The organism is Pseudoxanthomonas sp. UC19_8 (assembly GCF_042700505.1).
Lineage (GTDB): Bacteria > Pseudomonadota > Gammaproteobacteria > Xanthomonadales > Xanthomonadaceae > Pseudoxanthomonas_A > Pseudoxanthomonas_A winnipegensis.
In genome coordinates this window covers 3,842,501-3,900,171 of the sequence record NZ_CP170559.1, presented here as the reverse complement: position 1 = coordinate 3,900,171, position 57,671 = coordinate 3,842,501, and the positions used below count along the sequence as shown (strand labels likewise).

Here is a 57,671-nt window from a genome sequence, read left to right as displayed (position 1 = left end):
CCGTTCTCGCTGGCGCAGGTGGAAGGCTTCTACGCCGGGCGCACGCCCGGGTCCTTCGCCCGGGGCGAGTCCTTCCAGAGCGATGGCGAGGGCGTGCACGGCAGCAACGGCATGGCCTCGGCACTGTGCGGGCTGCAGGCGGCCGAAGAGGCCGGCGACCCGGCGCAGGCCCAGCGCGCGATCGACCGCATGCTGCTGCTGTACTCGCTGGCCATGGCCATGCCCGGCATCCCGATGCTGTACATGGGCGATGAGCTGGCGCTGGGCAACGATGCGACCTGGCGCGCGGACCCGCTGCGCCGTGGCGAAGGCCGCTGGCTGCACCGCCCGCCGATGGACTGGGACCTGCTGGCCCAGGCGCAGGCCGACGCCGGCACGCCGCATGGCCGGGCGCTGGCCGGCCTGCGCGCGCTGATCGCGACCCGCAAGCAACTGCCCGCGCTGGCCAGCACCCAGCCGCTGGACACCGTCGACACCGGCGATGCGCGCGTGCTGGCGGTGCGCCGCGGCGCGGACTTCCTGGCCGTCGGCAACTTCTCCGACGCGGACTGCACGCTGAGACTGGACGTGCTGTCCGACGGCGCCTGGACGCTGGTCGCCGGCGGACAGGCCCGCCACGCCGACACGGCCGTGCACCTGGGGCCGTGGGGATTCGCCTGGCTGTCCCGCCCCGTCTGACGCCGCGCGCGAACGCGCCCATCCTTGAGGAGAGAGTCATGCGCAAGATCGTCTGCTTCGGTGAAGCGCTCATCGACATGCTCGGCCTGCCCACCGGCCATCCCGACGCGCCCACCGCCTTCCACCAGAACGCCGGCGGCGCGCCGGCCAATGTCGCCGTCGGCATCGCCCGGCTGGGCGGCGCGGCGTGTTTCGTCGGCATGCTGGGGCGCGACCTGTTCGGCGACTTCCTGCTCGAACGCATGGCCGCGGCCGGCGTGGACCTGGGCCACGTCCAGCGCACCGACGCGGCGCGCACCGCGCTGGCCTTCGTCTCGCTGGACGCGCAGGGCGAGCGCAGCTTCAGCTTCTACCGGCCGCCGTCGGCCGACCTGCTGTTCGAAAGCGCGCACTTCCAGCCGGCGTGCTTCGAATCGCTCGGCACCTTCCACGCGTGTTCCAACAGCCTGACCGGCGAGGGCGTCGCGCAGGCCACCCTGGACGGCATGCGCCGGGCGCGCGCGGCCGGGGCGCTGGTCAGCTTCGACATGAACCTGCGCCCGGCGCTGTGGCCGGCCGATGTGACGCCGGGCGAGCGCATCGCGCAGGCGCTGGCGCTGGCCGACCTGGTCAAGCTCTCGCGCGAGGAGCTGACCTATCTGGCCGCGTTCCTGCAGACCACCGACGAGGCGGCGATCGCCCAGCTGCTGGCCGGCCACACCCGGCTGCTGGTGGTCACCGACGGCGGCGCGCCGGTGCGCTGGTACACGCGCACCGGGCGCGGCGAGCGTGCGGGCTTCGAGGTGACCGTGCGCGACACGACCGCCGCCGGCGATGCCTTCGTCGCCGGGCTGCTGTTCGCGCTGGCCCGACGCGGCGTGGATGCGGCCGGACTTGCGGCGCTGGCCGAGGATGCCGAAGCGCTCGACGAACCGCTGCGCTTCGCCGCGGCCACCGGCGCGCTGGCGGTCACCCGCGCCGGCGCCTTCGCCGCCATGCCCAGCCTGGCGCAGGTGCAGGCCCTGCTGGAGACCGAGCGCCGCGACGACGCCATCGTGGTGTGAATGCTCTAGGCTGTCGCTCCCCTGCCCCGGGCCGCCCGCATGGACGACGCCGCCGCCTACGCCAGCCTGATCGACGAGGCCTTCGCCGATTACCACGCCCGCTTCGCGGACATCACCCGGCGCGCCAAGACGCGCTTCGAGCAGCGCGACTGGAACGGCGCGCGCGACGATGCGGTCGAGCGCATCGCGCTCTACGACGCCTGCGTGGACGAGTGCCGGCTGCGCCTGCAGGCGGTGATGGGCCAGCGCGCGTTCGACCGCACGCTGTGGCACGCCATCCGCACGCGCTACGCGGCGCTGATCGATAACCAGATCGACCGTGAGCTGTACAAGACCTTCTACAACACCCTGACCCGGCGCTTCTTCCGCACCCAGGGCGTGGATGCGCAGGTCGAGTTCGTGGCGCTGGACATCGCGCCCACCGAGGCCATCACCCATCCGGTGGCGCGGCACAACTATCTGGTCTCGCAGACCCGGCCGATGGACACCTTCGCCCGGCTGCTGGGCGACTACGTCTTCGCCGTGCCCTATGCGCACCAGGCGCGCTGCGCGGCGGCCATCGCCGTGCGCCTGCACGACGACCTGACCGGCTGGGGCGAGCCGGTGCGCGCGGTGGAGCTGCTGGACACGGTGTTCTACCGCGAACGCCGCGCCTACCTGGTCGGCCGCGTGCTGGGCGAGACGCGCTTCGCCCCGTGCATGATCGCGCTGATCCACGACGAGGCCGGCCTGCGCGTGGACGCGGTGCTGACCCGGCGCGCGGACGTGGCCCAGTTGTTCGGCATCTCGCGCAGCTACTTCCACGCCGACCTGCCCACGGTGGGCGACGCGGTGGTGTTCCTGCGCACGCTGCTGCCGCACAAGCCCATCGACGAGCTGTACACCGTGCTGGGCCGCGCCAAGCAGGGCAAGACCGAGCGCTTCCGCACCTTCTACCACCACTTCAACGACCACCCCGGCGAGCAGCTGATCCAGGCCGAGGGCACGCGCGGCCTGGTGATGGCGGTGTTCACCCTGCCCAGCTATCCGCTGGTGTTCAAGCTGATCCGCGACCGCTTCGCCGAGACCAAGCAGGTCACGCGCCAGGACGTGGAGGACCGCTACGCGCTGGTGTTCAACCGCGACCGGGTCGGCCGCCTGCTCGATGCGCAGCCGTACCGCTCGCTGCGCTTCCCGCTGGCGCGCTTCGCCCCGGCGCTGCTGGAGGAGCTGCAGCAGACCTGCGCCAGCAGCCTGAGCTTCGAGGGCGAGGACGTGATCATCGCCCTGTGCTACGTGCAGCGCCGCCTGCGCCCGCTCAATCTGTATCTGCGCGAGCAGCCGGCCGAGGCCGCGCGCGCGGCGGCGCTGGACTACGGCCAGGCCATCGTCGACATGGCCCGCAACAACATCTTCCCCGGCGACATGCTGCTGAAGAACTTCGGCGTCTCGCGCCATGGGCGGGTGGTGTTCTACGACTACGACGAGGTGCGGCTGATCACCGACTGCCGTTTCCGCGACTGGCCCAAGGCGCAGAGCTACGAGGAACAGATGGCCGACGAGCCCTGGTTCCATGTCGCGCCGGGCGATGTGTTCCCCGAGCGCTTCGCGCAGTTCATGGGCCTGCCCGCCGCGCTGACGCAGGCCGTGCGCGCGGTGCATGGCCAGCTGTTCGACCCGGCCTGGTGGCGAGAGCTGCAGGCCGCGCTGGCGCAGGACCGCTATCCCGACACGCCGCCTTATCCGCCCTCGCTGCGCGTGGCCTGAACGCCGCGACCATCGGCCATGCCGCATCGCGAGAAAGTGGTTGACGCTTCGAGGATGCAGGCACAGACTTCCGCCCGCCCGGCGCAGGCCACAGCGCGCCGGTCCCTTTCGTGAAGCTTTCCTCCTCATGCCCAGCGACCCTTCCAGTCGATCTTGTCTGCCGTCAACGGTGGCTGCGCGCTGAGTCCTGATCGGGTTCGGCCAGGCGGCCGTTGCGGCTGCCCAACCAGGCCGTCCCGATGAACCTGAAGCACTTCTCCTTCAAGACCACCGACCCGGTGGCCGCCCAGCTGGACGCGCTGCGTCCGCTCAACACCGCCGACGTGGTCGAGCGGCTCAACAAGCTCAAGCCCGCCCTGGCCGATGCGACCTTCGCCGGCCTGTCCGACGAGCGCGCGATCAACGTGCTCGAAGCGCCCGAACTGCTGCGCGCCCCGCAGCTGCTGCAGGCCCTGCCGCGGCCGCGCCGGGCGCGCGTGCTCGAAGGCATGGCCGACGACCGCGCCGCCGACGTGGTCCAGGCGCTGGAGCTGACCGACCAGGCCGCGGTCCTGGCCGACCTGGCCGCCTGCGCCCCGGCCAGCGCGCACGCGATACAGAAGCTGATGCGCTACCGCCCGCGCACCGCCGGCGCGCTGATGACCACCGAATACGTCGGCGTGCCCGCCGACTGGACCGTGGGCCAGACCCTGGACCACGTGCGCGAGGTCGAGCGCAAGCGCGAGACCGTCTACGCCATCTACGTGCTCGCCCCGGGCAGCGACGTGCTGCAGCAGGTGGTCACCCTGCGCCGGCTGATCACCGGCGCGCCGGGCGACAACATCCTGACCGTGGCCCAGGTCAATCCGCCGGTCACCGTCTCGCCGCTGACCGACCAGCAGGAGGTCGCGCGCCTGATCCGCCGCCACGACCTGCTCTCGCTGGCCGTTGTCGACGAGCAGCGCCGCATGCTGGGCATCGTCACCGTGGACGACATCATCGACACGATGATGGAGGAGAGCACCGAGGACGCGCACAAGTTCGGCGGTATGGAGGCGCTGGACGCGCCGTACATGCAGATCGGCTTCTGGCGGATGATCCGCAAGCGCGCCGGCTGGCTGTGCGCGCTGTTCCTGGGCGAGATGCTCACCGCCAGCGCGATGCAGCACTTCGAGGGCGAGCTGGACAAGGCGCTGGTGCTGACCTTGTTCATCCCGCTGATCATGAGCTCGGGCGGCAACTCCGGCTCGCAGGCGACCTCGCTGCTGATCCGCGCCCTGGCCCTGGGCGAGCTGCGCCTGCGCGACTGGTGGAAGGTGGCCCTGCGCGAGCTGCCCACCGGCATGCTGCTCGGCGCGATCCTGGGCGTGATCGCCATCGTGCGCGTGGTCGCCTGGCAGCAGCTGGGCATCTACGACTACGGCCCGCACTGGCCGCTGGTGGCCCTGACCGTGGGCGCGGCGCTGGTGGGCATCGTGACCTTCGGCTCGCTGGCCGGCTCGATGCTGCCGTTCGTGCTGCAGCGGCTGCGCTTCGACCCGGCCAGCGCCTCGGCGCCGTTCGTGGCCACGCTGGTGGACGTCACCGGCCTGGTCATCTACTTCAGCATCGCCCTGCTGATTTTGAGCGGGACGCTGCTGTAGGCGCGCGGCGAGCGCGGTTCGTTGGAGCCACCATTGGCGAAGACGCCACAAGGGCGGCCTCCACCGGTAGAGCGGAGCTTGCTCCGCTGCGTTTCGGCCGGATTATCGGGAAGGCCCAGCGGAGCAAGCTCCGCTCTACAAGGAGGCCGCGATGCGCTCGGAAGAGACAACGGCTGCCACGCACGCTGGGCCCCTCCCCTTTCGCGCAGCGAAGGGGGAGGGTGGGAGGGGGGTGCTTTTCAGCTTTCCCGCGGAGAGCACCCCCCTCCCCTCAGTCGCTAGGTCGCGACTTCGAGCTCCCCTTGGCCTGCGGCCAAAGGGAGGGGGCTAAGCGCGCATCGCCGACGCGTAAGGGGACATTTGCTCCTCCTCACGCGTTCGCGCAGCGCGTCATGCGGGGGCATCGCCTCGCCGTGTAACGTGTGGGGCGATGCCCCGCCTCCAGGCCACCGCAGCCACCGCATGAGCACCTACCGCCTCAAGTCCGTGTTCGCGCCGGCCTCGATCGCCATCATCGGCGGCAGCCCGCGCGATCGCTCGGCCGGGCGGGCGGTGGTGCGCAACCTGCGCGCGGCCGGCTTCCCCGGGCGGATCGCCTGGATCAATGCGCGCTACAAGCGCATCGACGAGGTCGACACCGTGCCGCGGCTGTCCGACCTGGACTATGTGCCGGACCTGGTGATCGTCACCACCCCGGCGCACACCGTGCCCAAGGTCGTGGCCAATGCAGCCCAGCGCGGCGTGGCGGCGGCCATCATCCTCACCGCCGGGCTCGGCCACGGCTCCGGCTCGCTGGCCGAGGCCACCGAGCGCGCCGCGCGCGCCCACGGCCTGCGCCTGCTCGGACCGCACTGTCTGGGCGTGATCGCCCCGCACGCGCGGCTCAACGCCAGCATCGCCGCGCACACGCCGATGGCCGGCGACCTGGCGCTGATCTCCGAGTCCTCGGCCATCGCCGCGGCGCTGGTCGAATGGGGCGTACAGCACCAGGTCGGGTTCTCGGCTGTGGTCTCGCTGGGCGATGCGATCGACGTGGACTTCAGCGATCTGCTGGACCACTTCGCCATCGACCAGTGCACCCGCGCGATCCTGCTCTACGTCGAATCGATCCGCGACGCGCGCAAGTTCATGTCCGCCGCACGCGCGGCCGCCCGCGCCAAGCCGGTGGTGGTGGTCAAATCCGGCGTGGCCCGCGCCGGCGGCGGCGAGGACACCCACAGCCAGTCGCTGGCACGGCCCGATGCGATCTACGACGCGGCCTTCCGCCGCGCCGGGCTGTTGCGCGTGGGCGCGCTGGACGAGCTGTTCGCCGCGGCGCAGACGCTGGGCCGGCTGGGCACCTTCCCCGGCCGGCGCCTGGCGATCCTGTCCAACGGCGGCGGCGTGGGCGCGCTGGCGCGCGATCAGCTGACCCTGCTCGGCGGCAGCCTGGCCACGCTGTCGCCGGCCACGGTGCAGCGCCTGGACGGCGTGCTGCCGCACGGCTGGACGCGCGAGAACCCGGTGGACATCGTGGTCGACGCCGATGGCGAGCGCTACGCCACCGCGGTCGAGGCGCTGCTGGCCGACCCCGACAACGACGCCCTGCTGGTGGTCAACGTGCCGACCGCCTTCACCTCCTCGGCCGATGCCGCCAGCGCGCTGGTGCGCAGCGCCGGCGCGCGCCCGCGCCACAGCCATGCCAAGCCGGTGTTCGCGGTGTGGCTGGGCGGCGGCGAGGCGGCGCTGTCCACGCTCAACGCGGCGCAGATCCCCAGCTACGCCACCGAGGCCGATGCGGTGGCCGGCTTCATGCATCTGGTGCGCTACCGGCAGGCGCAGACCGCGCTGATGGAGACCCCGCCCAGCCTGCCCGAGGACTTCGTGGTCGATGCCGCCGCCGCGCGCGCGCTGGTCGAACAGACCTTGAGCGAGGGACGGCGCTATCTGGACCCGGTCGCCGCCAACGCGGTGCTGCGCGCCTACGGCATCCCGACCGCGCAGCTGTGGGTGGCGGCCGATGCGCAGGCCGCGGTGCGCTTCGCCCAGCCGCTGCTGGACCAGGGCCAGCCGGTGGCGCTGAAGGTGCTCTCGCCGGACATCCCCAACAAGTCCGATGTGGATGGCGTGCGCCTGAACCTGGTCTCGGCCGAGGCCGTGCACATGGCCGCGCAGACGCTGATCGAGCGCGCCCGGCGGCTGCGCCCGGACGCGCGCATCGATGGCGTGGTGGTGCAGGCGACGGTGCTGCGGCCCAAGGCGCGCGAGCTGATCGCCGGCATCGCCGACGATGCGGTGTTCGGCCCGGTGATCGTGTTCGGCCGCGGCGGCACCGCCGCCGAGGTGATCGACGATGTGGCCCTGGCGCTGCCACCGCTGGACCTGCGCCTGGCCCATGAGCTGATCGGCCGCACCCGCGTCTCGCGCATCCTCAAGGCCTATCGCGACGTCCCCGCCGCCGACGAGCGCGCCGTGGCCCTGGTGCTGGTCAAGCTGGCGCAGCTGGCCGCCGATCTGCCCGAGATCCGCAGCCTGGACATCAACCCGCTGCTGGCCGACGCCACCGGCGTGGTGGCCGTGGACGCGCGCATCGCGGTGGCCCCCTCGCGTGCGCTGCACAAGGGCCGCGGACACCCGCGCTTCGCCGTGTTCCCCTATCCCAAGGAATGGGAGCGCACCCTGGCCCTGAGCGATGGCGGCACGGTCTTCGTGCGGCCGGTGCGCCCTGAGGACGACGCGCTGTTCCGCGCCTTCTTCGCCCGCGTCACCGACGAGGACCTGCGCCTGCGCTTCTTCCAGTCGGTCAAGCATTTCAGCCACGAGTTCATCGCCCGCCTGACCCAGCTGGACTACGCGCGTTCGATCGCGCTGGTGGCCATCGACCCGTCCAGCGGCGAGATGCTCGGCGCGGTGCGGCTGCTGGCCGATGCCGATTACGATCGCGGCGAGTACGGCATCCTGGTGCGCTCGGACCAGAAGGGCGCCGGCCTGGGCTGGCAGCTGATGCGGATCATGATCGAGTACGCGCACTGGCAGGGCCTGCGCCAGGTCGAGGGCCAGGTGCTGCGCGAGAACCGCACCATGCTGGCCATGTGCCAGCAGCTGGGCTTCACCCTCAGGCCCGATCCGGACGACCCGTCCATCGTCAACGTCACCCTGCCGATCCAGAGCGCCCGCGCGCAGACCTGAGCGGCAAAACGGGCCCGGTGTCACCTTCCGGGACTTGCCCCCTGTTGCGATGCGGCGGCGGCGCGTTAGGCTCGTCCCATGCGCCGCAGGGCACGGATGCGGCAACAAGGGGCGTGACGTGGTGCGGGTGGCGATCGTGGGTTCGGATGTGCAGACCGAAGTGGCGCTGATGCGCCGCCTGCAGCGCATTGCCGCCCTGCCCGCCGACAGCCTGACGCTGATCCACAACCCCGACGGCTGCGACCTGCTGGTGCTGCAAGAGGCATCGACCACGCGCTTGGCCGGCGCGCGCCTGGCACAGGAGCGCCCGGCCCGGCCGCTGTGGCTGATCGATGCCGGCGGGCGCCTGTCCGACCCGCGCCAGGGAGCCGCGCCGCTGCACGAGCAGGCGATCCGGGAGGTGCTGCAGGCCCTGCACGCCCCGCATGCGCAGGCCGACGTCGCCCCGTCCACCCCGGCACGCCCCTTCGCCGAGCAGCTGCGCGAGCACCTGCAGGCCCGGCGCACGCAGGCGGTGCTGTCGCTGGATGGGGTGGACGTGCTGCATCTGGATTTCGTCGCCGGCCAGGCCGTGCCACTGCACAGCGCGCGCCAGGCGGTGGACAACGTGCCCGGGCTGCTGGGGCCGGGCTTCGACCGGCTGGTGCTGCGCGAGGTGGCGTTCGCGCCGGCCGGCCAGGCCCCGCGCCTGGCCCTGACCCCGCTGCTGTGGCAGACCGCGCTGCGCATGCGCATGGTGCCGAAGCTGATCGCGCCGCTGACCGAGACCACCGCCCTGCGCATGCGCCAGTGGCCGGACTTCCGCGTGCTGGCCCACCGCCATGACGACTTCCGGCTGTGCTCGCTGCTGCTCAAGCAGGCCATGACCGCCACCGAGGCCGCCGCGCAGCTGGACATGGACCCCGGCGCGGCGCGCGCCTTCTTCAACGCCGCCTATCTCAGCGGCCACGCCGTGCTGGAAGGCGAAGCGGACGCACTGGGCGCCGCCACCGCCGACGCGCCGCCACCGCCGCCCGGCACCTCGCGCCTGGCGCGGCTGTGGCAGCGCCTGCGCGGCAGCGCGCGCCGCCGCGCAGGCGACTGAGCCCGCCCGCACCGAGCCCGCCCGCGCGACCGCGACGATCGTGACGCCTCCAGGCGTCGCGTCACTCGGAAACCGCCAGCAACCTTCTGCCGTCGTTCCAGTCGGCACGCGGAGCGTGCGTGACGAGGTCGCATCGCGTCGGGCCTGGCACGGAAAACATGGCATCGGTCGCTTCACGCGCAAACCCCGAGCCCCGCGGCCACCCGGCCACCCGGGCAATCAAGCAATCAAGCGGCTCAGTGCACCAGCTCCTCGGACGGCCGCGTGCCGCGCTCGACCCACGCGCGCAATGCGTTCCAGGCCGCCACCGTCTGCGCCGGATCGAAGCCGCAATGCGTGTAGCCCACTACGCCGCCGATCGGCAGTGGTGCCTTCACCCCCGGCACGGTGAACTGCACCAGGCGCGCGTCGTTGCCGGCCTGATGGACGACGCGGCCCAGGCCCTGCGACTGCGCATAGGGCACCAGCGAATCGATCCGGTTGTGCAGCGTCACCAGCGGCACCTGGAAGCGGCCGGTGGCCTGGTGCCAGCGCCGCGCGTAGGCAATGGCCGCCGGGTCGGCGCCGAAGCGCTGCACCTGTCGGTTGAACACGGCCAGCTCCTTGGCGCTCATGTCCGGCACGCGATAGACCTTGCCCCGGTTGCCGTACAGCTGGCCGCCCATGGTCTGGCGCAGATCGTCGGCACCCAAGGCGAGGGTGAGCAGCGGATAGGCGACCGAGGCCGGCTCGTTCTCGAAGCCGCCGATCGCCGCCACCTGCCGCGCGATGCGCGCCTCGGGCCCATCGGGGCGGTCCTGCGCCGCCTTGAACAGCGCCAGCACCGGCGTGGCGAGGCGGGCCATCTGCGTCCCGCGGAACTGCTCCGGATCGGTCGCATCGCCCGGCGGCGGCACGGTGGGCAGCGCGGTGCGCAGCGCGTCCTGCTCGCCCGGCAGGGCGTAGGGCGTGCCGCGGGTCAGCTGGTTCCAGGCCACGCGCATGTCGAACAGCTGCGCGAACAGCGGCTCCCAGCCCTCGGTCACCCCGCACATCGCCAGCCCGCCGGCGAAGGCCTGCGGGTACTGCTCCAACAGCGAGAGCACGATGTTGCCGCCCATCGAGCTGCCGCTGACATAGACCTTGTCCGCGCCCAGGCGCACCAGGAAATCGCGCAGCCGCAGCGTGTTGACCGTCGCGGTCTCCACGCCCATGCCGGCCTTGGCATAGGCGCTGTGCCCGGCCGCCAGGCCCGCGTCGTAGGCGGCCTTCAGGACCCCGGTCGCGCCGGTGCCCGGGGCGGTGGGGTCATCGAGCACGTTCACGGGGCTGCCCGGCGTGGAGTATCCGTGCGCGTAGAGCAGGGCATCGTGGTTCCATCGCGCTGGAATGGCGACGGCGAACTGATCGCCGCCGAGCTTGCCGCCCAGCAGCAGGCCGCCCTCCGGGCCAGGCACGGCGCTGACCTCGGTCGCGCCAAGCGCGGCGGCACGCGCGGCCAGGGCTCGCTGCGCGCTGGTCGGCTCGGTTGGCGCCTTGGCCGGGGCGGTCGCAGAGGTGTCCACCGCGGGGCGCGCAGGCGTGACGGCCTGGTGCGTGGCACTGCAGGCGGATATCAGCGTCATGGTCAGCAGCGTCATGGCCATGCCGCGCGCACGTCGTGCGATCGGATTCATGCGGAAACTCCCTCGAATGACCGGGCCGAGTGTATGGCCTTGCGGAGGGCTCCTTCCGTGGACGTGCCGCGGCCCTGCCCTGGCAGAGGTCATAGGCAAGGCAAGGCCAGTCTACGGGGGCAAGCGCCCTGTGCGGCGCAGCATGACCCGGCGCAGGCGATCAGGCAGCTTGGCGGGACAGGAGTGAGCCCCTTCCATCCGCTGGAGCACCGCGTTGAGAACCGCCATCCTTTCTTGTGGGGCCCTGCTCGCGCTGTTCGCCTCGATGTGGACGGTGCGCGCCGCCGAGACGCCCGATCCGCGCGTGCCGCTCAACGGCGTGCAGGTGCCGCTGTCGGCCTATGCCTCGCCCGAGGCGCGCGTGCGCCTGCAGGCCATGCTCGATGCGCACGCCCGCGGCGAGGGCCCGGGCAAGGACATCGCCGCGGCGCGTGCGTTCTACGACGCGCAGAACAGCGACCGCGTGGCGCGCATGCGCAAGCTGTGGCCGGTGCGCACCAGCGAGCAGCGCTTCGACGGCGTGCTGGCCGACGTGGCCGAGCCGGCCGACGGCATCGCGCCGGCCAACAAGACGCGCGTGCTGATCAACCTGCACGGCGGCGCCTTCCTGTGGGGCGCGCGCAGCGGCGCGCTGGCCGAGGCCATCCCGATCGCAGGCGTGGGCAAAATCAAGGTGGTCTCGGTGGATTACCGCCAGGGGCCGGAATACAGCTTCCCCGCCGCCAGCGAGGATGTGGAAACCGTCTACCGCGCGCTGCTGCGCGCCCACCGCCCGCAGGACATCGGCATCTACGGCTGCTCGGCCGGCGGCTATCTCACCGCGCAGGCGGTGGCGCGCCTGATCTCCAAGCAGCTGCCGCTGCCCGGCGCGATCGGCACCTTTTGCGGATCGCTGGCCGCGCCCGATGGCGATTCCATCTACACCTCGGCCGCGCTGGAGGGGCAGAAGGTGCCCGCCGGCCCGCCCAGGCTCTCGGACTACCCGTACTTCCGCGGCGCCGACCTGTCCGATCCGCTGGTGTTCCCGGCCAACTCGCAGGCCATCCTCGCCCGCTTCCCGCCCACGCTGCTGATCAGCGGCAGCCGCGACTTCGCCCTGAGCTCGGTGCTGCACAGCCACGCGCTGCTCGACGCGGCCGGCGTGGACGCCGAACTGCATGTGTGGGACGGCATGTGGCACGCGTTCTTCGTCGATCCCGAGCTGCCCGAGTCGCGCCAGGCCTATGCGGTGATCTGGCGCTTCTTCGACCGCCACCTCGGCCAGGCGCCGGCCGCGGGCAAGGGGCGCTAGGGCAATGGGCCTGCGATATGCCACGCCGGCCGAAGGCCATTACGACTATCCGCTGCACGTGGGCCAGCTGCTGCGCAGCGCGCTGGAGACCCGCAGCGGCCAGTCCATCCTCGGCAGTGACGGACGCCGCCACGACTATCCCGAGTTCGGCCGGCGCGTGCACCGCCTGGCCAACGTCCTGACCGCGCTTGGCGTTTCGCCGGGCGATGTGGTCGCGGTGATGGACTGGGACAGCCATCGCTACCAGGAGTGCTACTTCGCCATCCCGATGCTGGGCGCGGTGCTGCAGACGGTCAATGTGCGCCTGTCGCCCGAGCAGATCGCCTACACGCTGCGCGACACCGGCGCGCGCGTGGTGCTCTTCCACGCCGACTTCGCCGCGCTGGTGGCGCAGCTGGCCACGCAGCTGCCGCAGCTGGAGCGCTTCGTGCTGACCCATGACGGCCAGCCGCCGGCCTCGCTGCCGCTGGCCGTCGCAGGCGAGTACGAGGCGCTGCTGGCCGCGGCCGAGGACCGGCACGCCTTCGTCGACATCGACGAGCGCGCGCTGGCCACCACCTTCCACACCACCGGCACCACCGGCGACCCGAAGGCGGTGGCCTTCTCGCACCGCCAGCTGGTGCTGCACACGCTGGCCGTCGGCACCACGCTGGGCACGCAGCCCGAGGGCCAGGGGCTGCGCCACGGCGATGTCTACATGCCGGTGACGCCGATGTTCCACGTGCATGCCTGGGGCCTGCCGTACCTGGCCACGCTGCTGGGCCTCAAGCAGGTCTATCCCGGCCGCTACGTGCCGGCGCAGCTGCTGCGGCTGCGCCGCGAGGAGGGCGTGACCTTCTCCCACTGCGTGCCGACCATCCTGCAGATGCTGCTGGACGCCTTCGGCCCCGAGGACCCGGTCGACCGGCGCTGGACCGTCATCGTCGGCGGCTCGGTGCAGCCGCGCGCGCTGCATCGCGCCGCGGCCGCCAAGGGCATTACCACGCTGTCCGGCTACGGCATGTCCGAGACCGCGCCGGTGCTGAGCATCGCGCGCTCGTTCGCGGCGCCGGGCGCGCAGCGCGAGACCGAGCTGTGCAGCGCCGGGCACCCGGTCCCGCTGGCGCAGCTGCGCGTGGTCGACCCGGACATGCAGCCGCTGCCGGCCGATGGCCAGCACCAGGGCGAACTGGTCGCGCGCACGCCGTGGCTGACGGCCAGCTACGGAGGCAATGTCCAAGCCGGCGAGGCCCTGTGGCGGGGCGGCTGGCTGCACACCCAGGACGTGGCCAGCATCGCCGCCGATGGCCGCGTGGTGATCCGCGACCGGCTCAAGGACGTGATCAAGACCGGCGGCGAATGGGTGTCCTCGGCGCAAATGGAGGACCTGACCGTGGCCGGCCCCGGCATCTGCGCCGCCTCGTACGTGGGCGTGGCCGATCCGCGCTGGGGCGAGCGGCCGGTGGCCTTCGTGGTGCCCGCCGAGGGCGCGCAGGTCTCGCTGGAGGGCGTGCGCGCGCACCTGCAGCAGCACGTGGACAGCGGCGCGATCAGCCGCTATGCCCTGCCCGACGAGCTGATCGTGGTCGAGGAGCTGCCGCGCACCAGCGTCGGCAAGATCGACAAGAAGGCGCTGCGCGCGCGCCTGGCGCAGCGCGACACCTTCCAGCGCGACTGATGCCCGGGCATTCGATGCGACGACGCCGTCGGCCCCGGCCCGCGGCACGCTGGCGGCGTGCCGGCGCCAGCGGACGGCACGCACCGTCACGGACAGGCATCGCGCCGGCCAGCCTGGGTTTAAGGCGCGGCTGCTAGCGTGCATGGGTGATCCCTGCCGGCCTGCTGGCCAGACGGCCCGCACCGCGCAACGGACACGCACCGCAAGGTCTGCCGCCATGAAGTCCATCGCCGTCGTCTCCCTGTTGCTGCTCTGCGCGCCGCTCGCCGCCCTGGCCCAGACCCAGCCGCTGAACCTCAAGCTCAAGGACGACACCAGCTTCTCCGGCGCGGGCGATCCGCCCGGCACCTATTACGGCGACCACAGCGGCCCGGTCGTGGAGACCGACCCGGCCCGGCCGGTGTCCGAGCTGGACGACGGCAAGGCCCACGTGCATGGCGCGTTCACCACCGGGATCGGCTATTCCAAGGGCTACGGCAGCAGCACCTACAACGCGGCCGATCTGAGCGTGGCCAAGGCGTTCACCAGCGACGAGGGGCGCACCAGCGTGATGCGCCTGGACATCCACGTCAGCAAGAGCGATGGCCCGTTCGGCGGCGGCCCCTATGGCGGCTACTGGCGGGGGTATCCGTAGGCCTTAGGCGCGGCGATGCGCTGCTCGGCCGCCGACGAGGCACCGTGACAATGCGGACAGATCGGGCCTGATCTGAACGACCCGCTCAGCCTGGGCGTTGACCCGGCGCGTGCCGCGCCGCGACAATCGCCCACAGAAGGGGAGTAGCTCCCACGCGCTGCGATCGTCATGACGGGCTTCACGCCCCGGTCCAGCGGCAACCGGCCCACTGCTAGGGCCGGCTGTGAGCGAGACCTTCGCCGCAACGGCGAAGGTGTGTGTGTCCCGGATCTCCTTCTTTCCCGGATTCCGTGCGCTTCACTGGACTCGTCGCAGCCTTCGTCCCTTGGCTTACGCGTGGAGCATTCGCATGCAAACAATTGCAAACCCCTGGCTGTGGGGTGGATTCGTGGTGGTGGTGATCGCCGCCCTGTTGGCCGACCTGGTGCTGATGCGCCACGGCGGCCCGCACAAGGTCACCTTCAAGGAAGCGCTGTGGTGGTCGATCGGCTGGGTCGCCCTGGCCCTGGCCTTCAACGCCGGCCTGTGGTGGTACCTGCACCAGACCATCGACGCGGCCAACGCCAACCGCATCAGCCTGGAATTCCTGACCGGCTACCTGGTCGAGAAGTCGCTGGCGGTGGACAACATCTTCGTGTTCCTGATGGTGATGTCCTACTTCGCCGTGCCCGAGGAGCAGCGCCAGCGCGTGCTGGTGATCGGCGTGCTGGGCGCGATCTTCCTGCGCGCGATCATGATCTTCGCCGGCGCCGCGCTGCTGACCAAGTTCCACTGGCTGCTGTACGTCTTCGGCGCGTTCCTGCTGTTCACCGGTATCAAGATGTGGTTCTCGGCCGGCAGCGAGCCGGACCTGGAAGCCAATCCGGCGCTGAAGTTCATGCGCAAGCATCTGCGCCTGACCGACGGCTACGTCGGCCACGACCTGTCGGTGAAGCGCGATGGCAAGCGCTGGTTCACGCCGCTGTTCGTGGTGCTGATCCTGATCGCGGTGACCGACGTGATCTTCGCGGTCGACTCGATCCCGGCGATCTTCGCCATCACCACCGACCCGTTCATCGTGCTGACCTCCAACGTGTTCGCGGTGCTGGGCCTGCGCGCGATGTTCTTCCTGCTGGCCGGCATGGCCGACCGCTTCCATCTGCTGCCCTACGGCCTGGCGGTGGTGCTGGTCTACATCGGCGCCAAGATGCTGCTGATCGATGTGGTCAAGATCCCGGTGCTGGTGTCGCTGGGCGTGGTGTTCGGCATCCTGGCTGTCACGGTGTGGCTGAGCCCTGGTGCGGCCGCAGAAGCCGCAGGCCGGTCCGCAGGCGTAAGCCTGCCGGATCGGTGATCGACCCGCGCCGCGGCGTTCCATCCATGGGACATCGCGGCGCGCTTGTTTTCGCAGCCTCGCGGCGCCATCGAAGCGGGATGGACGCCTACCACCCCGACGATCCGCGCTACGACGCGCAGGCCCAGGCCCGCGCCGACCGGCGCCGTCTGCTGCGCGCCTTCAACGCGTCGCTGGCCTTCGTGCTGCTGCTGGTGTTGTGCTACTGGATGCAGTCCAGCTTCGACTGGCGGGCCCTGGCGATCGCGCCGCACACCGTGCAGGGCCTGGTCGGCATCCTGACCGCGCCGCTGCTGCATGGCTCGGTCGAACACATCGCCTCCAACGCCATCGCCCTGCTGATGCTGGGCACGCTGGCCGGCAGCGTGTACCCGAAGGCCACGCTGCGCGCGTGGCCGCTGCTGTGGCTGGGCTCGGGCCTGGGGGCGTGGTGGCTGGGCGATGCCGGCACGCGCCACCTGGGCGCCAGCGGGCTGGGCCACGGACTGATGTTCCTGGTGATCGGGCTGGGTCTGCTGCGCCGCGATCGTGCGTCGATCGCCGCCGGCCTGATCGCCTTCCTGTTCTACGGCGGCATGCTGCTGACCGTGCTGCCGCGCGAGCCCGGCGTGTCCTGGCAGGCGCATCTGGGCGGCGCGGTGGCCGGGCTGCTGGCGGCCTGGTGGCTGCGCCGCGCCGACCCGCCGCTGCCGCGCAAGCGCTACAGCTGGGAAGTGGAAGAGGAACTCGCCGCGCAGGCGCACGATGAGGACGCCAGCACGCTCGAGCCGCCCTCGCCGCGCGAGGTGCCGGTGCTGTGGCAGCCGGCGCCGCCGGGCCGCGGCACGGTGCTGGTGTTTCCGCCCCGGCCTCCGCAGGACGCCTCAGGTCAGCGGCTAGACTAGCCGGCCGTTCGCTGTCGGCCCTGCCATGCGCCTGATCGCCTCTTCCGGCCTGTCGGCCGTGCTGGCCTGCCTGCTGACCCTTACCGGCTGCGCCAGCGCGCCTTCGCCCGCGCAGCCAACCGCCCCGCGCAAGCCGCTGACTCTGGTCGGCTACGTCACCGCCGGCGAGCCTGTCCGCACCAGCGCCGCCGCCAAGCTGGACGTGGCCAACTTCGCCTTCGCCGCGCCCGATGCCGCGCACCGGGTCAACCTGGGCACGACGCAGAACGCCGCCGCGCTGTCCGCGCTGGTGCGTCTGCGCCAGCAGGCGGCGCCGGGCCTGCGCGTGGTGCTCTCCATCGGCGGCTGGGGCGCCGGGCATTTCTCCGAGGCGGCGGCCACGCCGCAGGCGCGCGCGATCTTCGTCGACAGCGCCATGGCCCTGCTGCGCCAGTACGACCTGGATGGCCTGGACATCGACTGGGAGTACCCGACCCTGGCCGATGCCGGCATCAGCGCCAGCGCCGACGACAAGGCGCACTTCACCGCGCTGCTGGGCGACTTGCGCGCGGCGCTGGACGCGCAGGGCGCGCGCGACGGGCGCCGCTATCTGCTGACCATCGCCGCGGCCGAGGGTCGGCTGGCCTCGGGCCTGGACCTGCCGGCGATCGCGCCGCTGCTGGACTGGATCAACCTGATGACCTACGACTTCTACGGCAGCCTGACCCCGACCACCGGGCATGCCGCCGCGCTGGGGCGGTCGCGGCTGGCACCGGCCGATGCGCGCACGACCGAGGCGGCGGTGGAGGGCTTCCTGCGCGCTGGCGTGCCGGCGGCCAAGCTGCACGTGGGCATGGCGTTCTACGGGCGCCGCTTCGGCGAGGTCGCGCCGCAGCAGGCGGGGCTGCTGCAGCCCTACCACAGCGATGGCGGCTTCATTTCGTATCGCCAGATCGTGGAAGGCGACCTGGTCGGCAGCGGCGGCTTCGAGTCCCACTGGGATCCGCAGGCGCGCGCGGCCTGGCTGTGGAATCCGCGCAGCGCGCAGATGATCAGCTACGAAGACCCGCGCGCCCTGCGCGAGAAGGTCGCCTACGCCCGCGCCCAGGGCCTGGGCGGGGTGATGTTCTGGGAGCTGCACGGACCACGGCCAGGACTTGCTGGACGTGGTGCGCCAGGCGATCGACGACCCGGCGGCCGCCCGCCCGGATCTCATCCCTGCGCGCTAGCCACCGGCAGCGGCGGGGCGGCGGTCGGGCGTCCCAGCGGATCCAGCGCGATCATCACGAAGCGCCCGCGCGTGCACAGCTTGCGCTCGCCGCTGAGCAGGTCCTCGGTGACCACTTCCACGTCCACGTTCATCGAGCTGCGCCCGACCTTGACGATGGTGGCGATGACCTCGACCAGGTCGCCCTTGCGGATCGGCTGGTTGAAGTCCACCTGCTCCGAACGCGCGGTGACGACCGTGGTGCGCGCGTAGCGCGAGGCGACGATGAAGGCGGCCATGTCCATCCAGGCCAGCGCCTGACCACCGAACAGCGTGCCCAGATGGTTGGTGTGGTCGGGAAAGACCATGTGCAACAGGCGCGCCTCGGTGGGGCGGGCTTCGGCGGCGGGGGCCTCGGACATGCGGACAAGCTCCTGATGGGGGGGCCGGACGCACGAAGGCAGTCCGGGCGACCATTGTCGCGCGCCGGAACCGCGCGCGGCGATCAGACCAGAGCCGGGGCCGCGCCAGGGCCTGGTCGCTGGCGATCCCTTCGTGCGTGGCCACCACCACGCGATTTCGCCCTTCGCGCTTGGCCTGGTAGAGCGCGTGGTCGGCGCGCCGCAGCAGCGCGTTGGGCGTCTCGCCCGGCTGTAGCCAGGCCACGCCGATCGAGCAGGTCACGCGCAGCGAGAGGCCATCGATGACCAGCGGCTTGGCGCCTACCGCGTCGTGCAGCGCCTGCAGCCGCTCGCCGGCCGGCGGCTGCAGGCCAGGCATCACGCCGAGCAGCTCCTCGCCGCCGTAGCGGCCGATGATGTCCGAGCCGCGCATGTTGTGGGCCAGGCGGTCGGCGACGCCGGCCAGCACCACGTCGCCGACCAGGTGGCCGTGGGTGTCGTTGACCTGCTTGAAGTGGTCCAGGTCCAGCAGCGCGATCGCCAGCTGCGTCCCGGCGGCATGGGCGCGCACGGCCTCGCGCTCGAGCTGCTCCATGATGCTGGTGCGGTTGTGCAGGCCGGTCAGGCCGTCGTGGGTGGCCTGCACCTGCAGCGCGGTGCGCGCCAGTTCCAGCGCGCGCTTGTCGGCCTCCAGCTCGGCGGTGCGCGCGGCGACCAGGCGTTCGAGCTGCTGCTTGTGCTTGACGATGGCGTGCACGCGCCAGCGCCACAGGCTGCCGACCAGCGCGACCGCCAGGATGCCCCACAGCGCCAGCAGCAGCGGCGAGCGCCACCATGGCGGGCGCACCTCGAAGCCGAAGGTCACCACCTCCGACTGCGCGCGCCGGCCGACGTCCAGCGCCTGCACCTCGATCACCTGCTTGCCCGAGCCCAGCAGCGGGAAATCCAGCGTGCGCGAATTGGTCTCGATCCACGCGTCCTGGCGATCGCGCAGGCGGTAGCGGAACTTCAGCATGTCGGTCCCGGCGATGCTGCCGGGCGTGGACAGGGTCATGCGCACCGGCAGCTGTTCCCACGGCAGCACCGCGCCCGAGTCGATGCGCTGCCCGCCGCGTTCGACCCGGGCGATGTTGAGCGCCACCGGCGTGCGCGCCAGCAGCTGCTCCGGATGCAGCAGGTGGCTGACGCCGCGCGAGGTGCCGATCCACACCGAGCCGTCGCGGTCCTCGAAAAACCCGCCCTCGGAGATGTCCTCGCTGATCAGGCCGTTGGCCTCGTGCAGCCGCGTCCACTTGCCGTCCTGCAGCACGTCCAGGCCCATGCTGCCGCCGACCCAGAGCCGGCCGGCGCGGTCGTGGCGGATGAAGTACGGGATCGCATCGCGCAGCAGCGGATCCTCGACTTCCTTCAGGGTCAGCGTGTCGCCCTGGCCGATCGGGCCGCGAAACAGGCCCGCATCGTCCACGCTGAGCCACAGCGTGCCGTCGCGCCCGATCGAGAGCTTGTCGAACAGCGTATTGGGCATGTCACCCTGCGCGTGGATCCTGGTGACACGGCCGTCGCGCTCCAGGCGCATCACCCCGCCCTTGCCGGCGAACCACAGCCGCCCCTGCGCGTCCTGCTCGACATCGCCAAAGCTCACTGCCGGCAGCGCCTGGAAGCGCCGGGGGACCGGATGGGCCAGATCGTCGATCAGGTACACGCCTTCGGTCGTGCAGATCCACAGGCGCTGGCGATCGTCGAAGAAGATCCGGCGCAGCTTGGCCGGCAGGGTCGCGGCGACCTTCAGCTCGTCGCCCTGCAGGCGCAGCAGCTGGCCGCGATACAGCGCCACCCACACCGCCTGGTCCGGGCCCAGGGTCAGCGCGAACACATCACGCACCGGCTCACCCAGCGGATTGTGCAGGGTCTGGATGCGGTTATCGCCGGCGGTCAGGCGATGCAGGTCGCGCTCGTTGCCGAACAGCATCGCGCCCTGCGCATCGCGCGCCAGCGACCAGTTGGGCAGGCCCTGCAGGCCGTTGCCCGGGCCCCAGTTCTCCACGCCGGCATAGCCGCGCCAGCGCAGCACGCCCAGGCCGGGGTAGGACATCCACAGCTCGCCGCTGCGGCTGGCCAGCAGCGCGTTGGGCGGAAGATCGGGCAGCCCGTTGCGGGTGTCGAACCGCTCCCAGCGACCGTCCCAGCGCAGCATGCCGCCATCGCTGCGGGTCAGCACGCGGCCCTGGCGGTCCTCGGTCAGGTCCAGGTGGCGCGTGGTGGTGGCCAGCATCGAAGGCGGCGGCACCGGCCGCTCCTCGAAGCGCGTCGCGCCCGGTGCCAGCACCAGGATGTGGCGCGGGCTGCGCGCCCACAGCGTGCCGCGACGGTCGCGCAGGAAGGCGGTCCAGGCATCGCGCGGCACGCCGTCGCCGGGCCCGTAGACGCGTACCTGGCCATCGTCGGTGCGGCGGCAAACGGTCTGGCCGCAGCCGAACCACAGCGCGCGGCCATCGCGGTAGACCGCGCCCAGCTCGGCCAGCTCGGGGTGGGCCCGTTCGGCGGCCCGGTCGAACAGCGCGCGCGTCTTCCAGTGCCCGTCCGCGTCGCGGGTCGCGCGCAGCGCGCGGCTATGGCTCAGCGCCACCGCACCATCGGCCAGCGCCGCGACGTTGTGGCCGACCTCGAAGGGAAGCGGCGACCCGGCCGGGTCGAGCACGCGCACGGCCCGGTCGCCGTCCCAGAAGTACAGGTTGGCCGCGGTGGCGACCCACAGCCCGCGCCCGTCCGGCGCCGGCGAGGCGTTCATCACATAGGCATCGTCCAGACCCGCACCGGCGCCGACGCGTTCGAAGCGCTCGCCCTCATAGCGGTACAGGCCGCCGTAGGTGCAGGCGTAGACGTTGGCCTGCGGATCCTCGACCAGGCAGTCGGCGCCCAGGCTGCGCAGGCCATCGGCCGTGCCGTAGACCCGCAGCGAGGCGACCTGTGCGGCCACGGGCCCGACCACGCACAGCAGCGCCAGCGCCGCGCCGAAGGCGCGACCGAGCCGGAGCATGGCGATGGTGCGCGCCGAGGCGCGACGGGCGTGCATGGCGGGGAAGCGCGGTCTGCGGGGACGGATATCCCCCAGACTAACGGCACGCCTGGCCTCGACTTAAGCCCGTCAGGCAGTCAGATGCGGTGTTTTGGCGACCTTTTCCGCCCGGAAACGTTTCCAGTGCGGCGTCGGCGTCGTGCGGCGCCCTCAGAAGGCGTGATCGAAGCCGACCTCGCCCTGCACGCCGACCTGGTAGGACGACACCCGCCGCTCGAAGAAGTTGGTCAGCTCCTGCACGTCCTGCAGCTCCATGAAGGGCAGCGGATTGCGCACGTTGTACTTGCGCGCCATGCCCAGCTTGGCGAAGTGGTTGTCCGCGCAGTGCTGCAGGTACTGGCGCATGTCGCGGGTGGAGATGCCGGCCACGCCGCCGGACAGCACGTCCTCGGCGAACTGCAGCTCGCACTCGATCGCCTCTTCCAGCATGTCGTAGACCTGCTGCTGCATGTCGGCGTCGAACAGGTCCGGCTCCTCCTCGCGCACCACGCGCACGCCCTCGAAGGCGAAGGCCATGTGGCAGCTCTCGTCGCGGAACACCCAGTTGGTGCCCGAGGCCAGGCCCGGCAGCAGACCGCGCGAGCGGAAGTAGTAGACGTAGGCGAAGGCGGCGAAGAAGAACAGGCCCTCGATGCAGGCGGCGAAGCAGATCTGGTTGAGCAGGAACTGGCGGCGGTGCGCGCGCGTCTCCAGGCGCTTGAGGTCCTGGATGGTGTCCATCCACTTGAAGCAGAAGTCGGCCTTCTTCTTGATCGAGGGGATGTTGTCGACCGCGGCGAAGGCCTTGGCGCGCTCGCCCGGATCCGGCAGGTAGTTGTCCAGCAGGGTCAGGTAGAACTGCACGTGCAGCGCTTCCTCGTACAGCTGGCGCGAGAGGTACATGCGCGCTTCGGGCGCATTGAGGTGCTGGTACAGGTTCAGCACCAGGTTGTTGGACACGATCGAATCGCCAGTGGCGAAGAAGGCGACCAGCCGATGGATCAGATGGCGATCGGCCGGGGTCATCTTGTCGTGCAGATCGGTGATGTCGATCTGGAAGTTGATCTCGTCCACCGTCCAGCTGTTCTTGATGGCGTCGCGATACATGTCGTAGAACTGCGGATAGCGCATCGGGCGCAGGGTCAGTTCGAAACCGGGATCGAGCAGCATCTGACGGGGTTGAGCGGACATGGTGTGTTGCCTTTTTTGAGGTTCCCTTCTTCCGTCGGGGTCGAAGGTGGCGCACGGCGCCGGATGAAATTGGCGAGTGCACGGAACAGGAGCCTTCAATGACTCCGCCGTACCCTCACCCCAACCCCTCTCCCGTCGGGAGAGGGGCTTGCAGCGTTACTGGCAGGCCTCGCAGGCTTCCGGGTTTTCCAGCGAGCAGCTGACCGCCTCGACCGGGGTGTAGGCCGGCTTGGGGGCCTCGCTGGCGCCGTGGCTGATGGTGGCCTTGGCGATGCGGGTGGCCGGACGCGAACGCAGGTAGTAGGTGGTCTTGATGCCCTGCTTCCAGGCGTACATGTACATGGAGGACAGCGCGCCGATGTTCGGGCTCTCCATGAACAGGTTGAGCGAGGCCGACTGGTCGATGAAGGCGCCGCGGTCGGCGGCCATGTCGATCAGCGAGCGCATCGGCAGCTCCCACGCGGTGCGGTAGACCAGGCGCAGGGCCTCGGGGATCTCCGCCACGCCCTGGATCGAGCCTTCGGCCAGCTTGATCGCATCGCGCATCTCCGGCGTCCACAGGCCGAGCTTCTTCAGCTCGTCCACCAGGTAGCGGTTGACCTGCAGGAAGTCGCCGGACAGCGTCTCGCGCTTGAACAGGTTGGACACCTGCGGCTCCACGCACTCGTAGCAGCCGGCGATCGAGGCGATGGTCGCGGTCGGGGCGATGGCGATCAACAGCGAGTTGCGCAGGCCGTGCTGCTGGATGCGCTCGCGCAGCGCGTCCCAGCGCGCGGTGTCCTCGGGCACCACGCCCCAGGCGTCGAACTGCAGCTCGCCCTGGGCGGCGCGGGTGTCGGCGAAGGACGGATGCTTGCCGCGCTCCTGCGCCAGTTCGCACGAGGTCTCCAGCGCGTGGAAGTAGATCGTCTCGGCGATCTTCCTGCTGATCGCGCGCGCCTCGGCGCTGTCGAAGGCCAGGCGCTTGCGGAAGAACACGTCCTGCAGGCCCATGCAGCCCAGGCCGACCGGGCGCCAGCGCAGGTTGCCGCGGCGCGCGGTCTCGATCGGGTAGAAGTTCAGATCGATCACGCGGTCCAGCTGGCGCACGGCCAGGCGCACGGTCTCGGCCAGCTTGTCGTAGTCGAAATCGCCGTACTCGTCGAAGTGGCGGCCCAGGTTGATCGAGCCCAGGTTGCACACCGCGGTCTCCTCGTTGGAGGTGACCTCCAGGATCTCGGTGCACAGGTTGGACAGATGGATCACGTTGCCCGGGCGCAGGGTCTGGTTGGACGCCTTGTTGCACTTGTCCTTGAAGGTCATCCAGCCGTTGCCGGTCTCGGCCAGGGTGCGCATCATCCGCGCGTACAGCTTGCGCGCCGGCACGGTCTTGCTGGCCTTGCCCTGCGCCTCGGCCTGCTCGTAGGCGCGCTCGAAGGCCTCGCCGTACAGGTCGGTCAGCTCCGGCACGGCCTTGGGGTCGAACAGCGACCAGGGCTTGTCCGCTTCCACGCGCGCCATGAACAGGTCCGGCACCCAGTTGGCCAGGTTGAGGTTGTGCGTGCGGCGCGCGTCGTCGCCGGCGTTGTCGCGCAGCTCGAGGAAGTCGTCGATGTCCGCGTGCCAGGTCTCCAGGTAGACGCAGGCCGCGCCCTTGCGCTTGCCGCCCTGGTTGACCGCCGCCACCGAGGAATCCAGCGTCTTCAGCCACGGCACGATGCCGTTGGAATGGCCGTTGGTGGACTTGATCAGCGAGCCGCGCGCACGCACGCGCGAGTAGCTCACGCCGATGCCGCCGGAGAACTTGGACAACTGCGCGATGTCGCCGTACTTGGCGTAGATCGACTCCAGCGAATCCTGCGGCGAGTCCAGCAGGAAGCAGCTGGAGAGCTGCTCGTGCGTGGTGCCGGAATTGAACAGCGTCGGGCTGGACGGCAGGTAGTCCAGGTGCGCCATGCGCTGGTACAGCGCCAGGGCCTCGGGCACGTCCTCGCTCAGCGCGCTGGCGATGCGCAGGAAGAACTGCTGCGGGGTCTCGATCACCTTGCGGCTGTGCGGGTGGCGCAGCAGGTAGCGGTCGTACAGGGTGCGCAGGCCGAAGTATTCGAACTCGCGGTCCAGGCCGGCGTCGACGGCGTCGTTGAGCTTGCGCGCGTTGACCTGCACGAAGTTCAGCAGGCGCTCGTTGATCAGGCCGACCTCATGGCCGCGGGCCACCGACTGGGAGAAGGCGTGGATCTCCTGACCGGAGACCTCCTTGGCGATGAAGTTGGCCAGCAGGCGCGCGGCCAGGCGGCCGTACTCGGGCTCCTCGCCGATCAGCAGCGCGGCGGTGCGGATGGACAGCTCGTCCAGCTCCTGCGTGGTGGCGCCGTCGTACAGGCCGGAGATGGTGCGCGTGGCCACGCGCATCGGATCGACCGCGTGCAGGCCTTCGGCGCAGCGCTGCACGGCGCGCACGATCTTGTTCAGGTCCACCGCCTCGCTGCCACCGTTGCGCTTGGTCACGCGCATGGCCGTGGCAGTGGGCGGCGGGGTCAGCGAGAAGGCGGCGTCGGCCGGGCGCTGGGCCACGGCGGAATCGGTCTGGGTCACGGTCGGAACTCTCCATGCGTAGATGCACGCATTGCGCCTTCCCACGAGGGCGCAACAGGGGCCGGGCGACCGAGGGTGAAACGGCGGCGTCGCAGAAGCCGCGACCGCACGAACGGCGTTCGTGGTCGGGCCTTGCGTCACCAGCCGTCTCTCCCTCGAAAGACACCGCGGCCGGCGCCGCGCGAGGTGCTTGCGCGCGACTGTCGGCAGGTCTTCGGACTGACGGGCGTGAAGCCAGGACACAGTCCTGCTTCTCCTAACCCACCGCTTCCCAAGGCCACCGGGGGCCTCAGTGCAGATGGCGGGGTCGTTCCCAATCACCGCTGCGGGGCAGTGCCGGAGTGGGCCGCAAGGCCGCACCGGCTTCCCTTTTCATCCCCGCGGCTTGTGGCCGCGAGGAACCGACGACCCCAAGATAGTGGGGTCACCCACGCCCGTCAACGCCAAATGTAGTGACAAAAGGGAAGGTCTTGATGCCATGCGGGTTTCACGGATTTCTGGCCCGTGGAGCATTCCTGGCCGGTGTGCGCTGCAGCACGGTTGACGCGCCCTTGCCCGTCGGTGTCCGATGTTGGGCAGGCACCTTCGGTCCCGTTGCGGACAACGGCACCCCGAGCGCACGCGCGCCCCTTCCGCCCACGAAGCCCCTGCCATGCACGATCACACCCTGTCTTCCCCGTCCGCGCTGCGGCGCCTGCTGCCGTGGCTGCTGGCGCTGGCCGCCCTGCTGCTGGGCGCCTGGCTGCTGCAGGAAGTCCTGGCCCAATGGCCGCATCGCCCCGGCCTGCGCCAGGCGCTGCGCGACGGCCTGATCTGCGCCGCGGCCACCGCCGCCGGCGCGCTGCCGGTGCTGGCGGTGCGGCGCCTGCCGCAGACGCTGGCCGACGGCCTGATGGGCTTCGGCGCCGGCGTGATGCTGGCCGCCACGGCCTTCTCGCTGATCGTGCCCAGCCTGCAGGCGGCCAAGGACCAGGGCTACGGCGGACTGGGCGCGGGCGGGCTGGTCAGCGTCGGCATCTGCCTGGGCGTGGCGATGATGCTGACGATGGACCGGGTGATCCCGCATGCGCATCTGGACCAGCAGGGCCAGACCACGCGCGTGGGCGGCCTGCACCAGTGGCTGCCGCCGCAGGTGACGCTGTTCGTGCTGGCCATCACCCTGCACAACATCCCCGAAGGCATGGCGGTGGGCGTGGCCTCCGGCTCGGGCATGGCCAACGCCGAGCCCTTCAGCCTGGCCATCGCGCTGCAGGACATCCCCGAAGGCCTGGTGATCGCGCTCTCGCTGGCCACGGCCGGCGTGCGCCGCGGGCGCGCGGTGCTGATCGGCGCGGCCTCCGGGCTGGTGGAGCCGCTGGGCGCGATGGTGGCGGCGGTGGCGGTGGGCGCGTTCTCCACCCTGCTGCCCTGGGCCTGGCGTTCGCGGCCGGGGCGATGTTGTTCGCGGTCAGCCACGAGGTCATCCCCGAGTCCCACCGCAACGGCCACGAGACCCTGGCCACCATCGGCCTGACCCTGGGCTTCTGCCTGATGATGGTGATGGACACCGGGCTGGGCTGATCAGCCGCCCGGCTTGAACCCCGGCGGCCCGAACAGCGTCCGCAGCGCCTGCCCGGGCGAGCGCACCCGGCACAGGTCGGCCCACAGCCCCAGCCAGCCGTGCAGCGCGATCCGCACCGGATGGTGGCTGCGCAGCGGTTCGACCAGGCCGTAGCGCGGCGGCACGCCCGGCAACTGCGCGCGGAAGCTGCCGAACATCCGGTCGAACACGATCAGCACCCCGCCGTAGTTGCAGTCCAGATACTCCGGGTTGCTGGCGTGGTGCACGCGGTGGTGCGCCGGGGTGTTGAAGACGTATTCGATCCAGCGCGGCAGCACGCCGATCAGTTCGGTATGCAGCCAGAACTGGTAGAGCAGGTTCAGGGCCAGCGCGCCCAGCACCGCCGGCACCGGGAAGCCCAGCCACACCAGCGGAGCGAAGAACAGCGCCTGCCCGGTGAGCTGGGCGGTCCAGCCCAGCCGGTACGCCGAGGCCAGCGTGTACTGCTCGGGCGAGTGGTGCACGCAGTGGTTGACCCAGAACCAGCGGATCCGGTGGTCGGCGCGGTGCATGGCGTAGTAGCAGGCCTCCTGGCCGACGAACAGCAGCGCCCATTGCCAGGGCGCATCCATCGCCAGAGTCGTCAGGCGCACCTGATGCACCGCCAGCAACACGACGCCGGCCACGCCGCTGCCGAGCACCAGGCCGACCAGGCCGCGGCCGAGCGCATCCCCCAGCGAGGCCCAGTAGCTCTTCCAGTCGTACGCCAGACCGCGACGCAGACGCAGCCAGGCTTCGAGCGCCGCCAGCAGCGGCAGCACCAGCGGGACCCACCGCAGCCAGGACAGGTGCGGGCCAAGCAGGGACAGGACCATGGCCGCGGCCGTCTACTGGCCCGACCCGCGTCGGGCGGCGGACAGCGCCTGGCCCGCCGCGCGCAGTTCGTCGCGCGACAGGGCGCCGTCGTGGTTGGCGTCCAGCGCGTCGAAATGTTCGGACAGGCGCGGCAGGCTGGCCTGGGCTTCGCTGCGCTGGATCAGGCCGTCGCCGTTGGCATCGGCGGCCTTGAGCTTGCGCGCCATCTGCTGGCGTCCGGCCGAGGCGGCGCTGTCGTTGGCCTGCTGCGCCAGCAGGCAGGACGGGGCCAGCGCGAGCAGCGCCAGCGTCAGCGCGGGGAGGAGCTTCTTCATGGGCAGGTCTCGATCGAAAGGGCGCGCCGCCGGCCTGGCGGCGCGCGAAAGGCTCACTTGCGGCAGGCCACGACCTGGCCGCTGCTGTCGGTGCAGGTGCCGGTGTGGCTGACGCTGCCGTTCTGCACCGTGGTCGACCCGGTGTAGGACGCCCCGCCGGCCGTGGTGGCGCTGGTACTGCGCGCGCCGTTGACGTTGCCTGCGGCATCGCGGCTGATCTCGCCGCTGGTGGACAGGCTGCCGCCGGCGGCGGTGGTCGCGCTGGCCGTGCCCTGGCGGCCGGCGCTGCCGTCGGTGTTGCGGTACCAGCTGCCGCTGCGGTGCGCGCTGCCGCCGTCGGCGCCCTGCACCGCCGCGCCGCTGCGGCCGGTGGTATTGCCGGCCGCATCGGTACGGCTGCCGTGGCCGCGCACATAGGCGCCGTTGGCGTTGCGTCCGGCGGCGGCCGTGCCGCGCACCTGCGCGCCATCGGCGGCGGTACCGCCGCCATGGACGCGGACGCGGCCGGCCCAGGCGTCGGTGGAGAAGGACAGCGCGCCGCCAACGGCCAGCGCGGACAGCAGCATCAGGTGGGTCGTACGCATGATCGGTTCCTCGCGATGGGATGGAACGGCGTCGATCGCCGCGCCGCCATGCTGGGCCGGCAGAGGCCGCGAGGTGTTGCGCCTCTGCCAGCGGATGTGTCCGCCGGCCGGCGCTGAAACATCTGCTTACAACCGGCGTTGTCGGCGCCGGCCGCCGGGCGCGATAGTGCGCCGCATGAGCGAGATCACCGCCAAGCTGCTGCTGGTCGACGACGACGTGCGCCTGCGCGAACTGCTGCAGCGCTACCTGGAAGGCGAGGGCTTCGCCGTCAAGGCGGCGGGCGACGGCACGCAGATGCGCCAGGCGCTGGACCGCGGCCATTTCGACCTGATCGTGCTGGACCTGATGCTGCCCGGCGAGAGCGGCCTGGAGCTGTGCCGGCGCCTGCGCGGCCAGGGCGACACCACGCCGGTGGTGATGCTCACCGCCAAGGGCGACGAGATCGACCGCATCGTCGGGCTGGAGATCGGCGCCGACGACTATCTGCCCAAACCGGTCAATCCGCGCGAGCTGCTGGCCCGCATACGCTCAGTGCTGCGACGCACGCAGGCCGTGCCGGGCGCGCCGCAGGCCGAGGGCGGGATCGTCGCCTTCGGCCCGTGGCGGCTGGACCTGGGCAACCGCCAGCTCAGCCGCCAGGGCCGCGTGGTGAAGCTGACCAGCGGCGAGTTCGCGGTGCTGGCGGTGCTGGTGCGGCACCCGCGGCAGACACTCTCACGCGACCGGCTGATGAGCCTGGCGCGCGGGCGCGAGCACGAGGCCTTCGAGCGCAGCATGGACGTGACCATCGCCCGGCTGCGCAAGCTGCTGGAGGACGACGCGCGCAACCCCACCATCGTGCAGACGGTCTGGGGCGCGGGCTATGTGTTCGTGCCGCCGGAGGAGGTCGCGTGAGGCGCGCGCCGGGGATGTTCGCCCAGCTGGCGCTGGTCATCGCGCTGGTGCTGGCCGGCGCCGGCGTGCTGGCCGCGGTGCTCGGCCGCGAGCTGGCCATCGCCCCGGCCGCCGATCAGCTGGCGCGCGCCATGCGCGGCTTCGCCGGCCTGGCCGAGGAGGTGGATCGCAACAGCGGCCACGCCGCCACGCTGCGCTATCTGCAGCAGGCCGGGCTGGACGTGCGCGAGAGCGCGCCGGCGGCTGACGCGCGCGCGTTCGCGCCCTTCCTGCGGGTGCTGCGCCAGCGCACGGCGCGCGCGCTGGGCCCCGAGCGTGCGGTGGTGCTGTCGCGCGACCTTGAGGGCGACCGGCTGTGGATGCAGCTGCGCACCAGCCCGACGCTGTGGATTTCCTTCGGCGCCAAGCCCGCGCGCGGCAGCCGGCGCTTCACCCTGGGCTTGCTGCTGGGCTGCGTCGGCCTGACCTGGCTGGCGGCGGCGTACTGCGCCCAGCGCCTGGTCGGCCCGCTGCGCCAGCTGGCCCAGGCCGCGCCCGGGCTGGTCCGCGGCGAGGCGCCGCGTCTGGACGTGCGCGGCCCACGCGAGGTGCGCGAGCTGGCCGACGCCCTGGAGCAGGCCAGTGAGGACGTGCGCAGCGCCGCCGACGAGCGCGCGCTGATGCTGGCCGGCATCTCGCACGACCTGCGCACGCCGCTGACCCGGGTGCAGTTCGCCACCGCGCTGCTGCCCGACACCGATCCCACCCTGCGCGCCGGCATCGACCGCGATATCGCCGAGATCGACGCCATCCTCTCGCAGTTCATCGCCTACGCCCGCGACGGCCGCGACGAGGCGGCCGAGCCGCTGGACCTGGCGCGGATCTGCCGCGAGGCGCTCGATGCCGCCGGCGGACCGTGGGACGTGCAGAGCCCGGACACCGCGCCGCTGCGCGGGCGGCCCATCGCCCTGCGCCGCGCGCTGGAGAACCTGGTGGCCAACGCGCAGCGCCATGGCGCCGCGCCGTTCGCGCTGCGCCTGGTCGGCACCGGCGATGGCGCCTGGCAGGTGACCGTGTGCGACCACGGCCCGGGCATGGACGCGGCGCAGGCGCAGCGCGCGCTGCAGCCGTTCGTGCACGACCCGGCCGGCGGCGGCAGCGGCCTGGGGCTGGCCATCGTCGACCGCGTGGCGCGCCAGCACGGCGGCGCGCTGCAGCTGCTGCCCAACCCACCGCGCGGCCTGCGCGCGGTCCTGCGCCTGCGCGGCGCCTGACGTCCAACCGGAATCTGCGCCATGCGTGTCCGCTCCGCCTGCTGTGTCCTGCTGCTCTGCCTGCCGCTGCTGGCCTGCGCGCAGTCGCGCGGCGAGCGCCTGCGCCACCTGCTGGGCCAGCGCCAGGCCGAGACCGGCGACACGCAGTCGCTGCCCGCCGACGCGCGCGTGCTACGCGAGGTCGCCTATGGCCCCGATCCGGCGCAGCGCTACGACGTGTATGCGCCCGCCGGCGCGCGCGGCCTGCCGATCATCGCGATGGTCCACGGCGGCGGCTGGAGCAAGGGCGACAAGGACAATCCCGGCCTGGCCACGCCGAAGGCGGCGTACTGGCTGCCGCGCGGCTATGTGCTGGTGTCGATCAACTACCGCATGCTGCCCGACGCCGATCCGGCCGTGCAGGCGCGCGACGTGGCCGCGGCCATCGCCCACCTGCAGCGGCACGCGCAGGACTGGGGCGGCGATCCGGCGCGCACGGTGCTGATGGGGCATTCGGCCGGCGCGCATCTGGTCGCCCTGCTCGGCGCCGATGTCGCGGCGCTGACCGAGGCCGGCGCGCAGCGCCCGCGCGCGGTGATCGCGCTGGACAGCGCGGCGATGAATGTCGTGCAGATCATGCAGGCGCGCCACTTCCCGCTCTACGACCGCGCCTTCGGCGACGACCCTCGCACCTGGAGCGCGGTCTCGCCCTGGCACCATCTCTCGCGGGCTTCGCTGCCGATGCTCGCGGTGTGTTCCTCGCGGCGCGAGGACAGCTGCGCGCAGGCGCGCGGGCTGGCGCAGCGCGCGCAGGCCTTCGGCGTGACCGTCCAGGTCCTGCCCGAGGACCTGTCGCATATGCAGATCAACCGCACGCTGGGCGAGCCTTCCGCCTACACCCGTGCGGTCGATGCCTATCTGGCCACCGCGGTGAACTAAGCCGCGCACCGCACGCAGTCCTTCTCTGACGGCTTTGTCATCGCGCGTAGCGGCGCGCGAGGCCTTTGGCGGCCACCGCATGCCCGTGTGTGGCTTGTCCGCCATTTGAGAATCACTTACATTTGCGCGCCGCAGGCCTCCGCGCCAACGCCCGCCTGCGTGGTCATCGGACGACCATCGCCAGCCCGCTATCTGGGCAAGCCTCCCAACGTCTTCCCCGCCGTGCGCACGCCTTCGCGGCGCGCGGCGTGCCTGCCTGCGCCCTCAAGGAATCCCATGTCCGCTGCCGTTTTCCGCGCGTCCGCCGCGCCGACCCGCTCCCCGCTCGCCGCGGCCCTGTTGCTGGGGCTGGGCCTGTGCGCCCCGCTCGCCCACGCCGCCGATCGCGAGACCGACGCCGAGGAGCAGGCGCGCCGCCGCACGCCCAAGACGCTGGACAACGTGCAGGTCACCGGCGCGCGGGCCGAGCCGTCCACCACCACGCGGCTGCCGATCAGCCTCCAGGACACGCCGCAGTCGGTGAGCGTGATCGGCCTGCAGCGGCTGGAGGACGAATCGATGTTCAGCATCAACGATGTGATGCGCAACATCACCGGCGTCAACGTGTCCTTCTGGGATACCCAGCGTCCGCTGTACTTCGCGCGCGGCTTCCAGATCACCGACTTCCAGGTCGACAGCCTGCCGACCTACAGCGGCTCGACCAACCAGGAGTACGACACCGCCTTCTACGACCGCATAGAAGTCATCCGCGGCGCCAACGGCCTGCTCAGCGGCGCCGGCATTCCCTCGGCCACGGTCAACCTGCTGCGCAAGCGTCCGGGCCGCGACTTCGATGCGGCGGTCACCGCCAGCGTCGGCAGCTGGGACTTCCGCCGCGTGCAGGCGGACATCAACCTGCCGCTGACCAGGGACGGCCGCTTCCGTAGCCGCTGGGTCGGCGCCTGGACCGACCGCGACTACTACTACGACCGCTACGAAGAGAACAAGAAGGCCGGCATGGCCGTGCTGGAAGGCGACCTGACCGACAGCACGACGGTCACGGTCGGCTACCAGATCCAGGACAACAACCCGACCGGCTCGACCTGGGGCACGGTGCCGTTCTTCAGCGCCGATGGCGCCGACGCCCACCTCTCGCGCTCGACCAACTTCTCGCCGGCCTGGACGCGCTGGCAGCGCCAGACCCGTACCGCCTTCGCCAATCTGGAGCAGCGCTTCGGCGAGGACTGGCTGCTGAGGGTGAACTCGGCGCATACCAAGGGCGAGGTGCAGAGCCTGCGCGTCTACGGCAGCGGCTACCCGGACCCGGTCACCGGCGCCGGCACCTATCTGCAGGCCAGCGCCGGCGAGACGAACGACACCCGCGATGCGCTGGACGTATACCTGTCGGGCAAGTTCGCGCTGTTCGGCCGGACCCACGACGTGGTGGTCGGCGGCAGCTGGCAGGACCTGCAGTCCACCACGCCCGGCGTCTCCTTGGTCTATCCGAGCGACTGGCAGATGATCGCCACGCCGTATGGCAATGCGATGGGCTTCAACGTGCCCAACCTGTACGACTGGGACGGCAGCGCCGGGGCACTGACCTATCGGCGCACCGGCGCCTGGCGTCAGGCCCGCACCACCCAGCGTGGCGTCTATGCCTCGGCACGCCTGCGCCTGGCCGAGCCGCTGTCGCTGATCGCCGGCGCGCGCCTGAGCTCGTGGGAAACGCGCACCCGCGCCTACAACGCCACCGGCACTTACACCGGCACCAGCGGCCGCTACAAGGTCAGCGACGAAGTCACGCCTTACGTGGGCCTGGTCTACGACCTGGTGCCGGATGTCTCGCTCTACGCCAGCTACACCGAGATCTTCAATCCGCAGAACTACAAGGACAGGAACGACAACCTGCTGGCGCCGGTGCAGGGCTCCAACCTGGAGGCCGGCCTCAAGGCGCAGCTGTTCGATGGCCGCGCCATGGCCACCGCCGCGGTGTTCGAGGCCAAGCAGGACAACTACGCGGTGCTGGACACCACCCAGCCGCCGAACTCGCTGCCGGACGGCAGCTCGGCCTATGTGGGCGTCAACGGGACCAAGAGCCGCGGCTGGGAAGTGGACTTCAACGGCGAGCTGCTGCCGGGCTGGACGCTCAACGCCGGCTACACCCACGTCAAGGTGACCCGCGCGCCGACCGATGCCATCTACGCCAACCTGCCCGAGGACTACCTGCAGCTGTCCACCCAGTGGCGCCTGCCGGGCCGCTGGGAGCGCCTGAGCCTGGGCGGTGGCGTGAGCTGGCAGAGCAAGGTGCAGGGCTTCAACATCGACCGCCCCAATGGCGATGGCACCACCACGCCAGTCACGGTCACCCAGGGCGCCTACACGCTGGTCCACCTCAACGCCAACCTGCGCATCAACGCGCAATGGACCGCGACGCTGTCGGTGCGCAACGCGCTGGACAAGACCTACTGGGCCAACCTGGACTACAACAACTACGGCGAACCGCGCTTCGTCTCGGCGAGTCTGCGGTGGCGGTTCTGAGGCCTGGCGATGGAGGTTGAGCAAGGTCGCTAGGCGACGCTCGTCGTTCCTGCGGACTCGGGGCTTCCGTTGCTTTGGCCTTCTCGAGCGAAAGTCCCTGGGTTCCCGCGTTCGCGGGAACGACGGTAGAGGTAGCGCCTCCACACGCAGCCAAACCTTGCTTCTGCCCCTCCCTTTCGCGTAGCGAAGGGAAGCTCGAAGTCGCGAACTAGCGACTGAGGGGGAAGGGTCGCTTTTGCTTTTGCCTTTCGCTGGTGCGCAGTTCCGCTCAGGCAACTGCTCGCAGTGCCGAGTTCGACCAGATGAAAGCGCTATTCCGCCTCAACAACGACACGACCCAACCGCTCACTTCGCCGGACAAGGCGTCCCGCGAAACGTCAGCCGCTGCAGCCGCGTCGGCTCCACACACGGCTGCGGCTTCGGCGCGGCAGCCGCCGCTGCGGCCGCGGCGCGCTCGTGCTGCAGCTGCGCCAGGCGCGCCTTGATCTGCGGCATCACCGCCAGCGCGGCCTTCTCGCCTTCGAGGATGGCCGCGTTGCGTTGGCTGAAATCGGCCGCGCCGATCTCGTTGACCTTGGGCCGCACCACCACGTCGGCGCGCGCGAGCTCCTGCTGCCCGGCGCGCTGGCCCATGATGGTGATCGACTGGTTGAGCGTGCCCAGCAGATCGCCCGGATTCTTGCCGCTGGCCTTGCTGGAGATGTCCACGGCGATGACGAAATCCGCGCCCAGCTGCTTGGCCGCATCCACCGGCACCGGGCTGACCACGCCGCCATCGACGTAGTGCCACTTGCCGATCTCCACCGGCTCGAACACGCCCGGCACGCTGCTCGAGGCACGCACCGCCTGGCCGGTGTCGCCGCGGTTGAACATCGTGCGTTCGCCGTCCTCCAGCCGCGTGGCCACCGCGACGAAGGGCTTCTTCAGCCGCTGGATCGGCGTATTGCCCACCTGCGCGTTGACGTAGTCCTGCAGCGCGCGGCCCTGCACCAGCCCGCCGGAGAACAGGCGCACATCGCGGATGGTCGATTCGTCCAGCGCCACGGCCTTGCTCTGCATCTGGAACACGTCCATGCCGCTGGCGTAGAGCGCGCCGACCACGCTGCCGGCGCTGGTGCCGGCGACCACGTCGGGGCGGATGCCGTTGGCCTCCAGCATCTTGATCACGCCGATGTGCGCGAAGCCCTTGGCCGCCCCGCCGCCCAGCGCGATGCCGATCACCACCGGCCTGGCGGTGACCGCCGGCGGCGGCACCACGGTCGTGGTCGGCGGCGGCGTCTTGACCGCCTCGCCGCCGCAGGCCGAAAGCAGGGTGACGCAGGCGGTCAGCAGCAGGCAGGTCAGGCGCGAAGCAGGCATGGCACGCAGGGCGTTGGGGAAAGCACGCAGCTTAGTCAGCCGATGCCAAACGGTGGGCAACTTGGTCCGACCGGTCATGGACGAACCTGGGCACGAACCGGTCGCTCAGAAGTTGTTGTCCCCATCCAGGATGCGGCCCAGCCCGCCCAGCACCGAGCCTTCGCCACGGGCCTGGCCGCCGCCCTGCGGGGCGGCCTGCAGCATGCGGCCGGCCATGCGCGAGAACGGCAGCGACTGCAGCCAGACCTTGCCCGGGCCGGTCAGCGTGGCCAGGAACACGCCTTCGCCGCCGAAGAACATGCTCTTGATGCCCGCCACGCGGCGGATGTCCATGTCCACGCCGCCGTGGTAGGCGACCACGCAGCCGGTATCCACGTCGATGCGCTCGCCGGCGGCCAGCTCGCGCTCGACCACCGTGCCGCCGGCGTGGACGAAAACCCAGCCGTCGCCCTCGAGCTTCTGCATGATGAAGCCCTCGCCGCCGAACAGGCCGGTGAGGATCTTGCGCTGGAAGGCGATGCCCAGCGACACCCCGCGCGCGCCGGCCAGGAAGCTGTCCTTCTGGCAGATCAGGCGGCCGCCGTGTTCGGACAGCTTCAGCGGCACCACGGTGCCCGGGTACGGCGCGGCGAAGGCGACCTTGGCCTTGCCGCTGCCGGTGTGCGTGTAGACGGTGGTGAACAGGCTCTCGCCGGTGACCACGCGCTTGCCCGCGGCCAGCAGCTTGTCCATGAAGCCGCCGCCGGCACCGCTGCTGCGGCCATCGCCGAACACCGTGTCCATCTGCACCGAGGCGTCCTTGAACATCAGCGCGCCGGCCTCGGCCACCGCGCTCTCGCCCGGGTCCAGCTCCACCTCGACGAACTGCATGTCGTGGCCGACGATGCGGAAATCGATGTCGTCCGCGCGCCCCGCCCCGGTCGGCGGCGGCGGCATGTTCGGCGGCGAGGCGCCGCCGCCCAGCTCGGCCAGGGTCCCGACCGGCTGCCAGCCGGACAGACCCTCGCGCCAGGCCAGCGCGAACGGGTTTGCACGCGCGAAGGCCTGCGCGGCCGCGTCGTCGAACGGGCCCGAGCGGGTCTGCTCGGTGCCGGTGAGGAAGTACCAGCTGCTCATGGGCGCACACCTGACTGCGAAGGGATGCGCCGAGTCTAGCGTCAGCCCCCGACAGCCGCGCCCGTGCCCAAGGTCATGCGAAGCGCCCCCGTAGAGCGGAGCTTGCTCCGCTGGGGCCTTTCCCATGAACCGAACCAGAAGCAGCGGAGGTAGAGCGGAGCTTGCTCCGCTGAGGCGTTTCTCAAGAACCGGACCAGAAGCAGCGGAGCAAGCTCCGCTCTACAGGGGGTGCGGCACGCGTCAGAAGCCCGCGCGGAACTGCGCGCCGATGATGCGCGGGTCGTTGATGAAGCCGGTCAGGTTGTCGAAGTCGATCGCGCCGGTGGCCCGGATCTGGTTGGTGCAGTTGCGGCAGAACACCGAGGCCTCGTACTTGCCGTCGGCCCAGGTGTAGCCGATCTTCAGGCCGCCTTCGGTCAGCGGCTGGCCGATGAACTCGCGCGACTGGTACAGGAAGAAGTTCACTTCGCTGCGATACGACCAGTCGGTGTAGAAGAACAGCTCGCCGTCGGCGCCCATCGGCACGCCGTAGCGCAGGTTGACGTTGCCGATCCACTTGGCCGCCTGCGGCAGTGGGTTGCCGTCGATGCGGGCGAAGCCGTTGGCATCGACCGGATCGGTCACCGTGCACACCCACGCCGAGCAGGTCGAGGTGGCCAGGTCCTTGTCCTTGATCTCGGTGTAGTTGTAGCTGCCGTTGAGGCCGAAGCGCAGGTTCTCGGTCAGCAGCAGGTCGAAGTCCAGCTCGGCGCCGTAGGCCTGGCTCTTCTTGGCGTTGATCAGCTGCACGGCATTGGACGTGCCGCCCACCGCGGTCAGCTGCTGGTCCTTGATGTCCATGCTGTAGATGTCGAAGGCCAGCCGGCCGCGACGCTCCCACAGGTCGGCCTTGATGCCGAGCTCATAGGAATCCACCGTCTCCGGGCGGGCCACGGTCACCGGCACGCCGGTGGACGGCGGGCCGAAGCTGGCGCCGCGATAGCCGCGCGCGGCGCGCGCATACAGGTTGACCGCATCGCTCAGCGCCCAGGTCGCGGCGACGTCACCGGTGACCTTAGAGCCGCTGGTGTCACCGCCGATCGGCGGCGGCGAGGTGCGGTCCCACTGCAGGATGTCGAAGGTCTTGTGGTCGTGCGTGTAGCGGATGCCGGCGCGCAGGTTGAGCACGTCGGTGGCCTGGTAGTTGAGCGAGGCGAACGCCGCCCACGAGCTGGTCTTCTGCTTGGTCAGGTCGTAGCCGGTCAGCGCGCCACCGGCCAGGGTGTCGTAGTCGTAGGCCTCGCCCTGCACGTTGTCGTAGAAGTAGTACAGGCCGCCCTGCCAGTTGAGCGGGCCGGTGTAATCCGACTCGGCGCGCAGCTCCTGGGTGAACTGGTCCAGCGACTTGATCCCGCCGGCGGTCTCCACCGAGAACGGGATGAAGCCCGGGCCCGACGGCGCGGCCGGGTTCACGAACGCGCCCGGGCCGTAGCCGCCGTCGATGTCGCCGCGGCTGTAGTACTTGGAGATGCCCTCGTAGCCGGTGATCGAGTGGAAGGTCACATCGCCCGAGCTGAAGGTCAGGTTGGCGCTGCCGCCGTAGGTGGTCAGCTCCTGCGCGTTGTGGCCGTCGATGTAGGCCTTGTCCGGATCGAAGCCATCGACCAGGTTGTTGTTGCCCGACTGGATGATGTTGGCGCGGAACAGGCGCGCGGTGCCGTTGAGCTTGCGCGCATGGGCGTTGAACAGCGCGTTGAAGTCCTCGGAGGGCTGGAACAGCGCCTGCAGGCGCAGGGCCGAGTCGTCGTAGCCCTCCAGCTTCTGCCCGCTGATCTGGCTGGTCACCCAGTCGTCGCGGTGCTGCTGCAGCAGCGAGATGCGCGCGGCCCAATCGCTGCCCATCGGCAGGTTGAGCGCGCCTTCGACCGAGCTGGTCGCATGGGTGCCGTAGGACACGCTGGCATAGCCGGAGGTCTCGCCCAACACCGGCCGCACCGAGTTGAACTTGACCACGCCGCCGGGCGTGTTGCGGCCGAACTGCGTGCCCTGCGGGCCGCGCAGCACCTCGACGCTGGCCAGGTCGAACATCGGGAAGCCCTTGATGAAGGCGTTCTCGTAGACCACATCGTCGTACACCAGCGACACCGGCTGCGAGGCGTAGGTGGTGAAGTCGGTATTGCCGTAGCCGCGGATGTAGAAGCGCGGGAACACGCGGCCGTTGGAGGACTCCACATTGAGGCTGGGCGACTTGCCGGCCAGCACGCGCACGTCCGAGGCGCTGGTGGAGAGGGCGTCCAGGTATTCCGGGCGCAGCACGGTGGCCGAGACCGGCACGTCCTTGGCGTTCTCGGCGCGGCGGTCGGCGGTGACGGTGACCGCATCCAGCGCCACCGGCGCCTGCTGCGCCAGCGCGACGGTGGCGACGGCGGCATTGATGGCGATGGCGAGCGTGGCGTGACGCAGCGACCTGCTGGCGGACATGGGGCGACTCCGGGGGCGTGGGTGGTATGCGAGGCGTGCTGTGGCGCAGCACGTTTAACGCAAAATACACGTTTTGGCCCCGGAGTTGTCAAACCCGGGAATCCCGCTCCCCGGCTTGGCGACTCGGATCACGCGTTCAGAGAATCGGGATCCCCGCCTCCTGCAACGCCGCGCGCGTCGGCGCGTCCCCGTCCGGCGTGACCGGGCGCGTCAGCTCCCACAGGAACGCCACCTCGAAGCCTTCGGCGCGCGCATCCTGCGCCGTCCACAGCACGCAGACATCGCGCGCCAGCCCGCAGACGTGCACCTGCGCGATGCCGCGTTCGCGCAGCCAGCCGGCCAGGCCGGTGCTGGGGCGCAGCCCATCCGGGCCGTGGTTCTCGCGGAATGCGCTGTAGGAATCGACCTGCGCATGGGTGCCCTTGCGCAGGATCAGGTCGGCCGGCGTCCAGTCGACGCGCGGGTCCAGCGCCGCGCCCGGCGTGCCCTGCACGCAGTGCGGCGGCCACAGCGTCTGCGGCTGGCCGTGCAGCTCGATCACCTCGAACGGCGCATGCCCCGGATGCTGCGCGGCGAAGGAGGCATGCGCACCTGGATGCCAGTCCTGCGTGGCCACGACCGTGCCGTAGACGCGCGCGGCCAGCAGCTGCGCGATGCCCGGCACGATCGCATCGCCCTCGAAGCAGGCCAGCGCGCCGCCCGGCATGAAGTCCGGTTGCAGATCGACCACGATCAGCGCGGTATCGGAAGGCATGTCGGTCATCGAAGCGGCCAGCGGCGTGGGGAAGCCGCAGCCTAGCCACGCGCGCCAGCGGCCTCAAGCCGGCGCCGCCTTGAGCGCGCCTTGATCACGATGGGGCTAGGCTCAGCCGCGTTGCCCGTGCGTGCAGCGCACCGGCCACCAGCAAGGAGACCGCACACATGCTCGACACCTGGGAGATCGCCCTGCGCCTGCTGCTGGCCGCGCTGCTGGGCGGCATCATCGGCGCCGACCGCGGCCGGCTGGAGTGGGCCGCCGGCCTGCGCACGCACATGCTGGTCTGCGTCGGCGCGACCCTGGCCATCATCGTCTCGGCGTTCGGCTTCAACGACGTGCTGGGCAATCCGCATGTGGTGCTCGATCCCTCGCGCATCGCCGCCCAGGTGATCAGCGGCGTGGGCTTCCTCGGCGCCGGCACCATCCTGTTCCTGCAGCGCGAGCAGGTGATCCGCGGCCTCACCACCGCGGCCGGGCTGTGGGCGGTGGCCTCGATCGGACTGGCCGTCGGCAGCGGCCTGTACGCGGCCGCGGTGCTGGCCACCGCGCTGCTGTGGATCATCCTGGCCCTGCTCAAGCCGCTGGAGCGCCGCTATCTGCGCCGCCGCCGCGCCTCGATGCCGGGCCTGAAGCTGGTGCTGTCGCGCCAGCACGCGCCGCTGGGGCAGATCCAGCAGCAGCTGGAGCGCAGCGGCCTGTCGGTACAGCGCATGGTGCTCAAGCCGCGCACGCCGCAGACCGATCTGCTCGACGTGCGCTGCGAATCCACCGTGCCGCAGGCGGCGCTGCTGCAGGCCCTGGAAGACCTGCGCGGGGTCGCCGGCGTCGAGCAGGTCGACCTGCGCGGCAGCATCAGCCAGTAGCGCTCCGACCCCGCACGCGCCCGCGTTTCAACCGCGCCACGCCAGCTCCACCCCGAGCAGCAGCAGGCAGACCAGGAAGCCGGTCCGGAACGCGGCCGGACGGATGCGCTGGCGCAGGCGCTGGCCCAGCCACATGCCAGCCAGGGCAGGCAGCACGGCGATCGATGACGGCAGCAGATGGCCGACCGACAGCGCGCCATGCAGGGCCAGGCCGGCGGCCAGCGCGAGCGTGGAGACGGTGAAGGACAGGCCCAGCGCCTGCACCAGCGCATCGCGCTGCAGGCCCAGCGCCTGCAGGAAGGGCACCGCCGGGATCACGAACACGCCGGTTACCCCTGTCACCACGCCGGTGATGCCGCCGACCAGCGGCGCAAGCACGCGTTCCAGCGCGGGCGACACACGGAACGGCCGGGACAGCAGGGTCACCAGGGCGTAGAGCACCAGCGCGATGCCGAGCAGGCGCGCCGTGCCGTCCGCCGCCCCACCGGCCAGCCAGGCGGAAGCCAGCAGCGTGCCGGCGACCACCGCCAGCTGCATCGGCCACAGCCGTCGCAGCAGCGCACCCAACTGCCCGCCACTGACCAGCTGCAGCACATTGGTCACCAGCGAAGGCAGCAGCAGCAAGGCGGCCGCCCAGGCCGGCGACATCAGCGCACCCAGCACGCCCATGGCCACGGTCGGCAGGCCCATGCCGGTCACGCCTTTCACGCAGCCGGCCACGAAGAACGTGCCGAGCACGATCAGCCACCACATTTCCGCCGAGATCTGCATGCCGCCATGAAACGGGGTGACGCGCACGGGCACAATGCGGTCTGTCCGATGCCGGCCTTCGGGCCAGCCGAAGGAGCCCTTGGCCTTGCGATTCGATCTGCCCGACCTGCGCCTGTTCCTGGCCGTGCTGGACGCCGGCAGCATCACCGCCGGCGCCGAGCGCGCGCACCTGTCGCTGGCCGCCGCCAGCGAGCGCCTGCGTGCGATGGAGGAATACGCCGGTATCGTCCTGCTCGACCGCCTGCCCAAGGGCATCCGGCCTACCGCGGCGGGCGAGGCGGTGGCCCATCACGCGCGCTCGATCCTGCAGCAGTCGGCGCTGCTGCGGCATGCACTGGCCGACCATGCGCGCGGGACGCGGGGGCGCGTGCGCCTGATGGTCAATACCGCGACCATGAGCGAGGCGCTTCCCGCCGCGCTGGCGCCCTGGCTGGCGGCCCACCCCCACATCGATGTGGACCTGCTCGAGCGCAGCAGCGAGGAGATCGCCAAGGCGCTGGAGGCCGGCGTGGTGGAGCTGGGCATCCTGTCGGAGGCCGCGGCCTCGCCAGGCTTGCAACGCCAGCACTTCGCGCGCGACACCCTGGTGGCGCTGCTGCCGCTCGCGCACGCCGCCGCCAGTGCGCAGGCGCTGAGCCTGGCCGATCTGGCGGCCGAGCCCTGGATCGGCCTGCCCGAAAGCAGTGCCCTGCAGCGCCATCTGGACGCCCAGGCGGCGGCGCTGGGCCTGCGTTTGGCGTACCGCGTGCGACTGCGCACGTTCGAGGCCATCGGCGCGATGGTCGCCGCCGGCGCCGGCGTGGCCGTGGTGCCGGCCGCCGCACTGGCGCGGCTTGGGCCGTGCGTTCGCGGCGTTGCGCTGAGCGAGCCCTGGGCGCAGCGGCGCCTGTGCCTGTGCTGGGACGGTACACGCCCGCTTTCGCCGACCGCGCAGGCCTTGCGCACTCACCTGGCCGACTGGGCCGACCGCGCCGCCGATCGTTGAAGCCCGCCCTGCCGCGGCCCTTGAAACGCGACAGGCCCCGCCGAAGCGGGGCCTGCGTGAATCACACCATCCGCGTCGATCAGGCGATCGAGGCGCGGTAGATCGACTCGATGGTGGCATCGAGCGTCTTGTTGAACTCTTCGTCGCTCTGCTGCGCGCTCAGGCCCTCGGTCAGCGCGCGGCTGAAGCTGGCGATGATGCCGGGGTTCCGGGCCAGCTTGGCGTTGGCCTCATCGCGGCTGTAGCCGCCGGACAGCGCCACCACCTTGAGCACGCTGGGGTGGTCGACCAGTTCCTTGAAGAAGCCATCGACGCTGGGCAGGGTCAGCTTGAGCACGACCGGCGTGGCCGCATCGACCTTGTCCAGGCGCTCGAGCAGACCCTGCTTCAGCGTGGTCTCGATCTGCGCCTTGTCGGCGGCCTTGATGTCCACCTCCGGCTCGATGATCGGGACCAGGCCGGCGTCCAGCACCTGCTGGCCCAGCTCGAACTGCTGGTCCAGCACCGCCGCGATGCCGGCGGCGTTGTCGGCCTTGATGACCGAGCGCTCCTTGGTGCCGAACACGCCCTTGGCCTTGGCCTTGGCCAGCAGCTCGGCCAGGCCCGGGATGGGCTTGAGCAGCTGCACGCCGTTGGCCTCGTCCTCCAGGCCCTTGTCGATCTTCAGGAACGGCACGACCTGCTTGACGTTCCACAGGTAGTGCGCGGCCTCTTCGCCCGCGAAGCGGTCGTCGAGCGTGCGCTCGAACAGGATCGCCCCGACCACGCGCTCGCCGGTGAACGCCGGGCTGGTGACGATGCGCTCGCGCATCTGGTGGACCAGCGCGAACATCTCCGCATCGTTGGAATAGGCCAACTCGTCGACGCCGTAGAGTTTGAGCGCCTTGGGCGTGCTGCCGCCGCTCTGGTCCAGTGCGGCGATGAAGCCCTGGCCGGAAGCAATCTTGTCCCGCTGTTCCTGGTTGATCGACACGGTCGGCAAGTCCTATGAAAGATGGGGGAGCCAGAGTGTACGCAAGCCCCGCGTCGCTGGCAGCCGTGAAAACGTTATCGGCTTCAGAACGGTTTCAGCCGGGGACACGCCGCGTGGTTTGCCGCGTGCGCCGAAATGCCGCGCCTGCAGCGCAGGCGCGGCACGCGCGCATCAGGCCGCCTGGGCCAGATCCGCGCGCAGGCGGCGTGCGGCTTCCACCATCTGCTCCAGCGCATGGCGCGTCTCGTCCCAGCCGCGGGTCTTCAGGCCGCAGTCCGGGTTGACCCACAGCTGCTGCGGGCTGAGCACCGCCCGCGCCTTGCGCAGCAGTTCCACCATTTCCTCCACCGAGGGCACGCGCGGGGAGTGGATGTCGTACACGCCCGGGCCGATGCCGTTGGGATAGCGGAACCGCACGAACGCATCGAGCAGCTCCATGCGCGAGCGCGAGGTCTCGATCGAGATCACGTCCGCATCCATCGCCGCCACCGCATCGATGATGTCGTTGAACTCCGAGTAGCACATGTGGGTGTGGATCTGGGTCGCATCGCCCACACCGCTGGCGCAGATGCGGAAGGCCTCGATCGCCCAGTTCAGGTAGTCCGACCACGCATCGCGGCGCAGCGGCAGGCCTTCGCGGATGGCCGGCTCGTCGATCTGGATGATGCCGATGCCGGCGGCCTCCAGGTCGTTGACCTCATCGCGCAGGGCCAGCGCGATCTGCCGGCAGGTCTCGCTGCGGGCCTGGTCGTCGCGCACGAACGACCACTGCAGCACCGTTACCGGGCCGGTCAGCATGCCCTTCATCGGCCGCTGGGTCAGCGACTGGGCGTAGCGCGACCAGCGCACGGTCATCGGCTTCGGGCGCACCACGTCGCCGAAGATGATCGGCGGCTTGACGCAGCGGCTGCCGTAGCTCTGCACCCAGCCCAGCTTGGTAAAGGCGAAGCCGTCCAGCTGCTCGCCGAAGTACTCAACCATGTCGTTGCGCTCGTACTCGCCGTGCACCAGCACGTCCAGGCCGATGCGTTCCTGGAAGCGCACGCAGCGCTCGGTCTCGGCCTCCAGGAAGGTCTCGTAGTCGGCGTCGGACAGCTTGCCCGCCTTGTGCTGGGCGCGCGCCTGGCGCACCTGCTGGGTCTGCGGGAACGAGCCGATGGTGGTGGTCGGATACACGGGCAGCCCGAACGCCTGCTCCTGCAGCACGCGGCGCTGGGCGTAGGACGAGGCGCGCCGGCTGTCGGCCTCGCTCAACGTAGCCAGGCGCCGGGCCACCTCGGGCCGATGCACGCGCGCCGACTGGCGGCGCGATTCCAGGCGGGCGCGCTGCTGCGCCAACGGGCCTTCCGCGCCTTCGCGTCCGTCCAGCGCGTCGGCCAGCACGCGCAGCTCGCCCAGCTTCTGCCGGGCGAAGGACAGCCAGGACTTGAGTTCGGCATCGAGCGCCTTCTCCTGCTCCAGGTCCACCGGCACGTGCAGCAGCGCGCACGACGGCGCCAGCCACAGGTTGTCGGCGCCGACGTGCCCTTGCGCATAGCGCGCCAGCGTCAGCGCGTTGTCCAGGTTGGTGCGCCAGACATTGCGCCCGTTGACCAGGCCGGCCGAGAGCACGCGGCCCTTGGGCCAGGCCTGCAGCACCGCGTCGAGCTGTTCCGGCGCGCGCACCAGATCCACGTGCAACCCCTCGACCTGCAGCCGCGCGACCAGGTCCAAGGTTGTCGCCCAGTGCGCCGAAGTAGGTGGTCAGCAGCAGCCTGGAGCGCGGCGCCTGGGCCAGGAACGCATAGGCGCGGGCGAAGGCCGCCTTCGCCGCCTCGTCCAGGTCCAGCACCAGCGTGGGTTCGTCGATCTGCACCCAGGCCGCGCCGGCGGCATGCAGGCGTTCGAGCAGCTGCGCGTACACCGGCAGCAGGCGCTCGAGCAGCGCCAGCCGGTCGCTGCCATCGGTGGTCTTGGACAGCAGCAGGAAGCTCACCGGCCCCAGCAGCACCGGACGCGTGTCGAAGCCGGCGGCCCTGGCCTCCAGGAACTGCGCCACCGGCTTGTCGCCGCGCAGGGCGAACTCCTGGCCGGCATGCAGCTCGGGGACGATGTAGTGGTAGTTGGTGTCGAACCACTTGGTCATCTCCAGCGCGCGCAGGTCGATGCCGCCGGTCTGCACGCCGCGCGCCATGGCGAAGTAGCCGGCCAGCGGGTCGGCGTCGGCCAGGGCGCGATAACGCTGCGGGAGGGCGTCGAACAGGAACGCCGTGTCCAGCACATGGTCGTAGAGCGAGAAGTCGTTGCTGGGCAGCACGTCGGCGCCGGCCTGCCGCTGCAGCTGCCAGTGCTGTGCGCGCAGGGCCGCAGCGGTAGCCTGCAGCGTGTCGGCGCTGTCCTCGCCCTTCCAGTAGCGCTCCAGGGCGTGCTTGAGTTCACGGCGTGGTCCGATGCGCGGAAAGCCGAGGTTGGTGACGCTGGTCATTGAATGGATCCTCATTGCGTGTGGGCATTGAGGAACGAAGGAACCGCACGCCACGCCTTACAGCCCTGCGGCTGCAACGTGCCATGCCAGCGACCTTCGCCCCCGCGGGCGAACCGGCCCCGTGCGCGGGAACCTCCACACGCGCACGCCTGCGGCACCGGGCCTCGCGCCCGCCGCATCACGCGCCCGTGCCGCTCCCGCGAGCGGTGCCAGGTCGAAGCGGAAGACCGAGCAGGGTCCTCCGGCCGGGGCCGGTCTTCGGGCTCATGGACACGGCGCGGAACGGATCCGCCCCCCCTACTCCCCGCCGCTTCCCGGCCCGATGCCTTGCGGCGCGGACCAGTGCTGTTGGCAGGCTTCGTTTCCAATGACCGCTGCGGGGCAGCTCCGGAATGGACGCGCACGGGGCGCGCCTTCACCGGATTCCCGTTTAATCCATCGCTTCATGTGGATGAAGCGATGGAACCACGACGGACGCACCTTACGCGCCGGCTGCCGGGCGCGTCAAGGCGGCTCACGGATCGGTCGCGACAACGAAAAGGCCCCTTTCGGGGCCTCTTCGTCTCGCAGGTGTTTGACGGCAAGGCTGCCGCTGCAGCTCAGCCCACGCCGGTCGGGCCGTCCAGCACCTGACGGACCAGCTTGAGCAGGTCGCGCTGGGTGTAGGGCTTGTTGATCACGTCGAACTGCGCGCCTTCGGCGTCGCTGCGCGCCAGCGTGTTTTCGGCATAGCCGGTGGTGAGGATGACCTTGGTCGCCGGACTGCGCCGCATGACCTCGTGGGCCAGCACCACGCCATTCATGCCGCCCGGCATGATCAGGTCGGTGAACAGCAGATTGAACGGGTCGCTCGCCTTCAGCAGCTCCAGCGCCTGCGCCGCGTTGCTGGCGACCTCGGTCTGATAGCCGGCCGCTTCCAGGAACATCTGCGCCACCGCCGCGACCTCCTCACGGTCCTCCACGATCAGGATCCGTTCGCTGCCGCCGCGGCCGCTGGCACGCGGTTCGGGCAGCTGCGGCTTGCCGCCTTCGCTGGGCTGGGCCGGGAAGTACAGCCGGATCGTGCTGCCCCGATCCACCTCCGAATAGATGCGCACCGCGCCGCCGGACTGCTTGACGAAGCCGTACACCATGCTCATGCCCAGCCCGGTGCCCTTGCCTTCCTCCTTGGTGGTGAAGAACGGCTCCAGCACGCGCTGCTGGATGTCCAGCGGCATACCGCAGCCGGTGTCGGTCACGGCCACGCTGACGTAGTGACCCGGCGCCAGATGATGGAAGTCGGGGCTGCTGAGATCGCTCTGGTCCACCTCCACATTGGCCGTCTCGATGGTCACCTGCCGCTGCGGGCGATCCTCCATCGCGTCGCGCGCATTGAGCAGGATGTTCAGCAGCGCCACCTCGGCCTGGGTGCTGTCCAGCTTGGCGTTCCACAGCGAGGCGTCCAGGTGGGTGACCAGCTCGACATCGTCGCCCAGCGAACGGTGCGCCAGGTCGATCATTCCCGACACCAGCGTGTTGAGGTTGGTGGTCCGGCCCTCCAGCCGCTGGCGACGCGCGAAGGCGAGCAGTTGCTGGGTCAGCGTGGCGGCCTTCTTGGCCGCGGCCTGCGCGCGCGCGATGCCGGCCTCGATGCGCGCCTGGTCCGGCTTCTCGGCACTGTTGAGCATCCCCAGCAGCTCCAGGTGCCCGCTCATGACCTGCAGCAGATTGTTGAAGTCGTGCGCGATGCCGCCTGTCAGCTGGCCGACCGCTTCCATCTTCTGCGCCTGGCGCAGTGCGTCCTCGGCGTCGCGGCGGCGGCTGACGTCCAGCTGCGAACCGAAGAAGAAGATCAGATTGCCCTGCTCGTCGAACACCGGCGAGGTGAACAAGGCGTTCCAGAACGAGGTGCCGTCCTTGCGGTAGTTCAGGATCTCCGCGGCGAACTCGCGGTTCTGCGCCACCGATTCGCGTATCGCCGCGACCGTGGCCCGGTCGGTGTCCTTGCCCTGCAGGAAACGGCAGTTACGCCCGACCAGCTCTTCGGCGCTGTAGCCGGTCATCTCGATGAAGGCGCGATTGGCGAAGATGATCGGGTTGTCGGGCTGGTGCGGGTCGGTGACGATCATCGGCATGCGGGTGGTTTCCACCGCCGCGAAGAAGATGTCCGACTTGTGACCCTTCAGGCGCAGGTCGTCGATCGCCGGGGACTTGAAGCCGGGTGCGGTTTCCTGGGGCAAGCGCAATCCTTGGTGAGTGGGAAGGGACCGACGCCGGGCCCAAGGGCCGCCTCAGGCCGCCACGGCGGCCGAATCGGTCTCGGGCTGCGTCGATGGCAGCGGCTGGTCCACCGGCGCCAGACGGAAACCGAAGGTCAGGTGGGTGTGCAGCAGCGGGCTATCGAACGGCTTGTCGATGACCTTGCGCAGATTGTAGATGTGGCTGCGCAGCGTGTCCGAGTCCGGCAGGTCGCTGCCCCAGATCTCGCGCTCCAGCTGGGCCCGGGTGACGATCGCCGGCGAATGCCGCATCAGCACCGCCAGCAGCTGAAACTGGATCGGCGAAAGCGACAGCCGCTGGCCGGCGCGCTTGACCGTGTAGTTCTCCGTCTCCAGGGTCAGATCGCCGACCGTCAGCCGCGTGCCCGCCAGCTGACGGCGCTGGCGCTTGATCAGCGCGTTCAGGCGGGCCTGCAGTTCCGGCAGGGCATATGGCTTGACCAGGTAGTCGTCCGCGCCGGCCTCGATGCCGGTCACGCGATCCTCGACCCGCTCGCGGCCCGACAGGAAGATGATCGGCGTGCTGCGCTTGACCTCGCGGCGGAACGCACGGCAGACATCCAGCCCGTCCATACGCGGCATCTTGCCGTCCAGCAGGATCACGTCGTAGTGCTGCTCGCTGGCCAGGCGCAGGCCTTCGAGTCCGTCGTGGGCGTAGTCGACGTCGTAGCCGATCGATTCGAGATATTCGCCGGTCGCCGTGGCGATCGCGTAGTCGTCATCGACCAGCAGCAGGGTGTGCCGTTGTTGGAAGGCGCGCATAGGAGCAGGTCCTGGAAGTGTGCCGATACCATCGCTGCGCCCCCGCCCATGCCGGGTGAAGGCGAGACCGCTTACTGCTGATTGAACGCATCACGTTTTCTCTTCGCTCAGCGATGTGGCGTTGAGGTCAGGACGTCTTCGCGCGGTGCTGACGCTGCGCGTGATGTCAGCTACATCTCTTGCGGCGCGCAGATCGCGAGTAGATGTTGTCTGCTTTCGCTCAGCAGCACCTCGGAGTGCTTGCGCAGCTGGCGCGCCTGCTGCCTGGCATCGACCAGATTGGCGCGCAGTTCCAGCTCGTCGGCCGCCGTTTCCAGGTGGTCGCGTGCGGTGACCGAACGCGCCCGCTGCTCGTCGATGCTATGGGTGCCCTGGAGCACCTGCATCCGCAGTGCGGCAATCGCACGCTCGGCATCGAGTTCGAACAGCGCCAGCCTGCGCGCCTGTTCGAGCAGGCGCCCGTCCGGGTCCCACGCGCCGACACGGTGCCGCAGTCGCTCAAGCACCCGCCGGCATTGGGCGGCTGCCATCCACAGCCGATGCGCTTCCTCGTCCGCCCCGGCCTGCGCCGCACTGCGCAGCCGACGGGCGGTCAAGGCTTCCCGCTTGGCGTGTCTGAGCTTGGCGCGCTCGAAGACGCGCGAGACTGGCCACATCAATGCTTCCCCTGTCCGCTTCGCAGAGACGTCATGCGCGGGACGAGGCGCGGATGGGACAGCACGACGCCAGCGAGGCGGATGTGCCTCCGCCGGACCTGCGGTCGACAACCGAAAGCGCACACGAGGCCGCTCCCGCACTTGTGCGCAGGCAACGATATACCGCCAATAGTGGGGCCCAACGCCGCGATGTGTGACAAGACGATAAGCAGCCGCGCGCTCAACAGGTCGGCTGGGCGATCGCCGCGACCCGTGCGTCCGGGCGCAGTTCGGCACGTGCCTTGGCCGCGGCGTCGGCCAGCACCAGCAACGCATTGGCATAGTCGGCCGCGGCGTAGGTCACGGTGTCGCGCGTGACTGCGGCGCCGCCCTGCAGCATCGCCACCTGGTCGGTCATCACCGCGATCTGCGCCAGCTCGTCGGCGTGGCCGATCACCTTGGACAGCGCCAGCACCTCCGCCCGTTGGCCGCTGATCGAATCCCAGTCCAGCGCGTCCACCAGCGAAGCGGGCGGATCGAGCGTGCGCCACTGCAGCGCGTAGCGCACATCGCCCCAGTGGCCCAGGCGCAGCGAGGTGGCCAGCACGCGCAGGTCGGCCGCCCACTGGTCCAGATCCACGGCCAGCTGCTGGCGCTCCGGTTCCCAGTCGGCGTCGTGCAGTGCGCGCTTGCGGCCGCCGAACAAGGGCTGGACCAGCAGGACGAGGACGGCGGCAAGAAGCGCGGCGAGCAGGATGGCGACGAGAACGTCGGATTGCACTGCGAGGTCGGCCATGGTGGTCGGATGGAGAGGATGCGTGGCCCAGATTTACTGAGCCGCACGTGATGGCCGCGCAGTGAATCGCTGAACAGGTCACGACATCCGGGTGCGCTTCGCATCGCCTGAAACGACAAGGGCACGCCGGCAGAAGCCGGCGTGCCCTTCAGGCCGTGCCTGGCGAAAACTTCAGGCCAGCATGCGCAGCTTCGGCTCACGCGCCCATTGCCGCGTCTTGGCCGCGGCGATGAAGCCCTTGGTGTCGGCTGCATCGACGATACCCGCGTCCTTGCCGACGTTGCCGGCCTTCAGCAGCGGCGCGGCGCCCGCATCGCTGGCGATGGCCTTCAGATGCGCCCAGGCATTGCTGACGAAGTCGATCGCCGCCGAATCCTTGGCCAGCGCCTTGCCGGCGTCGGCCGACAGCACCACCGCGACCGCATCGAACACGAACGACGGCGTGCCCGCCAGCTGGCCATCGGCGCTGACCTTCCGGCCGTCCGACAACGCCACGCCCAGCTTGGGCGCCACCAGCTTGACCGTCGCACCTGCGTCCTTGGCAGCCTTCTGCAAGGCCTTGACCGTGCCCACGTCCGAGCCGTCATGCACCAGGATGCCGACCGTGCGGCCCTTGAGCGTGTCCTTCATCTTGCCGATCAGCTGCAGCGCCGGCGAGAGCGGCATGTCGATCGGCTCGACCTTGGCCTGCGCCGGCGGCGGCAGCGCATCCAGGCCGCCGGCCGTTGGCCACGCGCTGGGCCAGCTCGGCATCGACGTGGCGCAGATGGCCGATCACGGCTTCACGCACGTGCGCCGTCTCGACCTTGGACAGTTCGAAAACCAGCGCCGACGCCAGATGCGCCTGCTCGGGCTTGGTCTGACTGCGGTAGAACAGCCGCGCCTGGCTGTAGTGGTCGGCGAAGCTCTCCGGCCGCACGCGGCCCTTAGCGCCATCATCGACGGTGGCGTGACTGCGGAAGCCGGCCGGCGTCTCGCGCGGGCTGTCCTCCTGCAGCGAGGACGGTTCATAGGCCACGCGCCCCTTCGGCACGCCCATCTGCATGTGGCCGTCGCGCTGGTTGTTGTGGAACGGGCACTTGGGCGCGTTGATCGGCAGCTGATGGAAGTTGGGCGAGCCCAACCGCGAGAGCTGCGTGTCCAGGTACGAGAACAGCCGTCCCTGCAGCAGCGGATCGTTGGAGAAGTCGATGCCGGGCACGATGTTGGCCGGGCAGTAGGCCACCTGCTCGGTCTCGGCGAAGAAGTTGTCCGGCCAGCGGTCCAGCACCATGCGCCCGATGATCTGCAGCGGGATGGTCTCCTCCGGGATCAGCTTGGTCGGGTCCAGGTGATCGAACGGGAACTGCGCCGCCTGTTCCTCGGTGAACAGCTGCACGCCCAGCTCCCATTCCGGGAAGTCGCCGCTGCTGATCGCCTCGAACATGTCGCGGCGCTGGAAGTCAGGATCCGCGCCGGCCACCTTGACCGCCTCGTCCCAGACGTGCGACTGCAGGCCCAGCTTGGGCCGCCAGTGGAACTTCACGAAGGTGCTGTTGCCCTGCGCGTCCAGCAGACGGAAGCTGTGGATGCCGAAGCCTTCGATCATGCGCAGCGAACGCGGGATGGCGCGGTCGCTCATCGCCCACATGATCATGTGCATCGACTCGGGCGTGAGCGAGATGAAGTCCCAGAAGGTGTCGTGCGCGCTGGCCGCCTGCGGGAAGCCGCGGTCCGGCTCCATCTTCACCGAGTGGATCAGATCGGGGAACTTGATCGCGTCCTGGATGAAGAACACCGGGATGTTGTTACCCACCAGATCCCAGTTGCCCTCCTTGGTATAGAACTTGACCGCGAAGCCGCGTACGTCGCGCGGCGTATCCACCGAGCCCGCGCCGCCGGCCACGGTCGAAAAGCGCGTGAACACCGGCGTCTTCACCCCGGTCTCGGTCAGGAGCTTGGCGGTGGTGTACTTGGACAGCGACTTGGTCAGCTCGAAATAGCCGTGCGCCGCGGTCCCGCGTGCATGCACGATGCGCTCTGGGATGCGCTCATGGTCGAAGTGGGTGATCTTCTCGCGCAAGATGAAATCTTCGAGCAGCGTCGGTCCGCGCGGGCCGGCCTTGAGCGAGTTCTGGTTGTCGCTGACCGGGATGCCCTGGTTGGTGGTCAGTGCGGGATGCGTGCCGCCGGCCTGCTGGTGGAGCTCGTCGCCTTCGCCGCGCGTGACGGCGCCTTGGTCGGCGGGCGGGTTGGCGGGCTTGGGGATGGGTTTGCGTGCGGCCATGGCGTGCTGCTCCAGGTGGCGGGCGAAGGGACTCACGATCCTGGTCGCGAAGACGTCAACTGTTTGTGGATTGCCGCTCGCATCGCCTTCACGCGATGCTCCCAAGGTGCCGCCGCGATCTGCGACCATGCACGCATCGTTCCAGGGACCTGCGTGATGTCGCTGCTGTTTCTTGCCTTCGGCGTCCTGCTGACGGCGCTGCTCTTTCGCCTGCGTCGCCCGCGCGTCGCGCGCGGTGTCGGCGTGGCCTGGTTCCTGGTGTTCTGGCTGCTGGGCAATGGCGTACTGGCCGGCTGGATCGTCGACGCTACCCAGGCCGGCCAACGCGCGCCGGCACGCGTGGACTGGCAGCCGGACGCGGTGATCATCGTGCTGGGCATGGGCATGCAGCGGCTGCCGCACGAAGGCGGCATCGAACCGCAGTCGCTGGCCTACAGCCGCATCCTGCGCGCGGTGCAGCTGTTCGACGCATGCAAGGCCGCCACGCAGGGCTGCAAGGTGCTGGTGTCCGGCGGCGACCCGGCCGGCCTCGGCAACAGCGAAGCCGAGCTCTATGCCTCGCTCATCGAAGAGGCCGGCGTGCCGGCCGAGGACGTGCTGAAGGAAGAAGCCTCGCGCAACACCTTCGAGAACGCCAAATTCACCGCACGCCTGCTCTCGAGCAGGGCGCACGGGCCGCTGGTCCTGGTCACTTCGGGCCTGCACATGCGCCGCAGCCTGCTGTACTTCCGCCATTTCGGCCTGCAACCGACCCCGGCGCGCAGCGACTACACCGCGCCGTTCGCCTCCTGGCTGCCCAACAGTTACAACCTGTTGATCAGCGACCTGGCCGCCGTCGAGTGGCTCGGCATCGCCCGCTACCACTGGTACAACTGGCTCGGCCGCAACGACCCTCCCGTCAAACCCACGCCGGACGCCGTGCCCTCCCATCCGCGCCTGCGCGATCGCCCGGTGACGCTCCCGCCGGCGCAGTAGTCCGCCGCCGAGCGATTGGCGGCCAGCCGCGGCCCTGGCGAGCAAGGTCCCGTCGGCGGCCATGGACCGCCACTGCACGGAGCGTCGCGAAGTAAACCTGATGTAGCGGCTCCCAACCGCGCCACGAAGTCGTGCGGGAGCACCCGAGAAGCAGAGTAGCTCAGTCGCTATGACTCTCACGCTCGTTAGCCGCGGCTTGGCCCCAGGGCGGCGTCAGGCGCGCGCGAAGGGCGGGGACGTTCAGTGCAGGAGAGCTCCATCGGGAGCCCGTCATCGGATACAAAGCCCTGCATCGGCGGCGCGATCCGCTGCACCGCTTATCAGGCGCGTGGCGCATGCGTCGCCGTCTGCCGTTGTGGGTGAATCGTCTTGCGCCTTTTCGCGGATGATCAGCGCTGTTGGCCGAACCTTAGACGCAATCACTACCCGCTCATCTCATCTGCTTTGCCCCGCAGGTATTGGGCTTCCGAGGTGCAGATCAGCCTCGAAGCAAGCCCACGGGCACGCTGCATCAGCATGCGCAGTCGCACTTGGCTCAAGGGGCGCGGCCTTTCGCAACACCTTGCCGTCCTTCCGCTTCCATCCGATCCGCCCGCATCGAACGCGCGGGCGTACTGCGTGGCTGTCCGCGTTGCGCCCGCTGCCGCGCAGCCGCGTTGCTTTTCCCCGGCGCAAAAGAAGACCCCCTCAGATCGTTGGATCTGAGGGGGTCTGGGGTAAGACCCTGGCGATGACCTACTCTTGCATGGCTTAAGCCACACTACCATCGGCGCAGCTGCGTTTCACTTCCGAGTTCGGGATGGGATCGGGTGGGACCACAGCGCTAATTTCACCAGGGAGACGGTTGGAGCGTCGCCATCCGATACAGCTGGATCAGGCGCTCAGTCTCGCGTAGTTACTTGTGATGTAGAGAGCGATTAGTGAGCATCGACGTGCGTCGAGGCTAAGGTGGTCTTCGCTAGGGCGAAGCCACTTGAGGTTATATGGTCAAGCCACACGGATCATTAGTATCAGTTAGCTCAACGCCTTACAGCGCTTACACACCTGACCTATCAACCACCTAGTCTTGATGGTTCCTTTAGGGGACTTGTGTCCCGGGAGATCTCATCTTGAGGCGCGCTTCCCGCTTAGATGCTTTCAGCGGTTATCGCTTCCGAACATAGCTACCCGGCAGTGCCACTGGCGTGACAACCGGAACACCAGAGGTTCGTCCACTCCGGTCCTCTCGTACTAGGAGCAGCCCCTCTCAAATCTCCAACGCCCATGGCAGATAGGGACCGAACTGTCTCACGACGTTCTGAACCCAGCTCGCGTACCACTTTAAATGGCGAACAGCCATACCCTTGGGACCGACTACAGCCCCAGGATGTGATGAGCCGACATCGAGGTGCCAAACACCGCCGTCGATATGAACTCTTGGGCGGTATCAGCCTGTTATCCCCGGAGTACCTTTTATCCGTTGAGCGATGGCCCTTCCATACAGAACCACCGGATCACTAAGACCTACTTTCGTACCTGCTTGATCCGTCGATCTTGCAGTCAAGCACGCTTATGCCTTTGCACACAGTGCGCGATGTCCGACCGCGCTGAGCGTACCTTCGTGCTCCTCCGTTACTCTTTGGGAGGAGACCGCCCCAGTCAAACTACCCACCATACATGGTCCCCGATCCGGATAACGGACCTAGGTTAGAACGTCAAGCACATCAGGGTGGTATTTCAAGGTTGGCTCCACTGCAGCTAGCGCCACAGTTTCATAGCCTCCCACCTATCCTACACAGACGAACTCAACGTTCAATGTAAAGCTATAGTAAAGGTTCACGGGGTCTTTCCGTCTTGCCACGGGAACGCTGCATCTTCACAGCGATTTCAATTTCACTGAGTCTCGGGTGGAGACAGCGCCGCTGTCGTTACGCCATTCGTGCAGGTCGGAACTTACCCGACAAGGAATTTCGCTACCTTAGGACCGTTATAGTTACGGCCGCCGTTTACTGGGGCTTCGATCAAGAGCTTCGCCTTGCGGCTGACCCCATCAATTAACCTTCCAGCACCGGGCAGGCGTCACACCCTATACGTCCACTTTCGTGTTTGCAGAGTGCTGTGTTTTTGATAAACAGTCGCAGCGGCCTGGTCACTTCGGCCTCCCCCAGCTATTCACCAGAAGAGGCGCACCTTCTCCCGAAGTTACGGTGCTATTTTGCCTAGTTCCTTCACCCGAGTTCTCTCAAGCGCCTGAGAATTCTCATCCTACCCACCTGTGTCGGTTTACGGTACGGTCTGCGTAAGCTGAAGCTTAGGAGCTTTTCCTGGAAGCGTGATATCAGCAGCTTCGCCCTAAAGGGCTGGTCCTTCGTCTCAACGTTGCTCCCCCGGATTTGCCAAAGGGAACCGCCTCAACGCTCTCACCAGGACAACCAACGCCTGGCCTGCCTAACCTTCTCCGTCCCTCCATCGCACTTACGCGAGGTGCAGGAATATTAACCTGCTTCCCATCGACTACGGCTTTCGCCCTCGCCTTAGGGACCGACTAACCCTGCGTCGATTAACGTTGCGCAAGGAAACCTTGGGCTTTCGGCGTGCGGGCTTTTCACCCGCATTATCGTTACTCATGTCAGCATTCGCACTTCCGATACCTCCAGCGGACTTCTCAATCCACCTTCGCAGGCTTACGGAACGCTCCTCTACCGCGCATCACTTGCGTGATGCACCCCAAGCTTCGGTTTCGTGCTTAGCCCCGTTAAATCTTCCGCGCAGACCGACTCGACCAGTGAGCTATTACGCTTTCTTTAAAGGGTGGCTGCTTCTAAGCCAACCTCCTGGCTGTCTGTGCCTTTCCACATCGTTTTCCACTTAGCACGAAATTTGGGACCTTAGCTGTGGGTCTGGGTTGTTTCCCTTTTCACGACGGACGTTAGCACCCGCCGTGTGTCTCCCATACAGTCCGTCTTGGTATTCGGAGTTTGCAATGGTTTGCTAATCCGCGATGGACCGCTAGCCATAACAGTGCTCTACCCCCAAGAGGATACATATGAGGCGCTACCTAAATAGCTTTCGAGGAGAACCAGCTATCTCCGGGTTCGATTAGCTTTTCACTCCTAATCACAGCTCATCCCCGTCTTTTGCAACAGACGTGGGTTCGGGCCTCCAGTACCTGTTACGGCACCTTCACCCTGGCCATGACTAGATCACCCGGTTTCGGGTCTACTGCCCGCGACTATGCGCCCTTATCAGACTCGGTTTCCCTTCGCCTCCCCTACACGGTTAAGCTTGCCACGAACAGTAAGTCGCTGACCCATTATACAAAAGGTACGCAGTCACCCCTTGCGAGGCTCCTACTGCTTGTACGCACACGGTTTCAGGATCTATTTCACTCCCCTCTCCGGGGTTCTTTTCGCCTTTCCCTCACGGTACTGGTTCACTATCGGTCGGTCAGGAGTATTTAGCCTTGGAGGATGGTCCCCCCATGTTCAGACAGGGTTTCTCGTGCCCCGCCCTACTCGTCTTCACTGATATGGCCCTTTCAAATACAGGGCTGTCACCTTCTATGGCCAGTCTTTCCAGACTGTTCTTCTAAAACCATATCAGCTTAAGGGCTGTTCCCCGTTCGCTCGTCACTACTCAGGGAATCTCGGTTGATTTCTTTTCCTCCGGTTACTTAGATATTTCAGTTCACCGGGTTTGCCTCCAGCAGCTATGGATTCACTGCAGGATACTGCCGAAGCAGTGGGTTTCCCCATTCGGACATTGCGGGATCAATGCTTGTTGCCAGCTCCCCCACACTTTTCGCAGGCTGCCACGTCCTTCATCGCCTCTGACCGCCAAGGCATCCACCGTGTGCGCTTATTCGCTTGACCATATAACCTCAAGTTGCCTCGAGGTCCTTTTTTCAGCACCGGACGGATCCTGTGCTGTTGCCAGGGGGTACAAAGCCCCGGCGCGAATATAACGACTCAATTTTCAGGGGATCACTCCCCCGCCTTAGCCTCACGACACGTCTAGATGATCATCTAAAACGCTCGCTACATCACAAGTTGTTAAAGAGCAGAACACAGGCCTCAACGCCCGCGCTCAAACTTTGAAATTCGTATGCGCAATCAAGACATCCAGAGTGGTGGGTCTGGGAGGACTCGAACCA

General features: G+C 69.5%; 36 protein-coding genes, 1 tRNA gene, 2 rRNA genes, 4 pseudogenes and 2 riboswitches (2 of these 45 running past the window's edge). Of the genes and pseudogenes, 20 read left to right on the top strand and 23 right to left on the bottom strand.

All coding sequences use genetic code 11. From position 1 onward, the window contains the following. From ACFJIT_RS17200 to ACFJIT_RS17175, 6 genes are all read left to right on the top strand, one after another. Nucleotides 1-678: the final stretch of an amylosucrase gene (locus ACFJIT_RS17200; protein ID WP_379654392.1), read on the top strand. 1,218 nt of this gene lie to the left of the window's left edge; the window shows 678 of its 1,896 coding nt (coding positions 1,219-1,896); its start codon lies beyond the left edge, outside the window; it ends in the stop codon at nt 676-678. A 38-nt stretch (nt 679-716) separates the two neighbouring features. Then, entirely contained in the window at nt 717-1,721 is a 1,005-nt protein-coding gene (locus ACFJIT_RS17195) for a carbohydrate kinase (RefSeq protein ID WP_379654391.1), read from the top strand. Nucleotides 1,722-1,760: 39 nt separating this feature from the next. Next, nucleotides 1,761-3,467 (top strand): bifunctional isocitrate dehydrogenase kinase/phosphatase, encoded by a 1,707-nt coding sequence (gene aceK, locus ACFJIT_RS17190; RefSeq protein WP_379654390.1) that lies wholly within the window; start codon nt 1,761-1,763, stop codon nt 3,465-3,467. A gap of 239 nt (nt 3,468-3,706) precedes the next feature. Next, nucleotides 3,707-5,089 carry a magnesium transporter gene (gene mgtE / locus ACFJIT_RS17185; protein WP_379654389.1) on the top strand — a complete coding sequence of 461 codons (1,383 nt, stop codon included), beginning with the start codon at nt 3,707-3,709 and terminating at the stop codon, nt 5,087-5,089. Between the two features lie 462 nt (nt 5,090-5,551). Then, nucleotides 5,552-8,257, top strand: coding sequence for a GNAT family N-acetyltransferase (locus tag ACFJIT_RS17180; protein ID WP_379654388.1), 2,706 nt, complete (start codon nt 5,552-5,554; stop codon nt 8,255-8,257). 121 nt (nt 8,258-8,378) lie between these two features. Next, the gene (locus ACFJIT_RS17175) at nt 8,379-9,341 is read left to right on the top strand and encodes a hypothetical protein (protein WP_379654387.1); all 963 of its coding nucleotides are present in this window, start codon (nt 8,379-8,381) and stop codon (nt 9,339-9,341) included. A 236-nt stretch (nt 9,342-9,577) separates the two neighbouring features. On the opposite strand, the gene ACFJIT_RS17170 is transcribed toward ACFJIT_RS17175, so the two are convergent. Then, complete coding sequence (locus ACFJIT_RS17170; protein WP_379654386.1) at nt 9,578-10,996, bottom strand: hypothetical protein; 1,419 nt, start codon at nt 10,994-10,996, stop codon at nt 9,578-9,580. 214 nt (nt 10,997-11,210) lie between these two features. Between ACFJIT_RS17170 and ACFJIT_RS17165 the strand changes: the two genes are divergently transcribed. The 6 genes and pseudogenes from ACFJIT_RS17165 to ACFJIT_RS17140 form a co-directional block, all read left to right on the top strand. Continuing rightward, the gene (locus ACFJIT_RS17165; protein ID WP_379654385.1) at nt 11,211-12,287 is read left to right on the top strand and encodes an alpha/beta hydrolase; all 1,077 of its coding nucleotides are present in this window, start codon (nt 11,211-11,213) and stop codon (nt 12,285-12,287) included. 4 nt (nt 12,288-12,291) lie between these two features. Continuing rightward, nucleotides 12,292-13,944 (top strand): long-chain-fatty-acid--CoA ligase, encoded by a 1,653-nt coding sequence (locus ACFJIT_RS17160; RefSeq protein WP_379654384.1) that lies wholly within the window; start codon nt 12,292-12,294, stop codon nt 13,942-13,944. A gap of 217 nt (nt 13,945-14,161) precedes the next feature. Next, on the top strand, nt 14,162-14,578 hold the full coding sequence (locus ACFJIT_RS17155; protein WP_131659459.1) for a hypothetical protein: 417 nt from the start codon (nt 14,162-14,164) through the stop codon (nt 14,576-14,578). Nucleotides 14,579-14,927: 349 nt separating this feature from the next. Further along, complete coding sequence (locus ACFJIT_RS17150; RefSeq protein ID WP_379654383.1) at nt 14,928-15,911, top strand: TerC family protein; 984 nt, start codon at nt 14,928-14,930, stop codon at nt 15,909-15,911. Nucleotides 15,912-15,991: 80 nt separating this feature from the next. Further along, nucleotides 15,992-16,795 carry a rhomboid family intramembrane serine protease gene (locus ACFJIT_RS17145; RefSeq protein ID WP_130520685.1) on the top strand — a complete coding sequence of 268 codons (804 nt, stop codon included), beginning with the start codon at nt 15,992-15,994 and terminating at the stop codon, nt 16,793-16,795. Between the two features lie 25 nt (nt 16,796-16,820). Further along, nucleotides 16,821-17,903 (top strand): annotated as a pseudogene (locus ACFJIT_RS17140) (glycoside hydrolase family 18 protein); the annotation flags it as partial. 83 nt (nt 17,904-17,986) lie between these two features. Here the strand turns inward: ACFJIT_RS17140 and ACFJIT_RS17135 are convergent. The 4 genes and pseudogenes from ACFJIT_RS17135 to ACFJIT_RS17120 all read right to left on the bottom strand — a co-directional run bounded on the left by ACFJIT_RS17135 (nt 17,987) and on the right by ACFJIT_RS17120 (nt 25,121). Next, entirely contained in the window at nt 17,987-18,403 is a 417-nt protein-coding gene (locus ACFJIT_RS17135) for an acyl-CoA thioesterase (RefSeq protein ID WP_130520681.1), read from the bottom strand. Nucleotides 18,404-18,554: 151 nt separating this feature from the next. Then, a pseudogene (locus tag ACFJIT_RS17130) lies at nt 18,555-19,703 on the bottom strand (diguanylate cyclase); the annotation flags it as partial. A 1,905-nt stretch (nt 19,704-21,608) separates the two neighbouring features. Then, nucleotides 21,609-22,628 carry a ribonucleotide-diphosphate reductase subunit beta gene (locus ACFJIT_RS17125; protein WP_130520677.1) on the bottom strand — a complete coding sequence of 340 codons (1,020 nt, stop codon included), beginning with the start codon at nt 22,626-22,628 and terminating at the stop codon, nt 21,609-21,611. 156 nt (nt 22,629-22,784) lie between these two features. Continuing rightward, nucleotides 22,785-25,121, bottom strand: a complete 2,337-nt coding sequence (locus ACFJIT_RS17120) for a ribonucleoside-diphosphate reductase subunit alpha (RefSeq protein ID WP_379655795.1) — start codon at nt 25,119-25,121, stop codon at nt 22,785-22,787. A 268-nt stretch (nt 25,122-25,389) separates the two neighbouring features. Beyond that, a riboswitch (cobalamin riboswitch) is annotated at nt 25,390-25,623 on the bottom strand. A gap of 231 nt (nt 25,624-25,854) precedes the next feature. Here ACFJIT_RS17120 and ACFJIT_RS17115 point away from each other — a divergent pair. After that, entirely contained in the window at nt 25,855-26,715 is an 861-nt protein-coding gene (locus ACFJIT_RS17115) for a ZIP family metal transporter (protein WP_379654382.1), read from the top strand. Nucleotides 26,716-26,762: 47 nt separating this feature from the next. Here ACFJIT_RS17115 and ACFJIT_RS17110 read toward each other — a convergent pair whose 3' ends face one another. The 3 genes from ACFJIT_RS17110 to ACFJIT_RS17100 are packed head-to-tail and all read right to left on the bottom strand — an operon-like array spanning nt 26,763 to nt 28,516. Beyond that, a complete protein-coding gene (locus ACFJIT_RS17110; protein ID WP_379654381.1) occupies nt 26,763-27,617 on the bottom strand; it encodes a sterol desaturase family protein in 855 nt (284 codons plus the stop codon). Nucleotides 27,618-27,629: 12 nt separating this feature from the next. Then, nucleotides 27,630-27,932 (bottom strand): hypothetical protein, encoded by a 303-nt coding sequence (locus ACFJIT_RS17105; RefSeq protein ID WP_379654380.1) that lies wholly within the window; start codon nt 27,930-27,932, stop codon nt 27,630-27,632. Between the two features lie 53 nt (nt 27,933-27,985). Next, nucleotides 27,986-28,516: a hypothetical protein gene (locus ACFJIT_RS17100; protein ID WP_379654379.1), complete on the bottom strand. Its 531-nt coding sequence runs from the start codon at nt 28,514-28,516 to the stop codon at nt 27,986-27,988. Nucleotides 28,517-28,691: 175 nt separating this feature from the next. Between ACFJIT_RS17100 and ompR the strand changes: the two genes are divergently transcribed. From ompR to ACFJIT_RS17080, 4 genes are all read left to right on the top strand, one after another. Then, nucleotides 28,692-29,411 (top strand): two-component system response regulator OmpR, encoded by a 720-nt coding sequence (ompR, locus tag ACFJIT_RS17095; RefSeq protein WP_379654378.1) that lies wholly within the window; start codon nt 28,692-28,694, stop codon nt 29,409-29,411. After that, nucleotides 29,408-30,664, top strand: a complete 1,257-nt coding sequence (locus ACFJIT_RS17090; RefSeq protein ID WP_379654377.1) for an ATP-binding protein — start codon at nt 29,408-29,410, stop codon at nt 30,662-30,664. Before ompR ends, ACFJIT_RS17090 begins: the two co-directional genes overlap by 4 nt. 21 nt (nt 30,665-30,685) lie before the next feature. Continuing rightward, complete coding sequence (locus ACFJIT_RS17085; RefSeq protein WP_379654376.1) at nt 30,686-31,582, top strand: alpha/beta hydrolase; 897 nt, start codon at nt 30,686-30,688, stop codon at nt 31,580-31,582. Nucleotides 31,583-31,858: 276 nt separating this feature from the next. Next, nucleotides 31,859-34,099 (top strand): TonB-dependent siderophore receptor, encoded by a 2,241-nt coding sequence (locus tag ACFJIT_RS17080; protein ID WP_379654375.1) that lies wholly within the window; start codon nt 31,859-31,861, stop codon nt 34,097-34,099. A gap of 345 nt (nt 34,100-34,444) precedes the next feature. On the opposite strand, the gene ACFJIT_RS17075 is transcribed toward ACFJIT_RS17080, so the two are convergent. From ACFJIT_RS17075 to ACFJIT_RS17060, 4 genes are all read right to left on the bottom strand, one after another. Next, nucleotides 34,445-35,458, bottom strand: coding sequence for a patatin-like phospholipase family protein (locus ACFJIT_RS17075; protein WP_131659448.1), 1,014 nt, complete (start codon nt 35,456-35,458; stop codon nt 34,445-34,447). A gap of 105 nt (nt 35,459-35,563) precedes the next feature. Next, nucleotides 35,564-36,574, bottom strand: a complete 1,011-nt coding sequence (locus ACFJIT_RS17070) for a TIGR00266 family protein (RefSeq protein WP_130520650.1) — start codon at nt 36,572-36,574, stop codon at nt 35,564-35,566. A gap of 240 nt (nt 36,575-36,814) precedes the next feature. Then, nucleotides 36,815-39,034, bottom strand: a complete 2,220-nt coding sequence (locus ACFJIT_RS17065) for a TonB-dependent receptor (protein ID WP_379654374.1) — start codon at nt 39,032-39,034, stop codon at nt 36,815-36,817. Nucleotides 39,035-39,170: 136 nt separating this feature from the next. After that, the gene (locus tag ACFJIT_RS17060; protein ID WP_379654373.1) at nt 39,171-39,797 is read right to left on the bottom strand and encodes a nicotinamidase; all 627 of its coding nucleotides are present in this window, start codon (nt 39,795-39,797) and stop codon (nt 39,171-39,173) included. A 158-nt stretch (nt 39,798-39,955) separates the two neighbouring features. Between ACFJIT_RS17060 and ACFJIT_RS17055 the strand changes: the two genes are divergently transcribed. Next, nucleotides 39,956-40,654 carry an MgtC/SapB family protein gene (locus ACFJIT_RS17055; RefSeq protein ID WP_379654372.1) on the top strand — a complete coding sequence of 233 codons (699 nt, stop codon included), beginning with the start codon at nt 39,956-39,958 and terminating at the stop codon, nt 40,652-40,654. A 27-nt stretch (nt 40,655-40,681) separates the two neighbouring features. On the opposite strand, the gene ACFJIT_RS17050 is transcribed toward ACFJIT_RS17055, so the two are convergent. Further along, nucleotides 40,682-41,452 (bottom strand): sulfite exporter TauE/SafE family protein, encoded by a 771-nt coding sequence (locus tag ACFJIT_RS17050; protein ID WP_379654371.1) that lies wholly within the window; start codon nt 41,450-41,452, stop codon nt 40,682-40,684. Nucleotides 41,453-41,510: 58 nt separating this feature from the next. Here ACFJIT_RS17050 and ACFJIT_RS17045 point away from each other — a divergent pair, with 58 nt between their 5' ends. Next, entirely contained in the window at nt 41,511-42,410 is a 900-nt protein-coding gene (locus tag ACFJIT_RS17045; protein ID WP_379654370.1) for a LysR family transcriptional regulator, read from the top strand. Nucleotides 42,411-42,489: 79 nt separating this feature from the next. Here ACFJIT_RS17045 and ACFJIT_RS17040 read toward each other — a convergent pair whose 3' ends face one another. From ACFJIT_RS17040 to ACFJIT_RS17010, 7 genes and pseudogenes are all read right to left on the bottom strand, one after another. Then, on the bottom strand, nt 42,490-43,377 hold the full coding sequence (locus tag ACFJIT_RS17040) for a fructose bisphosphate aldolase (protein ID WP_379655794.1): 888 nt from the start codon (nt 43,375-43,377) through the stop codon (nt 42,490-42,492). Nucleotides 43,378-43,554: 177 nt separating this feature from the next. Then, nucleotides 43,555-45,847, bottom strand: a pseudogene (gene metE / locus ACFJIT_RS17035) (5-methyltetrahydropteroyltriglutamate--homocysteine S-methyltransferase). A 231-nt stretch (nt 45,848-46,078) separates the two neighbouring features. Continuing rightward, nucleotides 46,079-46,332, bottom strand: a riboswitch (cobalamin riboswitch). A gap of 114 nt (nt 46,333-46,446) precedes the next feature. Then, entirely contained in the window at nt 46,447-47,961 is a 1,515-nt protein-coding gene (locus tag ACFJIT_RS17030; RefSeq protein WP_235872424.1) for a histidine kinase famiy protein, read from the bottom strand. 156 nt (nt 47,962-48,117) lie between these two features. After that, nucleotides 48,118-48,867, bottom strand: a complete 750-nt coding sequence (locus ACFJIT_RS17025; protein WP_130520636.1) for a response regulator transcription factor — start codon at nt 48,865-48,867, stop codon at nt 48,118-48,120. A 170-nt stretch (nt 48,868-49,037) separates the two neighbouring features. Beyond that, complete coding sequence (locus tag ACFJIT_RS17020) at nt 49,038-49,523, bottom strand: hypothetical protein (protein ID WP_379654369.1); 486 nt, start codon at nt 49,521-49,523, stop codon at nt 49,038-49,040. A gap of 220 nt (nt 49,524-49,743) precedes the next feature. Beyond that, complete coding sequence (locus ACFJIT_RS17015; protein ID WP_379654368.1) at nt 49,744-50,298, bottom strand: hypothetical protein; 555 nt, start codon at nt 50,296-50,298, stop codon at nt 49,744-49,746. A gap of 171 nt (nt 50,299-50,469) precedes the next feature. Then, nucleotides 50,470-52,564: pseudogene (locus ACFJIT_RS17010) on the bottom strand (catalase). A 156-nt stretch (nt 52,565-52,720) separates the two neighbouring features. On the opposite strand from ACFJIT_RS17010, the gene ACFJIT_RS17005 reads away from it, so the two are divergent. Next, nucleotides 52,721-53,539, top strand: a complete 819-nt coding sequence (locus tag ACFJIT_RS17005; RefSeq protein ID WP_379654367.1) for a YdcF family protein — start codon at nt 52,721-52,723, stop codon at nt 53,537-53,539. 722 nt (nt 53,540-54,261) lie between these two features. Here the strand turns inward: ACFJIT_RS17005 and rrf are convergent. The 3 genes from rrf to ACFJIT_RS16990 all read right to left on the bottom strand — a co-directional run. Next, a 5S ribosomal RNA gene (gene rrf, locus ACFJIT_RS17000) occupies nt 54,262-54,376 on the bottom strand. Between the two features lie 146 nt (nt 54,377-54,522). Beyond that, nucleotides 54,523-57,390, bottom strand: a 23S ribosomal RNA gene (locus ACFJIT_RS16995). Nucleotides 57,391-57,645: 255 nt separating this feature from the next. Continuing rightward, nucleotides 57,646-57,671, bottom strand: a tRNA-Ile gene (locus tag ACFJIT_RS16990); it runs 51 nt beyond the window's last position.

Excerpts from the sequence above, each read along its gene's own strand:
- ACFJIT_RS17020 (WP_379654369.1), bottom strand. The coding sequence starts at position 49,523 with ATGTGGCCAGTCTCGCGCGTCTTCGAGCGCGCCAAGCTCAGACACGCC.
- ACFJIT_RS17080 (WP_379654375.1), top strand. The coding sequence starts at position 31,859 with ATGTCCGCTGCCGTTTTCCGCGCGTCCGCCGCGCCGACCCGCTCCCCG.
- ACFJIT_RS17105 (WP_379654380.1), bottom strand. The coding sequence starts at position 27,932 with ATGAAGAAGCTCCTCCCCGCGCTGACGCTGGCGCTGCTCGCGCTGGCC.
- ACFJIT_RS17115 (WP_379654382.1), top strand. The coding sequence starts at position 25,855 with ATGCACGATCACACCCTGTCTTCCCCGTCCGCGCTGCGGCGCCTGCTG.
- mgtE (WP_379654389.1), top strand. The coding sequence starts at position 3,707 with ATGAACCTGAAGCACTTCTCCTTCAAGACCACCGACCCGGTGGCCGCC.
- ACFJIT_RS17100 (WP_379654379.1), bottom strand. The coding sequence starts at position 28,516 with ATGCGTACGACCCACCTGATGCTGCTGTCCGCGCTGGCCGTTGGCGGC.
- ACFJIT_RS17065 (WP_379654374.1), bottom strand. The coding sequence starts at position 39,034 with ATGTCCGCCAGCAGGTCGCTGCGTCACGCCACGCTCGCCATCGCCATC.
- ACFJIT_RS17180 (WP_379654388.1), top strand. The coding sequence starts at position 5,552 with ATGAGCACCTACCGCCTCAAGTCCGTGTTCGCGCCGGCCTCGATCGCC.
- ACFJIT_RS17025 (WP_130520636.1), bottom strand. The coding sequence starts at position 48,867 with ATGCGCGCCTTCCAACAACGGCACACCCTGCTGCTGGTCGATGACGAC.
- ACFJIT_RS17060 (WP_379654373.1), bottom strand. The coding sequence starts at position 39,797 with ATGACCGACATGCCTTCCGATACCGCGCTGATCGTGGTCGATCTGCAA.
- ACFJIT_RS17135 (WP_130520681.1), bottom strand. The coding sequence starts at position 18,403 with ATGTCCGAGGCCCCCGCCGCCGAAGCCCGCCCCACCGAGGCGCGCCTG.
- ACFJIT_RS17005 (WP_379654367.1), top strand. The coding sequence starts at position 52,721 with ATGTCGCTGCTGTTTCTTGCCTTCGGCGTCCTGCTGACGGCGCTGCTC.
- ACFJIT_RS17055 (WP_379654372.1), top strand. The coding sequence starts at position 39,956 with ATGCTCGACACCTGGGAGATCGCCCTGCGCCTGCTGCTGGCCGCGCTG.
- ACFJIT_RS17015 (WP_379654368.1), bottom strand. The coding sequence starts at position 50,298 with ATGGCCGACCTCGCAGTGCAATCCGACGTTCTCGTCGCCATCCTGCTC.
- ACFJIT_RS17125 (WP_130520677.1), bottom strand. The coding sequence starts at position 22,628 with ATGTCCGCTCAACCCCGTCAGATGCTGCTCGATCCCGGTTTCGAACTG.
- ACFJIT_RS17170 (WP_379654386.1), bottom strand. The coding sequence starts at position 10,996 with ATGAATCCGATCGCACGACGTGCGCGCGGCATGGCCATGACGCTGCTG.
- ompR (WP_379654378.1), top strand. The coding sequence starts at position 28,692 with ATGAGCGAGATCACCGCCAAGCTGCTGCTGGTCGACGACGACGTGCGC.
- ACFJIT_RS17110 (WP_379654381.1), bottom strand. The coding sequence starts at position 27,617 with ATGGTCCTGTCCCTGCTTGGCCCGCACCTGTCCTGGCTGCGGTGGGTC.
- ACFJIT_RS17030 (WP_235872424.1), bottom strand. The coding sequence starts at position 47,961 with ATGCCGATGATCGTCACCGACCCGCACCAGCCCGACAACCCGATCATC.
- ACFJIT_RS17070 (WP_130520650.1), bottom strand. The coding sequence starts at position 36,574 with ATGAGCAGCTGGTACTTCCTCACCGGCACCGAGCAGACCCGCTCGGGC.
- ACFJIT_RS17155 (WP_131659459.1), top strand. The coding sequence starts at position 14,162 with ATGAAGTCCATCGCCGTCGTCTCCCTGTTGCTGCTCTGCGCGCCGCTC.
- ACFJIT_RS17075 (WP_131659448.1), bottom strand. The coding sequence starts at position 35,458 with ATGCCTGCTTCGCGCCTGACCTGCCTGCTGCTGACCGCCTGCGTCACC.
- ACFJIT_RS17160 (WP_379654384.1), top strand. The coding sequence starts at position 12,292 with ATGGGCCTGCGATATGCCACGCCGGCCGAAGGCCATTACGACTATCCG.
- ACFJIT_RS17085 (WP_379654376.1), top strand. The coding sequence starts at position 30,686 with ATGCGTGTCCGCTCCGCCTGCTGTGTCCTGCTGCTCTGCCTGCCGCTG.
- ACFJIT_RS17120 (WP_379655795.1), bottom strand. The coding sequence starts at position 25,121 with ATGCGCGTGACCAAGCGCAACGGTGGCAGCGAGGCGGTGGACCTGAAC.
- aceK (WP_379654390.1), top strand. The coding sequence starts at position 1,761 with ATGGACGACGCCGCCGCCTACGCCAGCCTGATCGACGAGGCCTTCGCC.
- ACFJIT_RS17145 (WP_130520685.1), top strand. The coding sequence starts at position 15,992 with ATGGACGCCTACCACCCCGACGATCCGCGCTACGACGCGCAGGCCCAG.
- ACFJIT_RS17195 (WP_379654391.1), top strand. The coding sequence starts at position 717 with ATGCGCAAGATCGTCTGCTTCGGTGAAGCGCTCATCGACATGCTCGGC.
- ACFJIT_RS17150 (WP_379654383.1), top strand. The coding sequence starts at position 14,928 with ATGCAAACAATTGCAAACCCCTGGCTGTGGGGTGGATTCGTGGTGGTG.